At 66.6% G+C, this 57,671-nt stretch carries 47 protein-coding genes (2 of these 47 only partly in view); 11 read left to right on the top strand and 36 right to left on the bottom strand.

Annotated features, from left to right (window positions below):
* The 3 genes in view from map to JOF48_RS18840 are tightly spaced (at most 45 nt apart) and all read left to right on the top strand, a layout consistent with a single transcriptional unit that may run on beyond the window.
* Positions 1-720, top strand: the 3' portion of a protein-coding gene (gene map / locus JOF48_RS18830) for a type I methionyl aminopeptidase (RefSeq protein ID WP_209683645.1). It extends 159 nt beyond the left edge of the window; the window shows 720 of its 879 coding nt (coding positions 160-879); the start codon falls outside the window, past its left edge; it ends in the stop codon at positions 718-720.
* A 45-nt stretch (positions 721-765) separates the two neighbouring features.
* Positions 766-1,560: a polyphosphate--glucose phosphotransferase gene (ppgK, locus tag JOF48_RS18835; RefSeq protein ID WP_209683648.1), complete on the top strand. Its 795-nt coding sequence runs from the start codon at positions 766-768 to the stop codon at positions 1,558-1,560.
* A 6-nt stretch (positions 1,561-1,566) separates the two neighbouring features.
* Positions 1,567-2,322 (top strand): SDR family oxidoreductase, encoded by a 756-nt coding sequence (locus JOF48_RS18840; protein ID WP_209683651.1) that lies wholly within the window; start codon positions 1,567-1,569, stop codon positions 2,320-2,322.
* Positions 2,323-2,416: 94 nt separating this feature from the next.
* Here the strand turns inward: JOF48_RS18840 and nrdR are convergent, their stop codons facing one another.
* The 26 genes from nrdR to dinB all read right to left on the bottom strand — a co-directional run bounded on the left by nrdR (position 2,417) and on the right by dinB (position 33,433).
* Positions 2,417-2,881, bottom strand: coding sequence for a transcriptional regulator NrdR (gene nrdR, locus JOF48_RS18845; RefSeq protein WP_209683654.1), 465 nt, complete (start codon positions 2,879-2,881; stop codon positions 2,417-2,419).
* A 108-nt stretch (positions 2,882-2,989) separates the two neighbouring features.
* Positions 2,990-4,354 carry a histidinol dehydrogenase gene (gene hisD / locus JOF48_RS18850; RefSeq protein WP_425353728.1) on the bottom strand — a complete coding sequence of 455 codons (1,365 nt, stop codon included), beginning with the start codon at positions 4,352-4,354 and terminating at the stop codon, positions 2,990-2,992.
* 11 nt (positions 4,355-4,365) lie between these two features.
* Positions 4,366-5,073 carry a hypothetical protein gene (locus JOF48_RS18855; RefSeq protein WP_209683659.1) on the bottom strand — a complete coding sequence of 236 codons (708 nt, stop codon included), beginning with the start codon at positions 5,071-5,073 and terminating at the stop codon, positions 4,366-4,368.
* The gene (dnaE, locus tag JOF48_RS18860) at positions 5,058-8,624 is read right to left on the bottom strand and encodes a DNA polymerase III subunit alpha (protein ID WP_209683662.1); all 3,567 of its coding nucleotides are present in this window, start codon (positions 8,622-8,624) and stop codon (positions 5,058-5,060) included. The genes JOF48_RS18855 and dnaE overlap by 16 nt, the downstream gene beginning before the upstream one ends.
* A gap of 258 nt (positions 8,625-8,882) precedes the next feature.
* Entirely contained in the window at positions 8,883-9,806 is a 924-nt protein-coding gene (locus JOF48_RS18865; protein WP_209683665.1) for an RluA family pseudouridine synthase, read from the bottom strand.
* Positions 9,799-10,398, bottom strand: a complete 600-nt coding sequence (gene lspA / locus JOF48_RS18870) for a signal peptidase II (protein WP_209683682.1) — start codon at positions 10,396-10,398, stop codon at positions 9,799-9,801. The genes JOF48_RS18865 and lspA overlap by 8 nt, the downstream gene beginning before the upstream one ends.
* Before the next feature lie 190 nt (positions 10,399-10,588).
* Positions 10,589-11,257, bottom strand: a complete 669-nt coding sequence (locus tag JOF48_RS18875) for a DivIVA domain-containing protein (RefSeq protein ID WP_209683685.1) — start codon at positions 11,255-11,257, stop codon at positions 10,589-10,591.
* 145 nt (positions 11,258-11,402) lie between these two features.
* Positions 11,403-11,693 carry a YggT family protein gene (locus JOF48_RS18880; protein ID WP_203311613.1) on the bottom strand — a complete coding sequence of 97 codons (291 nt, stop codon included), beginning with the start codon at positions 11,691-11,693 and terminating at the stop codon, positions 11,403-11,405.
* Between the two features lie 164 nt (positions 11,694-11,857).
* Positions 11,858-12,385 carry a cell division protein SepF gene (locus tag JOF48_RS18885; protein ID WP_209683689.1) on the bottom strand — a complete coding sequence of 176 codons (528 nt, stop codon included), beginning with the start codon at positions 12,383-12,385 and terminating at the stop codon, positions 11,858-11,860.
* 86 nt (positions 12,386-12,471) lie between these two features.
* Positions 12,472-13,221: a YggS family pyridoxal phosphate enzyme gene (locus JOF48_RS18890; RefSeq protein ID WP_209683692.1), complete on the bottom strand. Its 750-nt coding sequence runs from the start codon at positions 13,219-13,221 to the stop codon at positions 12,472-12,474.
* 24 nt (positions 13,222-13,245) lie between these two features.
* Positions 13,246-14,004 carry a purine nucleoside phosphorylase YfiH/LACC1 family protein gene (locus tag JOF48_RS18895; protein ID WP_245346612.1) on the bottom strand — a complete coding sequence of 253 codons (759 nt, stop codon included), beginning with the start codon at positions 14,002-14,004 and terminating at the stop codon, positions 13,246-13,248.
* Positions 14,005-14,040: 36 nt separating this feature from the next.
* Positions 14,041-15,210 carry a cell division protein FtsZ gene (gene ftsZ, locus JOF48_RS18900; protein ID WP_209683695.1) on the bottom strand — a complete coding sequence of 390 codons (1,170 nt, stop codon included), beginning with the start codon at positions 15,208-15,210 and terminating at the stop codon, positions 14,041-14,043.
* Between the two features lie 318 nt (positions 15,211-15,528).
* Positions 15,529-16,791 (bottom strand): cell division protein FtsQ/DivIB, encoded by a 1,263-nt coding sequence (locus JOF48_RS18905; protein WP_209683698.1) that lies wholly within the window; start codon positions 16,789-16,791, stop codon positions 15,529-15,531.
* Complete coding sequence (gene murC / locus JOF48_RS18910) at positions 16,784-18,226, bottom strand: UDP-N-acetylmuramate--L-alanine ligase (RefSeq protein WP_209683701.1); 1,443 nt, start codon at positions 18,224-18,226, stop codon at positions 16,784-16,786. Before murC ends, JOF48_RS18905 begins: the two co-directional genes overlap by 8 nt.
* Complete coding sequence (gene murG / locus JOF48_RS18915; RefSeq protein ID WP_209684784.1) at positions 18,223-19,374, bottom strand: undecaprenyldiphospho-muramoylpentapeptide beta-N-acetylglucosaminyltransferase; 1,152 nt, start codon at positions 19,372-19,374, stop codon at positions 18,223-18,225. The genes murC and murG overlap by 4 nt, the downstream gene beginning before the upstream one ends.
* Positions 19,374-20,636, bottom strand: a complete 1,263-nt coding sequence (gene ftsW / locus JOF48_RS18920; protein WP_342591310.1) for a putative lipid II flippase FtsW — start codon at positions 20,634-20,636, stop codon at positions 19,374-19,376. Before ftsW ends, murG begins: the two co-directional genes overlap by 1 nt.
* Positions 20,637-20,797: 161 nt before the next feature.
* On the bottom strand, positions 20,798-22,327 hold the full coding sequence (gene murD, locus JOF48_RS18925) for a UDP-N-acetylmuramoyl-L-alanine--D-glutamate ligase (protein WP_245346614.1): 1,530 nt from the start codon (positions 22,325-22,327) through the stop codon (positions 20,798-20,800).
* Positions 22,328-22,332: 5 nt separating this feature from the next.
* Positions 22,333-23,445 carry a phospho-N-acetylmuramoyl-pentapeptide-transferase gene (gene mraY, locus JOF48_RS18930; RefSeq protein ID WP_209683707.1) on the bottom strand — a complete coding sequence of 371 codons (1,113 nt, stop codon included), beginning with the start codon at positions 23,443-23,445 and terminating at the stop codon, positions 22,333-22,335.
* Positions 23,442-24,974 (bottom strand): UDP-N-acetylmuramoyl-tripeptide--D-alanyl-D-alanine ligase, encoded by a 1,533-nt coding sequence (locus JOF48_RS18935; RefSeq protein WP_209683710.1) that lies wholly within the window; start codon positions 24,972-24,974, stop codon positions 23,442-23,444. Before JOF48_RS18935 ends, mraY begins: the two co-directional genes overlap by 4 nt.
* A complete protein-coding gene (locus JOF48_RS18940) occupies positions 24,967-26,685 on the bottom strand; it encodes a Mur ligase family protein (RefSeq protein WP_209683713.1) in 1,719 nt (572 codons plus the stop codon). The genes JOF48_RS18935 and JOF48_RS18940 overlap by 8 nt, the downstream gene beginning before the upstream one ends.
* Positions 26,686-26,739: 54 nt before the next feature.
* Positions 26,740-28,560, bottom strand: a complete 1,821-nt coding sequence (locus tag JOF48_RS18945) for a peptidoglycan D,D-transpeptidase FtsI family protein (protein WP_342591311.1) — start codon at positions 28,558-28,560, stop codon at positions 26,740-26,742.
* A gap of 80 nt (positions 28,561-28,640) precedes the next feature.
* Positions 28,641-29,351 carry a cell division protein FtsL gene (gene ftsL / locus JOF48_RS18950; protein ID WP_209683716.1) on the bottom strand — a complete coding sequence of 237 codons (711 nt, stop codon included), beginning with the start codon at positions 29,349-29,351 and terminating at the stop codon, positions 28,641-28,643.
* Positions 29,348-30,346, bottom strand: coding sequence for a 16S rRNA (cytosine(1402)-N(4))-methyltransferase RsmH (gene rsmH / locus JOF48_RS18955; RefSeq protein WP_209683719.1), 999 nt, complete (start codon positions 30,344-30,346; stop codon positions 29,348-29,350). Before rsmH ends, ftsL begins: the two co-directional genes overlap by 4 nt.
* 313 nt (positions 30,347-30,659) lie before the next feature.
* Positions 30,660-31,091 carry a division/cell wall cluster transcriptional repressor MraZ gene (gene mraZ, locus JOF48_RS18960; protein ID WP_209683722.1) on the bottom strand — a complete coding sequence of 144 codons (432 nt, stop codon included), beginning with the start codon at positions 31,089-31,091 and terminating at the stop codon, positions 30,660-30,662.
* Between the two features lie 563 nt (positions 31,092-31,654).
* Complete coding sequence (locus JOF48_RS18965; RefSeq protein ID WP_209683725.1) at positions 31,655-32,032, bottom strand: DUF3040 domain-containing protein; 378 nt, start codon at positions 32,030-32,032, stop codon at positions 31,655-31,657.
* Positions 32,033-32,275: 243 nt separating this feature from the next.
* On the bottom strand, positions 32,276-33,433 hold the full coding sequence (gene dinB / locus JOF48_RS18970; RefSeq protein WP_209684797.1) for a DNA polymerase IV: 1,158 nt from the start codon (positions 33,431-33,433) through the stop codon (positions 32,276-32,278).
* 212 nt (positions 33,434-33,645) lie between these two features.
* On the opposite strand from dinB, the gene JOF48_RS18975 reads away from it, so the two are divergent.
* Positions 33,646-34,749: a polyprenyl synthetase family protein gene (locus JOF48_RS18975; RefSeq protein ID WP_209683728.1), complete on the top strand. Its 1,104-nt coding sequence runs from the start codon at positions 33,646-33,648 to the stop codon at positions 34,747-34,749.
* A 46-nt stretch (positions 34,750-34,795) separates the two neighbouring features.
* Here the strand turns inward: JOF48_RS18975 and JOF48_RS18980 are convergent, their stop codons facing one another.
* Entirely contained in the window at positions 34,796-35,167 is a 372-nt protein-coding gene (locus JOF48_RS18980; protein WP_209683730.1) for an Rv2175c family DNA-binding protein, read from the bottom strand.
* A 165-nt stretch (positions 35,168-35,332) separates the two neighbouring features.
* Between JOF48_RS18980 and JOF48_RS18985 the strand changes: the two genes are divergently transcribed.
* From JOF48_RS18985 to JOF48_RS18995, 3 genes are all read left to right on the top strand, one after another.
* A complete protein-coding gene (locus tag JOF48_RS18985) occupies positions 35,333-36,739 on the top strand; it encodes a LysM peptidoglycan-binding domain-containing protein (RefSeq protein WP_209683732.1) in 1,407 nt (468 codons plus the stop codon).
* A 138-nt stretch (positions 36,740-36,877) separates the two neighbouring features.
* The gene (locus JOF48_RS18990) at positions 36,878-38,992 is read left to right on the top strand and encodes a Stk1 family PASTA domain-containing Ser/Thr kinase (protein ID WP_209683734.1); all 2,115 of its coding nucleotides are present in this window, start codon (positions 36,878-36,880) and stop codon (positions 38,990-38,992) included.
* Positions 38,993-39,292: 300 nt separating this feature from the next.
* On the top strand, positions 39,293-40,345 hold the full coding sequence (locus JOF48_RS18995; protein ID WP_209683736.1) for a transposase: 1,053 nt from the start codon (positions 39,293-39,295) through the stop codon (positions 40,343-40,345).
* A gap of 351 nt (positions 40,346-40,696) precedes the next feature.
* Here JOF48_RS18995 and JOF48_RS19000 read toward each other — a convergent pair whose 3' ends face one another.
* Positions 40,697-42,094 (bottom strand): class II 3-deoxy-7-phosphoheptulonate synthase, encoded by a 1,398-nt coding sequence (locus JOF48_RS19000; RefSeq protein WP_209683738.1) that lies wholly within the window; start codon positions 42,092-42,094, stop codon positions 40,697-40,699.
* A 67-nt stretch (positions 42,095-42,161) separates the two neighbouring features.
* Positions 42,162-42,965 carry a lysophospholipid acyltransferase family protein gene (locus JOF48_RS19005; protein ID WP_209683740.1) on the bottom strand — a complete coding sequence of 268 codons (804 nt, stop codon included), beginning with the start codon at positions 42,963-42,965 and terminating at the stop codon, positions 42,162-42,164.
* A gap of 129 nt (positions 42,966-43,094) precedes the next feature.
* On the opposite strand from JOF48_RS19005, the gene JOF48_RS19010 reads away from it, so the two are divergent.
* Together JOF48_RS19010 and JOF48_RS19015 are read left to right on the top strand one after the other, a co-directional pair.
* The gene (locus tag JOF48_RS19010) at positions 43,095-43,916 is read left to right on the top strand and encodes an alpha/beta hydrolase (protein ID WP_209683743.1); all 822 of its coding nucleotides are present in this window, start codon (positions 43,095-43,097) and stop codon (positions 43,914-43,916) included.
* On the top strand, positions 43,906-44,436 hold the full coding sequence (locus tag JOF48_RS19015; protein ID WP_209683746.1) for a hypothetical protein: 531 nt from the start codon (positions 43,906-43,908) through the stop codon (positions 44,434-44,436). The genes JOF48_RS19010 and JOF48_RS19015 overlap by 11 nt, the downstream gene beginning before the upstream one ends.
* Positions 44,437-44,469: 33 nt before the next feature.
* Here JOF48_RS19015 and JOF48_RS19020 read toward each other — a convergent pair whose 3' ends face one another.
* The gene (locus JOF48_RS19020; protein WP_209683748.1) at positions 44,470-45,531 is read right to left on the bottom strand and encodes an ROK family glucokinase; all 1,062 of its coding nucleotides are present in this window, start codon (positions 45,529-45,531) and stop codon (positions 44,470-44,472) included.
* 234 nt (positions 45,532-45,765) lie between these two features.
* On the opposite strand from JOF48_RS19020, the gene JOF48_RS19025 reads away from it, so the two are divergent.
* Positions 45,766-47,580, top strand: coding sequence for an AMP-dependent synthetase/ligase (locus tag JOF48_RS19025; protein ID WP_209683751.1), 1,815 nt, complete (start codon positions 45,766-45,768; stop codon positions 47,578-47,580).
* Between the two features lie 169 nt (positions 47,581-47,749).
* Here JOF48_RS19025 and JOF48_RS19030 read toward each other — a convergent pair whose 3' ends face one another.
* A complete protein-coding gene (locus JOF48_RS19030) occupies positions 47,750-51,145 on the bottom strand; it encodes a pyruvate carboxylase (RefSeq protein ID WP_209683754.1) in 3,396 nt (1,131 codons plus the stop codon).
* A gap of 326 nt (positions 51,146-51,471) precedes the next feature.
* Positions 51,472-54,333, bottom strand: a complete 2,862-nt coding sequence (gene gcvP, locus JOF48_RS19035) for an aminomethyl-transferring glycine dehydrogenase (protein WP_209683757.1) — start codon at positions 54,331-54,333, stop codon at positions 51,472-51,474.
* 153 nt (positions 54,334-54,486) lie between these two features.
* Between gcvP and JOF48_RS19040 the strand changes: the two genes are divergently transcribed.
* On the top strand, positions 54,487-55,323 hold the full coding sequence (locus JOF48_RS19040) for a ParA family protein (RefSeq protein WP_209683761.1): 837 nt from the start codon (positions 54,487-54,489) through the stop codon (positions 55,321-55,323).
* A gap of 108 nt (positions 55,324-55,431) precedes the next feature.
* On the opposite strand, the gene JOF48_RS19045 is transcribed toward JOF48_RS19040, so the two are convergent.
* The 4 genes from JOF48_RS19045 to JOF48_RS19060 form a co-directional block, all read right to left on the bottom strand.
* Positions 55,432-56,025, bottom strand: coding sequence for a MerR family transcriptional regulator (locus tag JOF48_RS19045; RefSeq protein ID WP_209683764.1), 594 nt, complete (start codon positions 56,023-56,025; stop codon positions 55,432-55,434).
* A gap of 266 nt (positions 56,026-56,291) precedes the next feature.
* Entirely contained in the window at positions 56,292-56,798 is a 507-nt protein-coding gene (locus JOF48_RS19050) for a bifunctional nuclease family protein (RefSeq protein ID WP_209683766.1), read from the bottom strand.
* The gene (gene ftsR, locus JOF48_RS19055) at positions 56,795-57,529 is read right to left on the bottom strand and encodes a transcriptional regulator FtsR (RefSeq protein ID WP_245347129.1); all 735 of its coding nucleotides are present in this window, start codon (positions 57,527-57,529) and stop codon (positions 56,795-56,797) included. The genes JOF48_RS19050 and ftsR overlap by 4 nt, the downstream gene beginning before the upstream one ends.
* Positions 57,530-57,569: 40 nt before the next feature.
* Positions 57,570-57,671 carry the final stretch of an FHA domain-containing protein gene (locus JOF48_RS19060; RefSeq protein ID WP_209683772.1) on the bottom strand. 381 nt of this gene lie beyond the right edge of the window, so 102 of the gene's 483 nt are visible here — the last part of the coding sequence; its start codon lies beyond the right edge, outside the window; its stop codon occupies positions 57,570-57,572.

Genomic DNA, 57,671 nt, shown 5'->3' on the forward strand with positions numbered 1-57,671 from the left:
GAGAAGATCCGCATCTCCGCCAAGATTGCCGCACAGGCCATCGTTGAGGTGGGCAAGAACATTGTCCCCGGCGTGACCACGGACCAGCTCGACCGGATCGGCCATGAGTTCCTGCGGGACCACCAGGCATACCCTTCCACGCTGGGGTACCGCGGCTTCCCCAAGTCCCTGTGCTCTTCCCTCAACGAGGTGATCTGCCACGGCATCCCGGACAGCACCGTGGTCCAGGACGGGGACATCATCAACATTGACATCACCGCCTTCAAGAACGGTGTCCACGGAGACACCAACTGGACCTTTTGCGTGGGCGATGTGGACGAAGAGTCCAGGCTGTTGGTGGAACGCACCCAGGAATCCCTGCGCCGCGCCATCCGCGCCGTGGCCCCGGGCCGTGAAATCAACGTGATCGGCCGCACCATCGAATCCTACGCAAAGCGCTTCGGTTACGGAGTGGTGCGCGACTTCACCGGGCACGGGGTGGGCGAGGCCTTCCACACCGGACTGATCATTCCGCACTACGACGCCGCCCCCGCCTACAACACGGTGCTGAAGGAAGGCATGGTGTTCACCATCGAACCCATGCTCACGCTCGGCACGATTGAATGGGACATGTGGGCTGATGACTGGACGGTCGTCACCCGCGACCGCAAGCGCACAGCTCAATTCGAGCACACCATGGTGGTCACGGCCACGGGCGCCGAAGTCCTGACCCTCCCGTAACCCTTCCGACGTTTTTGCACAACAACTACATTTTTTGGAGCCTGCATGTCTAAGAAGCACCCATCCTCCGCAACCGTGATTGGCATTGACATTGGCGGAACCGGCATCAAGGGCGGCATCGTCGAGCTGAAAACCGGCGAGGTCCTGGGCGAGCGCTACCGGATCGACACACCCTCCCCCTCCACGCCCGAGGCCGTTGCCAAGGTGGTCAAGGCCATCGTCGACGAGCTCATGACGCGCGAGCACGCCCCGGACGAGGACGCCCCCGTGGGCATCACCTTTCCGGCCATCATCTCCCACGGCGTGTCGCTCTCGGCTGCTAACGTGGACCAGTCCTGGATCAACGCCAATGTTGATGACATCTTCACCAAGGAACTGGGCCGTCCCGTGCAGGTCATGAACGACGCCGATGCCGCCGGCCTGGCCGAGGCCCGCTACGGCGCCGGCCGCAAGGTCAAGGGCACCGTCCTGGTCATCACCCTGGGCACCGGGATCGGCTCGGCGTTCATCCACGACGGCATCCTCATCCCGAATGTGGAGCTGGGCCACTTGGAACTGGACGGCTTTGACGCCGAGTCGAAGGCCTCGGCCAGCGCACGCGAACGCGACGACCTCACGTGGGACGAATACGCGGTCCGGCTGCAGCGCTATTTCTCCCACGTGGAGTTCCTCTTCTCCCCCGAGCTGTTCATCATTGGCGGCGGCATCTCCAAGCGCAGCGAGGACTACCTGCCCCAGCTGAAGCTGCGCACGCCGATCATCCCGGCGGAACTGGCCAACAACGCCGGCATCGTGGGCGGCGCGCTGCAGGCCGCCGTGCACTTCAAGATCACGAAGTAATCCCCCATGGCCGGCTCCTTGGGTGTTGCCATTGTCACGGGAGCCAGCCGCGGGATTGGCGCCGCCACGGCACGCCTGGCAGCCCGGGCCGGGTACGCCGTCGTGGTCAACTACAGTGCTGACGACGGCGGCGCCTCCCAGGTGGTCCGCTCCATCACCGCGGCCGGCGGCCTGGCCCAGGCCGTCAAGGCGGATGTCAGCAGCCCCGACGACGTCCGGGCCCTCTTCGATGCGGCGCAAGCCATGGGAAGGGTGCGTGCCGTCGTTAACAATGCAGCCATCACCGGCGATATGATCGGCCCGCTGGTGGACGTCCCTCCGGACGTCGTCAGGCGGGTCCTCGACGTCAACGTGGCAGGCATGTTGTTCATGTGCCAGGAGGCCCAGCGGCGCATGTCCACCGCCACGGGCGGCAGCGGCGGCGGCATCGTCAACATCTCCTCGACAGCGGTCAAGGCGGGCTCCCCGGGAACGTGGGTGCACTATGCCGCGTCGAAGGGCGCCGTGGACGTCCTGACTGTCGGCTTCGCCGCAGAGGCGGCGGCGCACGGGATCCGGGTCAACGCGGTCTCCCCCGGCGCCACCAACACGGGGCTGCACGCGGCGGCGGGGGCACCCGACCGCGTGGCGCGGCAGGCCCACCTGGTTCCGCTGGGCCGCGGCGGGGAGCCGGAAGAAGTTGCAGCCGCGGTGATGTGGCTGCTCAGCGACGAGGCGTCCTATGTGACCGGAGCGATCCTCCCGGTGGCCGGCGGCCGGTAGCCTTTCCCGAAGTTCTATGACGCAGCTGGTGCATCAAAAATGCCAAGAAAACGCTTTCCAACAGCAACAACTGCGTCACAGTCGCGTGCGGGGGCTACTTTGTGCCGGCGGCCTGTGACTCGCTGCGCAGCTGGGCAATGGCGGACTCGAAGTCCTCGAGGGAGTCGAAGGCCTGGTAGACGCTGGCGAAGCGCAGGTACGCCACGAGGTCGAGCCGGCGCAGCGGCGCAAGGATGGCCAGGCCGACGTCGTTCGCGTCAATCTCCGCCGCCCCGCTGGCGCGAATGGATTCCTCAACTTCCTGGGCCAGCATGGCGAGGTCGTCGTCCGTTACGGGGCGACCCTGGCATGCCTTGCGCACGCCGCTGATGACCTTGGAGCGGCTGAACGGCTCGGCCACGCCGGAACGCTTGGTGACGGACAAGCTGGCCGTTTCCACGGTGCTGAAGCGGCGGCCGCATTCGGTGCACTGCCGGCGCCGCCGGATGGATGAGCCGTCGTCCGACAGGCGCGAGTCAACCACCCGCGAGTCGGGATTGCGGCAAAACGGGCAGTACATGCTGGTCCCTTCCGGTCATGGTTCACCCCAAGTGTAGGGCGAGATTCAGGCAAATTACAATCGCGTAATTACCCCCGGACCGAGGCGGTCCGGGGGTTTTCGCACAGGCTACGGAAAGCGGACTGCCACCGCGTCACCGTGCGCCGGCCATCCCTCCGCCTTGGAGAGCGTGATGACGTGCCCGGCCACCTCGGCCAGTGCGTCCTTCGAGTAGTTGATCAGCTGGACGGCACGCAGGAACGTGGTCACATTCAGTCCCGAGGAGAACGCCGCCGTGCCGCTCGTGGGCAGCACGTGGTTGGACCCGGCGCAGTAGTCGCCCAGGCTGACGGGGCTGTACTCCCCCACAAAAATGGCGCCGGCATTGATGATGCGGGCCGCGACAGCCTGGGCATCGGCGGTCACCACTTCCAGGTGCTCGGCTGCATAGGCATTGCAGACCGCCACGCCCTGGTCGATCCCGTCCACCAGCACGATCCCCGACTGCGGGCCGGACAGCGCGGTTTCCACGCGTTCGCGGTGCGCCGTCCGTGCCACCTGGACACCCAGTTCGCGCTCGACGGCGTCGGCCAGCTCGGGCGAGTCCGTCACCAGCACGGAGGCAGCGTTGGGATCGTGCTCGGCCTGGCTGATGAGGTCGGCGGCAACGAACACGGGGTTGGCGGTGGAGTCGGCCAGGACAGCGATTTCCGTGGCGCCTGCCTCGGAATCGATGCCCACCACGCCCTTGACCAGGCGCTTGGCCGTGGCGACGAATATGTTGCCGGGGCCGGAAACAACGTCAACGGGGTCGATGGTGTCGCCGCCACCGTTGGGGCCGGTGCCGGCGTCAACGCCGTAGGCGAAGGCGGCGATGGCCTGTGCCCCGCCCATGGCGTAGACCTCGTCAATGCCAAGCAGGGCAGCCGCGGCAAGAATGGTCTGTCCCGGCATCCCCCCGTTTTCCTTTTGCGGCGGGGAGGCCAGGGCGATCGAGGCCACGCCCGCGGCCTGGGCGGGGACGGCGTTCATGATGACGGAGGACGCCAGCGGGGCAAGGCCGCCTGGGACGTACATGCCCACGCGGGAGACCGGAACCCAGTGCGAGGACACCACGGCGCCGCTGGCCACCTGGAAGTCAACGTTGGCGGGCTTCTGGGCCTCGGCAAACGCGCGGGCCCGGGCGATGGATTCCTCGAGCGCAGCCCGTACGGTGGGGTCCACGGTCTCCAGCGCCTCGGCGAGTGCCGCGGCGGGGACCCGGGGATGTTCCTGGGCAACGCCGTCGAACTTGTGTGCCAGATCCGCAAGGGCGGCATGGCCGCGGCCCCTGACGTCGGCGATGATGGCGGAAACGGCCGCTTCGGCCGTGGCCACGGTTGAGGCGGCAGTGCGGGGCACGGCGTTTTTCAGCTCTGCCAGGCCCAGGGCGCGGCCGCGCAGGTCGGTTCGTTTCAGGGTTACGGATGCCACGGGGGATTCAAGGTTGCTCACAACTGCCAAGTTTACCCGGGAAGCGGCTCCGCACCCTCCCGTGTCTCGGATGCCGGCTTGTCGCCCATGTAGATGGAAATCAACTGGGCCCACACCACCAGGAGGCTGCTGGCCAGGGGCCACAACAGGAGCACGGTGGGGCTGCGCAGGGAGAAGACGATGCTGGGGTTGGCCATGTTGTCCGGCGGGGTCTGGAACAGGTCACCGGCAAACACGCCGATGCGCCAGGCGAGGACCGACGCCGCGAGGCAGCCCAGGACCATGCACAGGTACATCGGCAGGGAAAGCCCGGCACCGCCCCGCGGCATCTTCCAGCCGCGCAGTGCCAGCACGCCGGTTGCCACGCCCGCGGCAAGGAGCAGCAGGCCGAGTGTGAGGTCGCGCGGGAGCCACGTCTGGTAGTCGGTGCCGCTGCCGTAAAAAGCGCCGCCCGGGGCCGCCAGCCACCACGTGATGCCAGCGACGATTCCCGTGGCGGCGAAGAACAGCGCCCACGCGCCCCACGGTTCCTTTGCCTTGTTGCGGCGGCTCCTGCGAGACGCCAGCGCACCCAGGGCGGGGTGTCCGGCGTCGGGCATGGGGCCGGATGCCGGAACGGGCGCACGCCCAAAACCGGGCGCAGAAGCGTCCGCAGGGCCGGGAGCTTCCCAGGGCGCCGGGGCGGGTGCGGGGGTGTCCCCGGGGAACGGCGTGCCGGGGCCCATCAGCCTTCCAGACATGTGGGGCCGAGCAGCACCTTGAGGTCGCCGAAGAGCGCAGGCGTGGGGTTCACCCTGTGGTGCAGTGGCAGCTGCATGACCTTCACCGAACGGCTGCCGGAGAGGTGCATCTTGACCTCCGTGTTGCCCCGGTGGTCATTGAGGACCGACTTCAGAGACTCCAGGATGGGCTCGTTGGCCTTGTGTTCCGGCATGGAGATCACGAGCGGTCCGGCCATGCCCTCGCTGAGGTCCGGGACGGAAAGTTCCATGGCGTTGAGGGTGATCGCGCCGTCGTCGCGCTTTTGCAGGCGCCCCTTGACCACCACGATCAGGTCCTCGGCAAGCACCGTGGCGATGGGGCCGTAGACCTGGCCGAAGAACATGACCTCGAGCGAGCCGCCCAGGTCCTCCACCTCGCAGCGGGCGTACGGGTTGCCGCTGCTCTTGGCGATGCGTCGCTGCAGGTTGGTGATCATGCCGGAGATGGTGATGATGTGCCCGTCCTGGGGCCCGTCGTCGGCGAGGACCTGTGTAATGGACATGTCCGCATTCTGGCTCAGGACACCCTCGAGGCCGCGCAGGGGGTGGTCGGAGACGTACAGGCCCAGCATGTCGCGTTCGAAGGCGAGCTTGTCCTTCTTTTCCCATTCGGGCAGGTCCGGGATTTCGGTGGTGAGCGCCGATTCCGGCTCCTCGTCGCCGCCCAGCCCGGCGAAGAGGTCAAACTGTCCCACCGCCTCGTTGCGCTTGATGGTGATGACCGAGTCGACGGCTTCTTCGTGGATCATGGCGAGTGCGCGGCGGTTGTGGCCAAGGGAGTCGAAGGCTCCCGCCTTGATGAGCGATTCAATGGTGCGCTTGTTACACACCACGGCCGGGACCTTCATGAGGAAGTCGGAGAAGTTCTCGAAGTTGCCGCGTTCCACCCGGGATTCCACCAGGCCGTTGACCACGTTGGCGCCCACGTTGCGGATGGCGCCCATGCCGAAGCGGATGTCGGTGCCGACTGGGGTGAAGTTCAGTGCGGACTCGTTGACGTCGGGCGCCAGGACGGTGATGCCCATGTGCCGGCACTCGTTCAGGTACAGGGCCAGCTTGTCCTTGTCATCGCCGACGCTGGTCAGCAGCGCCGCCATGTATTCGGCCGGGTGGTGTGCCTTCAGGTAGGCGGTCCAGTAGCTGATGACGCCGTACGCGGCGGAGTGGGCCTTGTTGAACGCGTAATCGGAGAACGGCAGCAGGATGGCCCACAGGGTCGCGACGGCCTCGTCCGTGTAGCCGTTGTCGATCATGCCCTGGTGGAAGCCCTCATACTGCTTGTCCAGTTCCGACTTCTTCTTCTTGCCCATGGCGCGGCGCAGGATGTCTGCGCGGCCCAGCGAGTAGCCGGCCAGCTTCTGCGCAATGGACATGACCTGCTCCTGGTACACGATCAGCCCGTACGTTCCACCCAGAATTTCCGCCAGCGGCTCTTCAAGCGTGGGGTGGATGGGGGTGATCGGCTGCAGGCCGTTCTTGCGCAGCGCATAGTTTGTGTGCGAGTCGGCGCCCATGGGGCCCGGGCGGTACAGGGCCAGGACGGCGGAAATGTCTTCGAAGTTGTCCGGCCGCATCAACTTCAGCAGGGACCGCATGGGCCCGCCGTCGAGCTGGAAGACGCCCAGCGTGTCGCCGCGGGCCATGAGCTCATAGGAGGGGGCGTCGTCGAGCGGCAAATGCTCCAGGTCAAGGTCGATGCCCTTGTTCGCCTTGATGTTCTCCAGCGCGTCGGTGATGATCGTGAGGTTTCGCAACCCCAGGAAGTCCATCTTGATCAGGCCCAGGCCCTCGGATGTGGGGTAGTCAAACTGGGTGATGACCTGCCCGTCCTGGATGCGGCGCATGATCGGGATGACGTCGATGATGGGGTCCGAGGACATGATCACGCCGGCGGCGTGCACGCCCCACTGGCGCTTGAGCCCCTCCAGGCCCTTGGACAGTTCGAAGACCTTGCCGGCTTCCGGGTCCGTGTTGATCAGGTTGCGGAAATCCTGGGCCTCGCCGTAGCGCTTGGCCTCCGGGTTTTCAATGTCGCTGAGGGCAATGTCCTTGGCCATGACGGCGGGGGGCAGTGCCTTGGTCAGCATTTCACCCATGCTGAACGGGTGGCCCAGCACGCGGGAGGAGTCCTTCAGCGCCTGCTTGGTCTTGATGGATCCGTAGGTGACGATCATGGCAACGCGCTCGTCGCCGTACTTCTCCGTCACATACTTGATGACCTCGTGGCGGCGTCGATCATCGAAGTCCACGTCGAAGTCGGGCATGGAGACGCGCTCGGGGTTGAGGAAGCGCTCAAAGATCAAACCGTGGCGCAGCGGGTCAAGGTCGGTGATGCGCATGGCGTAGGCCACCATGGAGCCGGCGCCGGAGCCGCGGCCGGGGCCGACGCGGATGCCCTGGTTCTTGGACCAGTTGATGAAGTCGGCGACCACCAGGAAGTAGCCGGGGAAGCCCATGCGGATGATGACGTCCAGCTCGTAGTCGGCCTGCTTGCGGACGTCGTCCGGGATGCCGGCCGGGTAGCGGTACTTCAGGCCGGCGTCGACTTCCTTCACCAGCCACGACGTCTCGTCCTCCCCCGGCGGGCAGGGGAACTTGGGCATGTAGTTGGCGTCGGTGTTGAAGGAGACGTCGCAGCGCTCAGCGATCAGCAGCGTGTTGTCGCACGCCTCGGGCAACTCCGAGAACAGCGACCGCATCTCTGCGGCCGACTTCAGGTAATAGCCGCTGCCGCTGAAGGCAAAGCGCTTGCCGCCCTCGTCATAGGTGGGTTCGCTCAGCGTGGAGCCCGACTGGAGCGCGAGCAGGGCCTCGTGCGCCTTGGCGTCGTGCTCGTGCGTGTAGTGGAGGTCGTTGGTGGCCAGCAGCGGAATGTCCAATTCCTTGGCCAGGCGCAGCAGGTCCTTCGTGACCCGCCGCTCAATGTCCAGGCCGTGGTCCATCAGCTCACAGAAGTAATTCTCCTTGCCGAAGATGTCCTGGAATTCGGCGGCGGCGGCCTTGGCCTCGGTGTACTGGCCCAGGCGCAGGCGGGTCTGGACCTCGCCGGAAGGGCAGCCGGTGGTGGCGATGATGCCGGGGTGATACAGGTTCAACAGTTCCCGGTCCAGCCGCGGGTACTTGCCGAGCGGGGAATCCAGTGAGCCAAGCGATGACGCGCGGAACAAGTTGCGCATGCCCTGGTTGTTGTAGCTGAGCAGGGTCATGTGCGTGTAGAAACCGCCGCCGGAGACGTCGTCCTTGCGCTGGGAATCCTCCGTGCGCCACTTGACCCTGGACTTGTCCGTGCGGGCCGTGCCCGGGGTGATGTACGCCTCGACGCCAATGATCGGCTTGATGCCGGCATCCGTGGCCTTGCGCCAGAAGTCGTAGGCGCCGAACAGGTAGCCATGGTCGGTGGTGGCCAGGGCCGGCATCTTGAGCCGGTTGGCCTCCTCGAACAGTTCGGTCAGGCGCGCCGCACCGTCCAGCATGGAGTATTCGGTGTGCGTATGGAGATGGACAAAACTGTCAGTCGATGAGCTAGCCACCGAACCATTCTACGTGGCGAAACTGGAACCCCGCCCAGCCGCGCCGGACCCTCCCTGCGTCCCGCCGTTCGCCGCGGAAGGACGACGGCGGGAGGTGCCGGTGGGCGAGGCTGCGCGTGAAAAGCCCGACGCCATTGCAGCAATGGCGGCTTTTTCATGGACACGTCCGCACTCAGTAGTGCGGTGCGACAGGGTTGACCAAAAACCAGCCATTGCTGCGACGGCGTCCTGGAGAAACTTGCCAGTGCTGCGATGGGGTCAGTGTTCGCCGCGGAGGTGGTCCAATGCGTAGGAGAGGTCCTGCGGGTAGGGGCTCGTGACGCTGACCAGGTCTCCGGTGCTGGGGTGGGTGAAGGCCAGCTTGTGGGCGTGCAGCCACTGGCGGGTCAGGCCCAGTTCGGCGGCCAGTGTGGGGTCGGCCCCGTAGGTGAGGTCCCCGGCGCAGGGGTGGCGGAGTGCGGAGAAGTGCACACGGATCTGGTGCGTGCGGCCCGTCTCCAGGTGCACCTCCACCAGTGACGCCTTGCCAAACGCCTCAAGCACCTCGTAATGCGTGATGGAATCGCGCCCGTCCTCAATCACGGCAAAGCGCCAGTCATGGCCGGGATGGCGGCCGATCGGCGCGTCGATGGTCCCCTGCAGGGGATCGGGCAGGCCCTGGACCACGGCGTGGTAGATCTTCTCCACCGTGCGGTCGCGGAACGCCTGCTTCAGCACAGTGTAGGCGTGCTCCGTCTTGGCCACCACCATGGCACCGGAGGTTCCCACGTCGAGGCGGTGCACAATGCCCACCCGCTCCGGTGCGCCGGACGTGGAGATCCGGTAACCGGCAGCAGCCAGCCCGCCCACGACCGTGGGGCCCACCCAGCCCGGCGACGGGTGCGCGGCCACTCCCACGGGCTTGTCAACCACGACAAAGTCGTCGTCATCGAGCAGGATGTCCAGCCCGTCCACGGGCTCCACCACCACTTCGAGCGGGTCGCGGCGTTCGGGAATCGTGACCTGGATGCTGGCGCCGGCCTTGAATTTCTCGCTCTTGCCCATGGCGGCGCCGTCCTGGAGCACGTTGCCCTCGGCGCACAACAGTGCTGCAGCGGAACGGGAGATGCCCAGCAGGGCTGCCAGACCGGCGTCGGCCCGGCTGCCGGCAATCTCGCCCGGCACCTGGAATGTCTCAGTCATTGCTGTCCCCTTCCGGCGTGTCCTGCTGCGCTGCTGCCTTCCGGGCGCCCGCCTTGGGCTCCTCCACGGAACGTGTGCCGTCCAGGCCGATGCCCAGCAGTGTCAGCAGGCAGATGACGATGACCCCGCCCACCACGGCCATGTCGGCCATGTTGAAGATAGCGAAGTTGGGGAAGGAGATGAAGTCCACCACGTGGCCCATGCCGAACGACGGCGGTCGGAACAGCCGGTCTGTCAGGTTGCCCAGGGCGCCGCCGAGGACCAGGCCAAGGCCGATGGCCCACCACACGGAGCGGATGCGCCGGGACATGACGATGATCGCCGCGGCAACCACCGCCATGATGATCGTGAACACCCACGTAAAGTTTTCACCGATTGAGAAGGCCGCCCCGGAATTGAGGATGTGGTACCACTGCAGCACGCCCGGAATGACCGGTGTCTGCTCCCCGAGTTCCATGGTGGAACTGACCCACCATTTGGTCAATTGGTCGCAGGCGTAGGCAAATGCGGCAACACCGATCCAGATCAGCCAGAAGGACCATCGGAAGGTTTTGGCGCCGGGCTTCTGTGCCGGCTGTGGATTCTCGCTCATGGTGCTTTCGGGTGGTCGGGACACGAAGTATCTACTCAATCATAGGCGGCGCGGCGAAGGCACCTGCATGCGTGGCGGCACGGCTGCCGGGCAAGGGGGAAACAACCGGTGCGGTCGCCTCGTGGGCCCAAACGGGCAAACAAAAGCCGGCGGTCAGGTTCCCCTGTGCCGCCGGCTTGTGTCTTGTTGCTTAGGAATCCGAGCTGCTCTCGGAGAAATCAGGTGCTGCCACCGACCCGCGTGCATCCAGGTCACGCAGCTGGCCCTCGATGTACGTCTTCAGGCGCGTCCGGTAGTCGCGCTCGAATCCGCGCAGCTGCTCAACCTTGCGCTCCAGTACGGAACGCTGCTGCTCCAGGGCACCGAGCGTCTTGCGGCTCTTCTCCTGGGCGTCGTTGACAAGTGCACTGGCCTCGATCTGTGCCTCGGCAATGATCTTGTCGCGCTGCTCAACACCGGAGTTGACGTATTCGTCGTGCAGGCGCTGCGCCAGGGCGATGACGCCCGTGGCCGATTCGGCACTGTCTGCGGCTGCCGGCGCGGGGGCCGGTGCTGCAACAGGTGCTGCCACGACGGGCTCGGGAACGACGGGCTTGGGGGCCTCGGGTTCGGGAACGACGGTCTTCTCAACGACCGGCGCTTCCTTCACGGGCAGCGCCGCCGCCTGTGCAGGAACGGTGCCCGTGCTGGCTTCAGCCTGGGCAAGCTGCTTGCGCAGGTCGTCATTTTCCTGGTGCAAGCGACGGAGTTCCACGACGATCTCGTCAAGAAAATCGTCGACTTCGTCCTGGTCGTAGCCTTCACGGAACTTCGTTGGCTGGAACCGCTTGTTGACAACGTCTTCTGGCGTAAGCGCCATGTAGTCACCTCATTGCTCTTAGTGAGTCAGCATCCGGCCGAAACCATACCGACTACGGTGCCTATACAAATCTGGAGATCTGCATCGGGGGGTCTATCGTTTTTTACACTATAACTTTTCCGCAGCGAAAACTAACGACGCGGCGCTAACTCGCCAAACTTTTTGTGACACTCATCCCAATTCCCACGGCCACGATCAATAGCAAGAAGCCGATATCCAGCGCCACGGAGCCTATCCGCAGGGGTGGGATCATGGCCCTCAATTTGCGCAGCGGCGGGTCGGTGAGCCGGTAGATCAGCGACGCGCCGACGAGTGCGGCACCCTTGGGACGCCAGTCACGGGCAAACACCTGCACCCAGTCGAACGCCATCCTCACCAGCAGGGCAAGGAAGTACAGGAACAACAAGACATAAAGAACAGCAAAAACAATTGTCACGCGGGTACACACAATCTCTAGGTTGAGAAACTCTCGTGGAACTTTAGTCCAAGAATAGTCCACCCGGCCCGCAGCAGGCTGGGAGGACCCTTCGTGGCTCGTGTGTTAAACGACCAGCCCGGGCACAACGTGCCCGGGCTGGTCAATGGAGGCGCTGCTGGGGCCTAGCTCTGGTTGAAGAAGCTGGCCTGGGTGTCTGAAATCTTCTTGTCGTCGCCCAGCACCTCGATGTATGACGGTGAGAGAAGAAACACCTTGTTGGTCACACGCTCAATGGAACCGCGGAGGCCGAACACCAGGCCGGCGGAGAAGTCCACGAGCCGCTTGGCATCGGCTTCGCCCATGTCCGTGACATTCATGATGACCGGAATGCCGTCACGGAAACTCTCGCCAATGATCTTCGCATCATTATACGAGCGGGGGTGGACGGTGGTGATCTGGCGCAAACTAACTGCCTCTTCCCGATTTGATGCGGCACGCTTGATGGGGGTTACCGGGGCCCGGTATTCTTCGTCGCCGGCCTTGGGTGCGGGCGCTTCCTGGACAGGGGCGGCAACGGGCGCGGCTTCACGCACGGGCACCTCAGAATAGTCGTCGTCCTTGGCGAACTGCGGCGCATGCTCGGCGTCGTACTGCTCGTCACCGTCAGCGAGCCCAAGAAAGATCATTGTCTTGCGCATAGCGCCAGCCATGGTTGCTCCTCATTAGTTATGCAAAGCACAAAACTCTGTGATGATACGTTGTGCAGGAAATTCCGTTGTTGCCAACACCCAAAACGCTACAGCACGGCCGGGCGGGGTCCGAGTATATCGGAACCGACACGCAGGTGTGTCGCCCCGTATGCCAGCGCGGTTTCCAGGTCGTGGCTCATGCCGGCCGAGATCCATTTGGCTTCCGGATGTTCGCCCACCAGCTGTCCGGACAGTGCAGCCAGCAGTTCGAACGCCGGCTCCGGGTCTACGCCCAGCGGCGCCACCGCCATGACGCCCGCCAGTTCCAGCGCCTCACTGGCGCCAATGCGCTCGGCAAGCCCCATCATGGACGACGGCGCCAGCCCTCCCCTGCCGCTGCCGGCAGGGGCGGCCAGCTCCGGGTAGGCGCCGGAAAGGTCAAGCTGGATGTAGCAGCGCAGCTTGGCCCGGGCCGACTCCTGCTGCTCAGCCACCATGGCCCGGTCCAGCGCCTTGGCCAGCGACGGGCGGTCGATGGAATGGACGGAGTGGGCGTAGCGGGCCACGGACTTGGCCTTGTTACTTTGCAACTGGCCTATGAAGTGCCACCGCAGGTCGGGGTCGGCCACTTCGGCTGCCTTGGCGGCAGCCTCCTGGTCCCGGTTCTCGCCCACATCCGCCACGCCCAGGAGGCGCAAACGCTGCACATCGGTTCCTGGGTGGAACTTGGTGACCACAATGAGTGTTGGTTCGGCGGCATCCGCCGCGGGCCGGGCAGCGGCTATGCGACGGCGTACGCCGTCGAGCCGCTCGGCAAGCTGGGTGGTGCGGGCATCGTCAAGGGACAAATAATTCACATTTCCTTTAAGGTGCTGGGCCCGTCAGGGCCGCGGTGTTGCCGTGACCAGCCCGATGAAGCGGCCTTCTGGTTCGCCGTCGCGCTGGGACCGGCGGTGGGAGTAGTAGCGGCTGTCTTCCAGGGTGCAGATTCCGCTTGCGTGGGCCGTGACGCCGTGGGCGCGCAATTGGGCGAGCACTGCTGCCGGCAGGTCCAGCGCCGGTGTGCCCCAGCTGGTGGTGGCATGTGCCTGCGGGACCCGGGCCGCAACGGATGCCCGCATGTCCTCGGGGACCTCGTAGCAGGAACCGCAGATACTGGGGCCAAGCCAGGCTTCGATGCCAGCCGCGCCCGCATGCTGCAGCTGGGACACGACTGAGTCGATGACCCCCGCCTCCACCCCCGGCCGCCCGGCGTGGGCGACGCCCAGCAGCGGCTCCCCGCCGGAACCGGTGCCCACCAGGACCACGGGGACACAGTCGGCCACCATGACGGCCAGGCCGGCGGCCGGGCCGGACACGTTTGCGGGGTCAAGCACCATGGCGTCTGCCGTGGGTGCGGCGGAGCCCTGTTCGCCGCCGGCAACGACGGCTGTGTGCGCCCCGTGCACCTGGTTCATCCAGGCGATGGAACCGCCGGCGGCGGCCGCCACGGCCGCCACGGCGGCCCGGTGTTCGGCGACGCGTGCGGGGTCGTCACCCACGTGAAAGGCCAGGTTGCCTGCCGTGGTGTCGGTGAAGCCGACCCTGATTCCGGGGCGAACTTCCTTCATGGACCACATGCGGGCAACCTGACCATTCATGATTCACCGGCAGCACAGTGCCGGCAGGGGCGGATCTTACTTCAGGAAGTCGGGGACATCCAGGTCGTCGGAACGGTGACCGGTGAGGTCGGGTTCGACGATCGCGGGCAGCTCAACATCAAAACCGCCGTCGGCCGGAACGTGGGCCCCGGACTGGGTGCTCCACTGGTTCAGGTTGGTGACAGTGGCGCTGGCCGGTTCCGCCAGGGGCGCCGGAGGGGCGACGGCGACTGCCGGCTCCGCTGCGGCGGCCTCGGCCTCGGGTGCGTCAAAGCCGGCGGCAATGACGGTGACGCGGACCTCGTCGCCGAGGGCGTCGTCGATGACCGCACCGAAGATGATGTTGGCCTCCGGGTGGGCCACTTCCTGGACCAGCCGCGCGGCCTCGTTGATCTCGAACAGGCCGAGGTCGGAGCCGCCCTGGACGGACAGCAGCACGCCGTGGGCGCCGTCGATGGAGGCTTCCAGCAGCGGTGAGGCGATGGCCAGTTCCGCGGCCTTGACGGCCCGGTCCTCTCCGCGGGCCGAACCGATGCCCATGAGGGCCGAGCCGGCACCCTGCATGACCGACTTCACGTCGGCAAAGTCAAGGTTGATCAGGCCGGGGGTGGTGATCAGGTCGGTGATGCCCTGGACACCGGACAGCAACACCTGGTCGGCGGAACGGAAGGCGTCCATGACCGAGACGTTGCGGTCGCTGATGGACAGCAGGCGGTCGTTGGGGATCACGATGAGCGTGTCGACCTCATCGCGCAGCGCCTCGATGCCGCTGTCGGCGCTGGAAGCGCGGCGTCGTCCCTCGAAGGTGAAGGGGCGCGTTACCACGCCAATGGTCAGGGCGCCGAGGGTCCGGGCAATGCGCGCCACAACGGGGGCGCCGCCGGTTCCGGTGCCGCCTCCTTCACCTGCGGTGACGAACACCATGTCGGCCCCGCGCAGAACCTCTTCGATCTCCTCCGCGTGGTCTTCGGCCGCCTGCCGCCCGACATCCGGGTTGGCGCCGGCCCCGAGGCCGCGCGTCAGTTCGCGGCCGACGTCAAGCTTGACATCTGCGTCGCTCATCAGCAGCGCCTGCGCGTCGGTGTTGATGGCGATGAATTCCACGCCGCGCAGACCCACGTCAATCATGCGGTTCACTGCATTTACTCCGCCGCCGCCGATACCGACGACTTTGATGACTGCCAAGTAATTCTGGGGTGCTGCCACGTTACGTGTCCCTTGTTCGTTTGTTGCTTCGAAGATCAAAAAGTGTTGCTTCGCCGGCTCCGCCAGCGGTCCCGGCAGGCCCCTCAGCGTCGATCCTGAGATGAACCTTTCAGTTCCACTTGAAGCTTTGCCAGCTTAACCTTCAAGTTGAAGGTTATAGTTATGTCAAGTAACTCTTGTCAGTGACGCTATGGTGCATCCGCCCCGCATGCAATTACCACTGCCGCGTGTCGCATGAATCCGGCCAAAAAACCACGCATTCCCCCGCCAGGCACCTGCCTGGCGGATTATTTTCACGCCCGCACCATCATCTCACCTTTACCGCGTCACCGGATGGCGCGGGGCGCTGACGTCAAAGACGTTGACGGGCGCCGGTTCGGGCTCTCCGGGTACGGGCTCCGGGGCGGGTGCCGTCAGCAGCGCTTCCAGCACCACGGCCTTGAGCTCCATGTCGCTGGCATCCCCCCAGATGACGCTTCGTCCGTCGACCAGCTTCAGCTCCACGGCGTCGGGTGAGGCGGCTGTGGCATTGGCCAGCTGGGACAGGATTGTCTGGGGCAGGTTCGCCAGCACGGCCGTCATCGCCTTGAAGGTGTCCTGCCCGATCACGGCCTTGCCGCCGTCGATCAGTGGCAGCGGCACGGATGCCGGGTCCGCGGTGGAGCCAAGCTCCACCCCGTCCGGGTCCACCAGGAGGTAGCTGTCTTCATTCTTGAGCAGGGCCACAGGCACCCGCTCCACAATGTGGACCAGCAGCGTGGACGGCGGCTTGGCCTCAATGCTGGAACTTTTGACCTGCACCACCGGCTCCAGCAGCTTCTGGACGTCCTCGGCCGTCACCTGCGGCAGGGGTCTGCCGTAGACAGGCGCGATGGCATGGTCCAGGATCTTCGGGTCCACGAGCTTCTGTCCGTCAAAGACCACCGTCTTGACGGCCAGGACAGGGGAAAACAGGGCGAAGGACATGACCAGGGCCAGCACGGCCAGAACGCCGGCCGTTCCATAGATGACGGCTCGGCGCCTGCGCTTGTGTGCAGGCATGGGAAAGGCCAGCACCTGCGCGTCAGTGCCGGCGTCCCCCGGTGCATGTTCCTCCCGTGCCGTTCCGGCGGCGGGACCGGGCCGGGAGGCGCCGGATCCGGCAGGCTTGGCCGCGCCGGGCCGGGGCGTGGCGGTTTTCCCAACGCCCGCCGTGGCTGATGCGGGTTCAGCGGGCGTGGCAGCTGCAGGGCCGGCCTTCCGGGAAGGGGCCTGGGCGCCCGAACCCGTCACCGGGCCGGGTACGGCCCTGGCCTTGGCCTTGACCTTCCCGCGAACCGGCTGCACTCCGCGCGCTTTTCCGCCGTCCGGCAGCGGTTCGACGGACACCTTTGAACTGGTGCTGCGCACCGCCCCCGCAGCCGGTGCGGCCTGGACCCGGGCACCGTCAGAGGACGGTCCAGCCGGCAGGTTCCGCGCCTGGCCATCACCGGCCGACGCCTCATGCGCCGGCGCTTCCTGCGCCTGCGGGTCGGCGGAGATGCCCGGGCCGTCGTGCCCCGGGCGGGTGCGAATGACGCGCGGCTTGCGCGGCTCAGCCATGGCCGTGCCCCTGCAGCGCAGCCACAAGATCGGGCCCAAGCTCCGTGACGTCTCCTGCGCCAACCGTCAAGATGATGTCCCCAGCGACGGCCCCGCCAGCCAGCTGTGCGACGGCCGCGGCAGTGTCCGGCGCGTAGCCGGTGGGCTTGTGCAGCCGGGAAGTGATGAGTTCGCTCGTGACGCCGGGGACGGGGTCCTCGCGGGCCGGGTAAATGTCGAGCACGGCCACGGTGTCGGCCAAGTCCAGCGCCTGCGCAAATTCGGCGGCAAATTCTGCCGTGCGGGAGAACAGGTGCGGCTGGAACAAAACGTGTACCTTGTGTGATCCCGCCACGGTGCGGGCTGCATGAAGGGCGGCGGTGACCTCGGTGGGGTGGTGGGCGTAGTCGTCGTACACGGCCACGCCGCGCCCCTCCCCCTTGGCTTCAAAGCGGCGTGCGGCACCGCTGAACTGGGCCAGGCCGGCAACGGCAGCGGAAAGGTCAACACCAAGGACCACAGCCACGGCCAGGGCGGCCGCGGCGTTGCGCAGGTTGTGGTCGCCGGGAACGCCAAGCCGCAGTTCCACCTCCTGGGCCTCCCCGCCCGGCAGCAGCCCGGAACGCACCACCACGGAGGCGCTGGTGCGCAGCCCGTCCCGCTCCCCCGGGACCAGCCGAATGTCCGCACCGTCGGCGAAACCGTAGCCCAGGCAGCGGGTCCCCGCAGCGGCGGCGTGCGCAGCCAAGGCGGCCGATCCGGCGTCGTCCAGGCAGGCCACCAGCGTGCCGTCGGCCGGCAGCAGGGCCACAAAATCCTCGAAGGCGGCAAAGACGGCCTCGGCCGTGCCGTAGTGGTCCAGGTGGTCGGCCTCCAGGTTGGTGACGACGGCCACTTGCGGGCGGTAGTTGAGGAAGGAGGCGTCGGATTCGTCGGCCTCGGCCACAAACACGGGTGCCGTGCCGTGGGCCGCGTTGACGCCGAGCCCCTGCACCGTGCCGCCCACCGCGAAGGATGCGTCCACCCCGGCGGCCCGCAGCATGACGGTGGCCATGGAGGTCGTGGTGGTCTTGCCGTGGGTGCCGGCGATCGCCACGACGGCGTCGTCCGCCATGGCGGAGGCCAGCGCCTGTGAACGGTGCAGCACGCGCAGCCCCGCGGCCCTGGCGGCAGCCAGCTCAGGGTTGGACTCGCGGATGGCGGTGGATACCACCACGGTGTCGGCCCCGGCGACGTTTCCGGCGGCCTGGCCCAGGAACACGGCGGCGCCCATGCCCTTGAGCTGTTCCAGCCCGGCAGAATTCCGGGCGTCGGAGCCGCTGACGGCAACACCCTGCCCCAGCATGATGCGGGCGATCGCGGACATGCCCGCCCCGCCCATGCCGATGAAGTGCACGCGGCCGAGTTCAGCCAGTGTCGGTGGAATGTAAGCCACGGGGGTTGTTTCCTTCCTCATGCGCTGGGCGTCCCGCCAGCGGCAAATACCATGTCGGCCATGCGTTCTGCGGCGTCTCGAATGCCGTGCCGGGCAGCGGCCGCCCCCATCTGTTCCAGCCGGGGGCCGTCCAGGACCAGCGGCACCAGTTCGCGCTCGATCCAAGCTGCGTCAAGGTCTCCGTCGGCAACCAGCACTGCTGCGTCCGCGCGCACCAGTTCGTCGGCGTTGCGGGCCTGCTCACCGTTGCCAATGGGCAGCGGGACAAACACTGCGGGAAGCCCGACGGCGGCCACCTCCGACACCGTGCCCGCGCCTGAGCGGCACAGCAGCAGGTCGGCTGCCGCGTAGACATCCGCCATGGTGTCCACATACTCGCGCTGGCTGTACAGGGGGGCAGCAAGCGTCGTGCCGTCGTCGTTGAGGACCGGCTTGCCCTTGCCTGTGATGTGGAGGGTCTGGATGCCGGCCGCGGACAGCGCGGACAGGGCTCCGGACACGGCAGTGTTCAGCCGCAATGCGCCCAGTGAGCCGCCGGTGACGATCAGTGTGGGCAGCTCCGGGTCCAGGCCCAGGCGTTCGCGGGCACCGGCACGGGCGCCGGCACGGTCCAGCCCGGCAATGTCGGCCCTCATGGGCATGCCCACCAGGTGGGCGTGGCGGATCTTGGTTGCGGCAAAGGCCGTGCCCACATGGCTGGTGAACCGGGCCCCCACCCTGTTGGCCAGGCCGGCCCGGGTGTTGGCCTCATGGATGACGATCGGCACGCCGAGTGACTTTGCGGCCAGGTACATGGGGGTGCAGACATAGCCTCCCACACCCACCAGCACGTCAGCCCCGGCGTTGTTGAGGATGGCCTTGGCCGTGGTGACGGCCTGCCGCATGCGCACGGGCAGCCGGGCCAGGTCCGCGGAGGGCCGCCGCGGCAGCGGGATGCGTTCAATGAAGGCAAGTTCGTGCCCGGCTGCAGGGACCAGCGTCTCCTCGAGCCCGCCCCTGCTGCCCACGGCCACGATCCCGGCCCCGGGCTGCTGTTTCCGGATGGCGGCGGCGATGGCCAGCAGCGGGCTGACATGCCCGGCAGAACCGCCCCCGGCCAATACGACGGACAGCGGCTGCCCCTGGCGTTCCGGGCGGCGCTCCGCCGGTGTCTGGTTGTGGTGCTGCATCATTGGCTTTTCTTGGTGCTTTCTGCTGTGGTGCGGGCCGGCGTGCTGCCAGTTCGCAAAGTGCTGCGGCCCCGTGCGCCGCGGCGCTGCGTGCCGGACGGTTCGGTGCGTGAGAAGGACAGGACCACGCCAATGGCGGCAAGGACCATGATCAGCGCTGTGCCGCCATAGGAAATGAGGGGAAGGGGCACGCCGATCACGGGCAAAAGGCCCACCACCACGGAAATGTTGACCACGGCCTGGCCGATGATCCAGGTCAGGATCATGCCGCAGGTGACCCTGGCGAAAGTGTCGTTGCGCGTGTTGATGACGCGGAAGATGGCGTAGGCCAGGACGGCGTACAAGGCCACGATGACGATGGTGCCCATGAGGCCGAATTCCTCGCCAATGATGGCGAAGATGAAGTCGTTGTGCGCTTCGGGGATCCAATTCCATTTCTGCCGGCTCTGCCCCAGGCCCACACCGAACCACCCGCCAGAAGCCAGGGCATACACACCGTTGAGGTACTGGTCGCAGGAGCCGGCCACGCTGCAGTCTCCCAGCCAGCTGGCAAAGCGGCCAGTCCGGTTGTCGCTGGAAATGTTGGCCACCAAGGCGACAATGGCGGCAGCTGCCACGGCCACTCCAAGGGTCCAGGCGCGCACACCTGCGAACGTCAGGCCCGCCAGGACCATGATTCCGACAATGACGGCGGTGCCAACGTCATGGCCCAGCAGGATCAGCACCAGAATGATTCCGGCGCCCACACCCACGGGCAGGACGACGTGCACGAAGTCGCGCACCAGGCGCCCCTTGGCGGCAAGCACAGCGCCCATCCAAACGGCCAGGGCAAGCTTGGCGGCTTCTGACGGCTGGAACTGGATGCCGGCCAGGTTGACCCAGTTCAGGTTGCCGTTGACGTTCACCCCGAGCGGCGTAAACACGAGCACGAGCAGGGCCATGGCGAGGAGCATCAGGAACGGCGCGAGCTTGCGCCAAAGGGCCTGGGACACGCACGAGAGCACGAACATGAGCATGAGGCCGCCGACGGCAAAGGCCGACTCCTTGATGAAGAGGTCGTAGGGGTCCTCCCCCTTGGAAATGGTTTCGGCCGTGGAGGCCGAAAGCACCGTCATGCGCCCGATCATGGTCAGCGCAATCGTGGTGCCGACGATCCAGTAGTACCAGACGGTGGGACGGCCGACCCTTGCGTTGAACCAGTCCCGGAACCCCTGAAAGGGCCGGGTCCGTGCGGACTTGCCCCGGCCGACTGGATGCGACACCGCGGGCTTGGCGGCAGCCGGCTTGGCAGTACCGGTTGTGGGTTCGGAAGGTTTAGCAGCCGGCTTGGCTGCAGCCCGCCCGCCTTGGGCGGGCCCGGCACCCTTCCCTGCACGGGGTCCTCCTGTGGCGCCCCGTCCCGGCTGTGTGGGTGTCCTGGCCACTAGGAGTCCCTGTCGGCGCTCGCCCGTGATTCCAACAGCTCCCGGACGGCGTCCATGAACGCCTCGCCCCGGTGCGCGTAGGAGGTGAACTGGTCCATGGAGGCCGACGCCGGCGCCATCAGCACGGTGTCCCCGTCCTGTGCCAGGGAGTCGGCCATGGCAACGGCCTCGGCCATCACGGCGTCCCCGCGCAGTGCGGAGGTGTCGGCATGGCGTCCGCCTTCGGCCCGGGTCGCCATGACCTGGACGGCCGGTGCATGTGCGGCGAGGGCGGCTGCGAGGTCCGAGCTGTCGGCGCCGATCAGGATCACGGCCTTGAGCCTGGCCGCGTGGGCCTTGACCAGGTCGTCGTAGTTGACGCCCTTGGACAGTCCGCCTGCAATCCAGATGACGGGCTTGAAGGAGGCCAGGGAGGCGGCGGCGGCATGCGGGTTGGTGGCCTTGGAGTCGTTGACCCACAGCACACCTTCCGCGGTGGCGACAGGCTGGATGCGGTGTTCACCGTTGTGGTAGGCCACCAGGCCTGCCCGGACGTGCTCCGGCTTCAGGCCGTAGGCAAGCACCAGGGCTGCTGCAGCGGCGGCGTTGGCGACGAGGTGGCGGGGCACGAGGTCGCCGATGTCGCTGACCTTGGCCAGCTCGGCGGCCGAGTCCTTGCGCTCGGCAATGAAGGCCCTGTCAACCAGCAGGCCTTCCACGACGCCCACCATGCTGATGGAGGGGATGCCGGTGGTGAATCCCACGGCACGGCAGCCTTCCTGCACGTCGGCCCCCTCAACCATCCGCTCGGTCTCGATCTGCTCGGCGTTGTAAACACAGGCGACCCGCGTGTTGTTGTAGATCTTGGCCTTGTCCGCGGCGTAGTTCTCAAAGCTGCCATGCCAGTCGACATGGTCTTCGGCCAGGTTCAGGCAGACGCTGGACACGGGCGCCAGTGACTGCGTCCAGTGCAGCTGGAAGGTGGAAAGTTCCACGGCCAGGGCATCCCAGCCCTCGGGGTCCCGGACTGCGTCGAGAATGGGCGTGCCAATGTTCCCGGCGGCGATGGCGCGCAGCCCGGCCACCTGCAGCATGGATTCCACCATGGTGGTGGTGGTGGTCTTGCCGTTGGTGCCGGTGATGGTGATCCATTCGGCCGTCCTGCGGCCTTCCTTGGTGCGCACGCGCCAGGCCAGCTCGACGTCGCCCCAGATGGGAATGCCTGCCTGCGCCGCGGCGGCCAGCAGCGGGTGGCTGGGCCTGAAGCCGGGGCTGGTGACGACCAGTTCTGCGTCCCGTCCGTCAACCAGGGGCAGCACGGTGGAGGTTTCCTCGCCGAGGAGCACATCCTTGACGCCCACGATCTTGAGGGTGTCGGCGTTGCCGCGTGCCTCGTCGTCGTCCGCGGCGGCAACCACCACAACATGGGCGCCCAGCTCGGCGAGGGTGTCCGCCACGGAGAAACCGGTCTTGCCGATTCCGGTGACGACCACGCGCAGCCCGGCCCAGTCGGCATCCCAGCTGGTCAGCGACTCGAGTCGGTTTTCCATCACATTCACAGTCGTACAATCCATTCAGCGTAAAAGGCTCCCAGGCCCACGGCCACCATCAGTCCGGCGAGGATCCAGAAGCGGACCACCACTGTCACTTCCCGCCAGCCCTTGAGCTCAAAGTGGTGCTGCAGGGGCGCCATGAGGAAGACACGCTTGCCCTTGGTCAGCTTGAAGTAGCCCACCTGGATGATGACGGAGCAGGAGATCAGCACGAACAGGCCGCCGATGATGGGCAGGAGCAGTTCGGTGCGGGAGAGGATGGCGAAGCCGGCAATGGCGCCGCCGATGGCGAGGGAGCCGGTGTCGCCCATGAAGATCTTGGCCGGGGAGGTGTTCCACCACAGGAAGCCGATCAGTGCAGCGAACATGATGACGGAGATCAGGGACAGGTCCAGCGGGTCGCGCACTTCGTAGCAGACGGAGTCGGCGGGGAACTTCCGGGACCCGCAGGCCTGGCTGCTCTGCCAGAGGCCCATGAGCGTGTAGGCGCCGAACACCAGGATGGCGGCACCGGTGGCCAGGCCGTCGAGGCCGTCCGTGAGGTTCACGCCGTTGGTGGCGGCGGTGATGATGAAGTTGGACCACAGGATGAACAGCACGACGCCGAGCCCGGCCCCGGCGAACGCCAGGTTCAGCCAGGGAATGTCGCGGGCAAAGGAGATGAACGTGCTGGCCGGGGTGACCCCGGCGCTGTTGGGGAAGCCCAGCGCCATGACGGCGAAGGAAATGCCCACCACGGCCTGCCCGATCAGCTTGCCCTTGGGGTCAAGGCCGGTGTTGTGCTGCTTGGTGATTTTCAGGAAGTCGTCAAGGAAGCCCACCAGGCCCATGCCCACCATGAGGTAGATCATCAGCAGGCCCGACGCCGAGGGGCCGGGCAGGTTGGGGTTCATCAGCCACACGAGCAGGTGGGTGATGAAATAGGCCGCCACGACGGAGCCGACCACCACGGTGCCGCCCATGGTGGGGGTGCCGCGCTTGATCTGGTGGGTGGTGGGGCCGTCCTCGCGGATGATCTGTCCGTAGCCTTTTTTAACGAGGAAGCGGATGAACAGGGGGGTGCCGATCATGGCAAAGGCGAGAGCCAAGCCTGCACCGATAAGCAATGCAATCATGGCTGGGCGGTCCTTTCACCGGGGGTGTTGTCAGTGGTTTGTTCGGGGTGCTCCCCCGTGGGTAATGCTATCCGATCGCCCAGGAATCGAAGGCCCGCGCCATTCGAGGACTTGAATAAAACTATGTCTCCGGGCGCCAGTTCCGCCCGCAGCACCGCCTCCGCAGCGTCGGCGTCGGGCACGAACATGGATTCGTCCCCCCAGGAACCTTCCATGACGGCGCCCACGTGCATGGCCCGGGCGCCGGCGCCCACCACCAGCAGGCGGGAGATGTTGAGGCGGACGGCGACACGGCCCACGAGGTCGTGCTCGAGGACGGAGTCTGTGCCAAGTTCAAGCATCTCCCCCAGCACGGCCCAGGTGCGCCGGGTGCCGCTGCCGCCGAGTTCGGCGAGGGTTCGCAGGGCAGCCCGCATGGATTCCGGGTTGGCGTTGTAGGCGTCGTTGATGACGGTGACGCCGTCGCTGCGGTCAGTGCGTTCCATCCTGTGCCGGCTCACGGGCCCCTGGCTATTCAGCGAGTCGGTGATGGCCGACGGCGCGACGCCCAGGGCGTGCGCCGTGGCGGCGGCCGCAAGCAGGTTTGCCACGTGGTGCAGGCCAAGCAACCGGCTGCTGACAGCAAAGCTGCCCGGGGTGCCGGGGAAGGAAAGGTCAAATTCGGGGTGTCCGTCGGCGTTGGTGCGCACCCCGCGGGCCTGCACGGTGCCGGCCGCTGCGCGGTTCGCGGACCCGGCGCCGGCTTCCGGTGCAGCCTCGGCGTCGGCGCTGCTGAAGAACGTGATTGGTGCGGCGGAGCGTGCGGCCATGGCACGGACCCGGCCGTCGTCAAAGTTCAGCACGGCGCGGCCGGACGGTGCCAGGGCGGCCACCAGCTCGCCCTTGGCCGTGGCGATGTTGTCAATGGAGCCGAACTCGCCGGCGTGGGCGCTGCCGACGCCGAGGACGACGCCGAGGTCCGGGTGGACAATGTTGGCCAGGTAGCTGATCTGGCCCATCTTGGTGGCACCCATTTCAATGATCAGGTAGCGGGTGGTTTCCACTGCCCGGAAGACGGTGAGGGGCACGCCCACCTCACCGTTGTAGGAGCCCACGGGGGCCACGGTTTCCCCGGCCTGCGAGAGGATTCCCTGCAGCAGGTCCTTCGTGGTGGTCTTGCCGGCAGAGCCGGTGATGCCGATGACGTCCAGTGCGGAGTGCTCCCGGATGCGGGACACCACGGCGGCGGCAAGCGTCCCCATGGCGAGGACGGCGTCGGCGACGATGACCGCCGGGAAGGGCGTCCCGGCGTCGTCCGCGGGCACCGCCCGCTCGGCCAGTGCCAGCACGGCACCGGCGGCGAAGGCTGCGGCGAGGAAGTCGTGGCCGTCGGCGTTTTCGCCTGCCTTGGCAACATACATGCCGCCGGGGGCCAGCTCCCGCGAGTCCGTGGCGATGGCCGCCACGTCAATGCGCAGGGCGGGGTCCGTGCCGGCGGTGAGCGTGCCGTTGGTCAGTTCGGCTATCTGGGCCGCGGAAAAATCAATCATCAGTTGAGGACTCTATCGTGCTTGCATTGGTGAGCGGGAATCCGCGGGCGGCCAGGGCCGTGCGCAATTCCACCCTGTCGTCGAGGGAAATATTGACCCCCATGACTTCTTGGTAAACTTCATGGCCGCGTCCCGCGACCAGGATGACATCCTCCGGTCCGGCCAGTTCCACGGCGCGGGTGATCGCGGCGGCGCGGTCCCCGGATTCCTCCACGACCCGGCCCAGGCCTTCGCGGTCGTTGGCTTCGCGGGCCCCGGCCAGGACGTCTGCGCGGATGGCGGCGGGGTCCTCGTCATGCGGGTCGTCGTCGGTGATGATCACCACGTCGGCCCCGCGCGCCACCACGGCACCCATGATGGGCCGCTTGGTGGCGTCGCGCTCCCCCGTGGCGCCGAAGACGGCGATCAACTTCGCCCCTTCGGCCTCGGGCCGGACGGCGTCCAGGGCGCGTTCCAGGGCGTCCGGGTTGTGCGCAAAGTCGACGACGGCCACCGGGGCCGTGCCCACCAGCTGCATGCGCCCGGGCACCTCGATGGTGAAGGGGTCGGCCGTGTCCAGGACGTGCTGGAGCCGGTCCAGGACTACCTGCCGGGCCTCATCCCCCTGCCCGACGGCGGAGCTGGCCGCCGCCGCCTGCGCCAGCAATTCGGTGGCCACCATGAGCAACGCCAGCGCGGCGTTGGCCACGTTGAAGTCTCCCGGCAGGCCCGTGCGGACAGTCAGGACTGCCCCGCGGGGGCCGTGCAGCCCGAAGCGGGAACCCACGCCGTCGCGGCGCACCGAGCGCACCTGCCAGTCGGCCAGGGCATCCGCCGGGGTGCCCAGACTGTCAGTGGCAGGGGCTCCTTCCGGCTGGGGCTGGGCGGTGGCGAGGGTCGTGGTGGGGACTGAGGCCTCCGCCGCCATGCGCCGGCCCCAGGCGTCGTCCACCGTGATGACGGCGTGGCGGGTGTGGGCCGGGGTGAACAGGGCGGCCTTGGTGCTGTAGTAGCCTTCCATGCCGCCGTGCAGGTCAAGGTGGTCCTGGGTCAGGTTGGTGAACCCGGCCACGCTGAATTCCACGGCGTCAACCCGCCCGAAGGCCAGGGCGTGCGAGGAGACTTCCATGGAGGCCGCATCGAGCCCCTTCTCCGCCATGAGGGCCAGCAGCCCGTGCACGTCCGTGGATTCGGGAGTGGTCAGCTTGCTCGGGACGGCCTGCCCGCCGGCCAGAATCTCAATGGTGCCGATCAGGCCCGTGGCCCTGCCCAGTGCCTGCAGCAGGGAATTCAGGAAGTAAGTGGTGGTGGTCTTGCCGTTGGTGCCGGTCACGGCAAACAATTCCAGTGCCCGCGCACCGTCCGGGCGGGCATAGACGGCGGCAGCCACCGCGCCCGTCACGGCCCGCGGGTCCGCGACGGTGAGCACAGGCACACCCGGCGCTCCTCCCAAAAGCCGGGCTCCGGCGTCGTCCGTCAGGATTGCGGCGGCGCCGGCGGCAATGGCGGCAGCGGCGAACTGGGCGCCATGGGCCTTGGCGCCGGGCAGGGCGAGATAGAGGTCGCCGGGGAGGATGGTGCGCGAGTCAAGGCTGACCCCGCCCACCCGGACGGCCCCTGCCTGTCCGTTGAGGGCGGCGGCGGGCACGCCCACAAGGTCAGCCAGTTGGGCCAGCGTGGCCCCGTGGGGGTGCGCAGGACGCAGCGGGGCGGGCGGGTTGTTGACAGGCACGTGCTTGGGATCCTCTGGTTGGTGTGGCGGAATGGCCGGGGCGCGGGGCGGCGGCTACTTGTAGAACTTGGGCGGTTCGACCGGCGGCGTGGTGGAGGGCGGGACGTCGTAGCTGCGCAGCACTTGCCCCATCACCTGGTTGAAGGTGTTCCCTTGCGTGACGCCGTAGATCTTTCCCTGCGGGCGCTGGACGGTGATGCCCACCACGTACTTCGGGTCCTCCATGGGCGCCATGCCAATGAAGGACGAGGTGTAGCCGTCGAATCCGACGCCGTTGTCCGCGGGTGCCTCTGAGGTTCCGGTCTTGCCGCCCGTACGGTAGCCGGGGATGCCAACCACCTTGTAGTCGGTCATCGTGACCACGCCCTCCAGCATATCGCGGGCGTCCTGTGCCGTCTTCGGACTGATCACCTTGACCCCGGGAGCCGTGGGCTCCTTGGTCACGGTGCCGTCGGCGGCCGTGTAGGACTCCACAATGGTGGGCTTGAGGCGGACGCCGTCGTTGGCGATGGTCTGGAAGATCATGGTGGTCTGCAGCGGGGTCTGGGCGACACCCTGCCCGAACAGGACGGTGTACTGTTGGCGGCCGTCCCAGTTCTGCCAGTCTGCCAGGATGCCGGGGCTTTCGCCGGGCAGCTGGATGCCGGTCTTTTCACCGACGCCGAACTTGCGCATGTAGTCGTAGCGCTGCTCCGGCGTGAGTGCGGAGCCTGCCATGACGGTGCCCGTGTTCATGGAGTCGGCGATGATACCGGCCAGGGTCCGCTGTTCCGTGCCGTGGTCAAAGGCATCCGTAAACGTCTGCCCGTCGATGGTGAAGGCCGGCGGCACCAGGTAGTGGCTCATGGGCGTGGCCAGGCCCTCTTCCACGAGGGCGGCCGCGGTCATGATCTTGCTGGTGGAGCCGGGCTCCACGACGGCACTGACGGTGCGGGAGCCGATATTGGCCGGGTCCGAGGCGCCGACGTTGTTGGGGTCGTAGGAATCGCTGTCACCCAGGGCGATGACCTTGCCCGTGGCCACTTCAATGACGCTGACGCTGGCATACTGGGCGCTGTACTGTTCCTTTTGCTGCTGGGCCGCCTGCTGGGCGTAGTACTGGATGTCCTGGTCGATGGTCAGCTGGACTGTCTGTCCGTCCACCGCCGGATCGGTCCGCACGGGGGCGGTGGGAATGATGATGCCGTTCTTGCCGGCCTGGTAAGTCCTGCTGCCGTCGGTTCCCGTGAGCTTGGCGTCCATGGTCTGTTCAATGCCGGCCAGGGCCTTGCCGTCGGCGTCGACGAAGCCCACGATGGGCCCGCCCACCGCACCCATCGGATAGACCCGCTTGGTCACGGCTTCCGAGTAGATGCCGGGAATGCCCAGCTCCGCCACCTGCTTTTCCACCAGTGGGCTGACATCCTTGGTGATGTAGTTGAAGCTCTTGTCTCCGGTTGCTGCCTGCACAACCTGGTCCACAGGCAGTTTGAGCAGGTCCGCCAGCTGCTTCAGGCCCTCGTCCTTGGTGTACTCGACGATGCTGGATTTCCCGGTTTTCTCATCCACGACACGGTGCCCGTACTCCTCGTACTTGCCCATGTTGATTTGGGAGACCGTGATGTTGTACCTCACGATGCTCTCCGCCAGGACATTGCCCTTGGCGTCGATGATCTTGCCGCGGACGGCCGGCAGCTTCTGCACCACCGTGCGCTGGTTTTCCGCCGCCTGGGCCATGTTGCCGGTGTCCAGGCCCTGCACCATGACCAGCCGCCCGGCAATAAGCAGCAGGGCAGCCATCATGATGATGAATCCGATACGCATGCGTCCGCGGCCGACCTTGTTCAGTTGCTGGGCAGTTGCACCGTGTGCTGACTGGGCGGGTTTTTGTGCCACTGCTGTTCCTTGCTTGTCGCGTGCGCGTTGTTGCCTGTTGCCGTCTCTCCCGCTTTTGCTGCGGGTGTGTGGGATTTAGCCTAGCCGTCCTGCTCCGCCGGCGCCGGGATTGTGCCGCCGTTCAGGTCGGGTCCGGCTGGTTTTGCCGGCACCGGTGCCGCCTTTTCTGCCTTGGCTGCGGCCTTTTCGTCCTTGGCTTCGGCAGCTGCCGGGCTCACGGGCTTCTCTTCCGGCGCCGCGTCGGCGGGCGGCAGCGAACTGGCCGGAACTTCGCGGAGCGAGTCCACGGCGGCCGGCGGGATGACCACCAGGCCCTTGGTGTCCGCCTTGGCAGGCTGCGGGGTGCCACTGACCTTCTTGTTCCGGACGTCGATCTGGCCGGTGCTGTCTGCGGGAACCATGCCCAGGGCTGCGGCACTGGCCACGAGTTCCTGGGGTGCCGCCTTGGCCGCGATTTCCTGCTCGAGTGTCTGGTTGGCCTTGATCAGGTCTGCCTGGTGGTTTTTAAGGCCCACCAGTTCGTACTGGCCCTTGGTGACGGAGATACTCATGGCCAGCACGACTGACAGGGCGACGACGATGACCATGAAGACAATCACCAAAAGCTGCTGGCGGCCCTTCCGCGGTGTGGAGACGACCAGTGAGAGCGGTGTCCGGGGCTTGCTACGGGCGGCGGTCTTTTCCGCGACCGGCGCAGGAACCGGCAGGGACATGTCCAACGCGCGGGCGCTCGAGCCGTCGCTGATGGGCATCCGGCTTGCGTTGTTGCTGCGTGGTGCTGCCTTGCTCATGTGGCGCTCCTGACCCTGATCTTTTCCACGGCCCGCAGACGTGCCGAGGCCGCCCGGGGGTTTTCTGCTATTTCTTCGTCTGTTGGTATTTCCGTGCCCTTGGTCAGGCGTTTCAAGGTGGGCTTGTGCTCTTCAAGCTCAACGGGGAAGCCTGCCGGGGCCGACGACGTCGATCCGGCGGCAAAGACGGCCTTGACGATCTTGTCTTCAAGGGAGTGGTAGGACATGACGACGGCCCGGCCGTGCAGTGCCAGTGCGTCAACCGCGGCCGGGATGGCCCGCTCCAGGACGCTGAGCTCCTCATTGACCTCAATGCGCAGCGCCTGGAAGGTGCGCTTGGCGGGGTGGCCGCCGGTGCGGGAGGCGCCGGCGGGAACCACGTTGCGGATGATCTCCACGAGCTCGCCTGTCCGCGTCAGCGGGGCCCTGTCCCGCGCCGCCACGATGTGGTTGGCGATGCGGCCCGCGAATTTTTCCTCGCCCCATTTGCGGATGATCCGCACCAGCTCCTCTTCCGAGTAGCTGTTAACTACGTCGGCGGCTGTCTGACCCCGGCTGGTGTCCATGCGCATGTCGAGCGGTGCGTCGAAGGAATAGGCGAATCCGCGGTCGCGCTCGTCCAATTGCAGGGAGGAGACGCCCAGGTCCATGAGGATTCCGTCGATGGCGGGGATGCCTAGGTCCTCCAGAACCTCTGCAATCTCGTCGTAGACGGCGTGGACCAGGTCGGTGCGTCCCTGGAACGGGGCGAGCCGTTCGCCGGCCAGGCCCAGTGCCTCTGTGTCCCGGTCGATGCCGATCAGGTGCAGGTCGGGGAACCTCTGCAGCATGGCTTCACTGTGGCCGCCCATGCCGAGGGTCGCGTCTATGACAACGGGGGTGCGTCCGGCGGCGCGGGCCACGTCAAAGGCCGGGGCCAGAAGGTTGATGCAGCGATCTTTCAGAACTGGAGTGTGGCGTTCGGACGTAGGTGGCGTGGGGGTTTCCGACGTCATCACGACTCCGTTTCTCTTCGGTCAAAACCGGGAGGGGAAATCTTATCCCCCGTGGCAATGCTGATAATCGAACAAACTGCTTTGGTGCGTTCTTGCTGTGGCCAGGACCGCCGCCCGCGTCTTTGTGGGCTGCCTCTTGAACCAGATCCCCCTCCGCGCCACGCCGTGCCAGGCCTGGCTCCGGGGAAGGTGAGCCAGGAATGGCCTTGCGGGGCGGCTGGAGATCTCATCCAAGATCGCCGTCCGTACCTTGGAAAGCCACTTGGCTGCGTCTTTCCGTTTCCTGCTGGTGGTGCAAGTGGTGGACTATTTGCTAGCCAATGCCGGGAATGCCTTGTTCATCTGTTGCTGAGAACGCGCTTTCCTTGGCACTGAGGTAGTCCGCCCAAGCGCCTGCATCCCAGATTTCTGCCCGGCTGCCGGCACCAATGACCACCAGTTCCTTTTCGAGACCTGCATACGCACGAAGCGTTGCCGGAATGGTGACCCGGCCCTGCTTGTCCGGCACCTCATCTGAGGCTCCCGACAGGAAAATTCGAATGTAGTCACGGGCCGCCATGTTGGACAGTGGTGCATCCTGCATTTGGGCCAGAACCTTTTCAAATTCCCTTGCGCTGAAGACGTAAATGCAGTTTTCCTGCCCCTTGGTCAGGACAAGTCCGCTGGAAAGCTCCTCTCGGAACTTTGCGGGAAGAATGATCCGGCCTTTCTCATCAAGGCGTGGTGAGTGTGTTCCGAGAAACATTCCCCCACCACCTTCATTGTCGAGACCTGGTGACCGCTCCTACCCCACTCCCCTCTTACGTGCTCCACATTACTCCACAATCCTCCACCGTCAACTCTCTTTCCGGGCGTGTTTGACGCACTTCACATAAATATTTCCCGCAATGACGCGGATCACGGAGAGTGGTTGGCGGTGGAGGGAAAAACGCGGCGCCTCCCCTTCACCGGGCCCTTTTCAACCAAAAAGGACCCCGCGGGGCGCTATTTTCCGCATCTGGCGGAGTCTGTGGATGAAAGTGGAGCATTGCAGGGATCCCTGGGACAGGTGGGGGTGGATACAAATGGAGCGTTGCGGAGCAGGGCCGGGGCAGCCCGCAGCCAGGTTCGGAGGGGCGGGCTGCACGGTCGCCGGAAAGGTCCGGCACCGGCGCCCGGAAGCTGCCTGCAGCTGGTTACCTCGAATAATGGCCCGGACACGAAAAAAGCCCCCGAAGCGGGAGCTTTTTTGCATTGCCGTGTGCCTGCAGGGTGTGGCGTCAACCCGCCGTCACCTTGGAGACGGCCCCGCGGGGCCGCAATGAACGCCTACTGTTCGCGGCGGCGTTCCTCCCACTTTTCTTCCAGGCCGTTCATGAAGCCGCTCTTCTGCTTGGGCCGTGCGCCATTTCCGGTCTTGTGCTCTGCACCGGGGGTGTCGGAGAACTTGGGGCGGGAAATGGCCACATAAACTCCAGCACCCATGACCAGGAAGCCAAGAATGCCAAGGACGATCAGGTGGGTGGCCACCCCGCCCAACAGGACCAGCAGGCCGGTGATGCCGATCAGGACACCGATGACGATGTTGCGCGTCGACATTGACCGCGATGGCGACGAGGACAAGGCGTGGGCGAATTTGGGATCTTCCGCATGGAGCTGCTGTTCCAATTGGTCAAGCAGTCTCTGCTCGTGTTCAGAGAGGGGCATGACGACCTCCTTCAGGTCAGGGCCGTGGGCGTCTTAACTCTGTTAACGTTTCCAACGCTCCATTTAGTTCCGCCTGGAATACCGCCATGGCCGGCACCTGCGCCGAACGTTGCGACCCCTGCACAAACCAACGGACCGTGAAGCTGTCATTGAGTCAACTCCTAGTACTAACAATAGGCTTGATTTGACCGAACTAAAAGCCGTGTCGCGAACACCCGGGATACTCATGGCTTTCCCCCAATTTCACGGCGCGGGCGGCGGCTTCAGCAGGCGGGCCGGGACGATCTTGGCGCTGCCAAACCGGGCGGCAATGGCATCGCCCACCACCTCGGCGGCCCGGGAGTTGTCATCCCTGGGATCCAGGGTGAATTGCAGGGGCGCACTGTCCACGGCATCCAGGCGTTCCATCCGCACGCCGATCAGCCGCACGCTTTGCGGCCGCCGGCCCAGCGCCTGCAGGAGGGCCACCGCGCCGGCGTAGATCTGCCCGGCACTGTCGGTTCCGGCCCCGAGAGCCTTGGAGCGGGTGATGGTGGAGAAGTCGGCGTACTTGATCTTCAGCGCCAGGGTCCGCCCGCTGAGCCCGGATTCACGCAGCCGCCCGGCCACCCTGTGTGAAAGCCGCAGCAGTTCACGCGTCAGCACCTCGTCCGAGACGGTGTCCTCGGCAAAGGTTTCCTCCGCCCCGACACTCTTTTCCCTGTGCTCCCCCGTCACTGGCCGCGGGTCGATCCCCCAGGACAGCGCATGCAGCGCCGCGCCACTGGTGCCGAGCGCCTTTTGCAGGGAGCTGACAGGCGTGGCCGCAACATCGGCCACCGTGAAAATGCCCAGCCGAGCCAGCACCTCACGGGTCTTGGCGCCCACACCCCACAGCGCCCCGACCGGCAGCGTGTGCAGGTACTCCACGGTTCGCTCCTTTTCAATGAGGAGCATCCCGTCCGGCTTGCACCTGGTGGATGCGACCTTGGCCACGAACTTGCTTGAGGCGATCCCCACGGATGCCGTGATGCCCACTTCAGCGGCAATGCGCCGCCGAATGAGGGCACCAATCTCCAGTGGCGTGCCGAGCCTGCGCAGCGACCCGCTGATGTCAAGAAAGGCCTCGTCCACGCTGAGCTGCTCCACGGTGTCGGTGATGGAGTGGAACACGGCCATGACCTGGGCCGAGACCTGCTGGTACAGCCCGTGGGTTGGGGGAATAACGACGGCGGCCGGCGCCATCCGCATCGCCGTCGCCATGGGCATGGCGGAACGCACGCCGGCGGCCCGGGCCTCGTAGGAGGCGGAGAGCACCACGGACCGGCCTTCGGGGTGGCCCACAATGACCATCTTGCCCCGCAGTTCCGGGCGCTTGCGCAGTTCCACGGAAACAAAGAAGGCATCCATGTCCACGTGCATGATGGTGCAGCCCTCCTGCACGGGCGCGCTGCCCGGCACCGGGGGCTGAAGATTGCTCACAGCCCAATTCTAGTGACTGCGCCGGAGCTATGCGAACATACTTTCGTGAGGTAGGCAACAACGGCCCGGGAGAGGTCCTGCAACATGGCTAAACTAAGTTCTGTTGGCGCAACGGCCGCACCAGTTAACCCACAGCAAGGACCCCAGAGAGCATGAACGCAACGCCTGACACCGCTGCCGCCACCATGGCAGCCGAGCATGAGGCATTCATTGCCGCCGTCGCAACCCAACTGAACAGCTTCCTGGCGGAAAAGCGCGTGCTCATGGAAGGCATCTCCCCCGCCACGCTGGTGCTGGTGGATTCCATCAAGACCCTGGTCACGGGCGGCAAACGGATGCGTGCCCTGCTGTGCTACTGGGGCTGGCGCGGGGCGGGCGGGGCCGCGGACGCCCCGGCCATCATCGCGGCAGGAGCGGCACTGGAACTTTTCCAGGCGGCCGCACTGATCCACGACGACATCATTGACCGTTCAGACACCCGCCGCGGCGGCCCCAGTGTGCACCGGCAGTTCAGCACGCTGCACAGCGACAGCGGCTGGGCCCTGGACGACGAGCGCTTTGGCCATGCAGCCGCCATCCTGACGGGCGATCTCTGCCTCTCGCTGAGCGAGGAAATGTTTGCCGGCATCGGCGCCGGCGCGGCCAGCCGGGCCCGGGCGGTGTTCAACCTGATGCGCACCGAAGTCATGGCCGGGCAGTACCTGGACATCCTGGAAGAGGTGGCCGGGCCGTCCAAGCCGCATGAGACCGCGGTGGCCCGCGCGTCGGCCATCATCCGGTACAAGAGCGCAAAGTACTCCTCGGAGCATCCGCTGGTGCTCGGCGGCGCCCTGGCCGGGGCGTCCGCGGAGTTGCTGGGCGGCTACAGCGCCTTTGCCCTGCCGCTGGGCGAGGCGTTCCAGCTGCGCGACGACGTCCTGGGCGTCTTCGGCGACCCGGCCCAGACGGGCAAGCCCGCCGGCGACGACCTGCGCGAGGGCAAGCGCACTGTGCTGGTGGGGCTCACCATCGACAACGCGGGCGAAACGGACCGCACCTTTGTCGACCGGAACCTGGGCCGCCAGGACCTCAGCGATGCCGACATTGAGCGCATGTGCGCCATCATGGTCGACTCCGGGGCGCTTGCACGCACGGAGGACATGATCGGCGAGCTAAGCGGCACGGCCTTCGCCGCGCTCGCCCGGCTGCCGATCGATGCGTCCGTTGCCGGGGCGCTGTCGGCGCTGGGCCGCGGCGCGGTGTCACGAACCGCCTAGGCAGTTCCTGCACCCACAACTGCCCGGGCGCTTCCTGTCCCGGCTGCTACCAGCCCAGGGCTGATGCGCGGCGGCGGATCTCGGTCTTGCGTCCCTCGCGCAGGGCGTCGATGGGCCGGCCGGGCAACGACTCGTCGTCGGTGAACAGCCACAAAATGGCTTCTTCATCTTCAAATCCTGCGTCATGGAGGACCGTGATGGTCCCGCGCAGGCTTTCCAGCACATGGTCGCCGGAGATGAACTCGGCGGGGACTGCGCGGATGTTGCGCTCCCCCACGCGGGCGGACAGCAGGGACCCGTCCTTGACCAGCGCGTGGACCTTGGTGATCGAGACGTCCAGCATCTCGGCCACATCAGGCAGGGGCAACCACTCTTTAACTATGTTTTCAACATTACTCACACACAAAGGTTCCCACATGTTGGGTCCGGCCGTGCAAATGATGCACCCTTTTGATTAATTCTGTGCTGAAATGCACACAGCAACCCCACATTCCTTGGAGTTTGGTGTAAATTCACAGTTAGTCACATCAGTAACATGGTTCCCAATGGCATCATCTGTAACGGAAAACTGAGGTATGCACCCATGAGTTCCCCACGTCCCACGGCCACAGGCGCCAAGCAGCTGGCAGCCGTCGCCACTGCTGCCATCCCCGTTGTCATGCTCTCGTCCCTCTCCCTTGCCGGCCCCGCAGCCGCCGCACCGGCCAAAGCCGAGATGAAGCCCTCCGGCAGCCACGGCGCCCTGAACGGGAAAGCCATCGTCGCGGCCGTCCAGGCACGCACCCTCGGCAGCAACGTCTCCGTCACCGCGGTGGCCAGCTCCGTGCCCCGCGCGGTGACCGCCATGAGCCCGGGACAGCAAACGTCCGTCACCGGGTTCCTGCGCACGGCCCCGGCCACCGTCCACACAGTGGCTGCCGGTGAGACCGTCTCCGGGATCGCTGCCGGCTACGGCGTTTCAACCGGCTCCGTGCTGGAACGCAACAACATGGCAGCTTCAGACATCATCCACCCCGGGCAGCTCCTGCAGATTTCCGGCACCGCCCCCGCGGCCCAGCCGGACGCCGGGGCGGGCCGTGCGCCGTCGAACGAGTACATTGTCAAGGCAGGGGACACCCTCAGCGGCATTGCCGCCAGCCAGGGCACCAGCCTGGAAAGCCTGTACTCACTCAACGGCCTCAACCACTCGTCGGTGATCCACCCCGGGCAGGCCGTCAAGTTCGGCGCCAGCCCGGCGGCGCCGGCACCTGCCGCGGCATCCGAGAAGACGCCGGCACCCTCGGGAACGGCATACGTCATCAAGGCCGGGGACACGCTGTCCTCGATTGCCGCGGCGCACAACGTGAGCCTGGGCGCGCTGGTGGCGGCCAACAACGCCGATGCGAACGCCACCATCTACCCCGGGAAGACACTGCAGATCCCGGGCGTCAGCGCAGCCGCAAGCAACATCACGCCCATCACTGCCGTGCCCGAAACCGCGCCCGTGGAGCTGACCCCGGAGCAGCAGGTGCCCAGCACCTTCCTGCACTACACCTACCCGCAGGCCGTGGTGAACGACGCCAACCGCAACAAACTGGCGCTGTTGTCGGCACCCTCCCCCAACCAGGAGCAGATGAAGGAAATGGTGGCCCGCACGGCTGCCAGCATGGGCGTGGACCCTGCCCTTGCCATGGCCTTTGCGATGCAGGAATCCGGTTTCAACCACCAGTCGGTCTCCCCCGCCAACGCCATCGGCACCATGCAGGTCATCCCCGACGCCGGCGACTGGGCCTCGGGCCTGGTGGGCCGGACGCTGAACCTGCTGGACCCGCAGGACAACGTCACGGCGGGCGTGGCCATCATCCGGGCGCTGCAGCAGGGCGGCGTCAGCGAGGACGAGGCCATCGCCGGCTACTATCAGGGCCAGTACTCGGTCAGCGTCAACGGCTTGTTCCCGGACACCGTCAACTACGTTGCCGGCATCAAGGCCAACCGCGAGCTCTTCCGCTAGGACGTGCGCCCGCCCGCACGGGCAGCCGCCCTCCGTCATGGGCGCACACTGGGAAATAAACTACGCTCTCAACGAAAAGGGTCCGCCGGCACGGTGTTGCTGGCGGGCCCCTGCCGTTTCAACTCTTAAGATGGAAGGGTGCAAGAAGTCTCCGCTGACCCCCTGATCGGGTCCATTGTCGATGGCCGCTACCAGGTTCTCTCCAAGGTGGCGGACGGCGGCATGTCCACTGTCTACCGGGCCAAGGACCTCCGGCTGGGCCGGCACATTGCGCTGAAAATCCTCCCGGCCGAGCTCGCCAGCAACGCGGCGTTTATCGCTGCACTGGGCAGCGAGGCCGCCAGCGCAGCCAGCCTCTCGCACCCGCACGTGGTCCAGATCCACGACCACGCAGTGAGCCCCGAGCACGCCTACCTTGTCTATGAGTTCATCGACGGCCACACCCTGCGCGACGTCATCAGGCAGCGCGCCCCGCTGAGCCCCCGCACGGCCCTGGACCTGCTGGACCCCGTGGTGGAAGGGCTCGCCGCAGCCCACGCGGCCGGGATCGTCCACCGCGACGTCAAGCCGGAGAACGTGCTGATCTCCCGCCAGGGCTGGGTCAAGATCGGGGATTTCGGCCTCTCCCACGCCGCCAGCGCCGCGAACCTCACCGGCGAGCTCCTCGGCACCGTCCACTACATTGCCCCCGAGCTGGCACTGCGCCGCGGCAGTGACGCGCGCAGCGACATCTACTCCGCCGGGATCGTCCTCTACGAACTCCTCACCGGGAAGAAGCCGTTCACCGGCACGGACCGGGACATTGTCACGGCGCAGGCGCGCCAGGACGTGCCCGCCCCGTCGCTGCTGGTGCCGGGCCTGCCCGCCGTCATGGATGAGCTGGTCCGCTACATGACGGAGAAGGACCCCGACCACCGCCCGGCAGACGGCGCTGCGCTGCTCGAGGACCTGCGCCACATCCGCCGGACCCTGGACACCGGCGAGCCGGAAGTCGGCAGCCCTGCCGCCGACGCAAACTCGCGCACCGAGGTCATCGCCGCGCCCTTTGACCAGGAATTTGCCAACACCGGGGAGTTCACCGAGGCGATTCCATCCGAGGCCACCACCGTCATTGCGGCCACCAGTTTCGCCACCTCCGTCATGCCCCTTCCTTCTTCCCTGTATCCGGACCTGCCCGACGCCGGACACCCCGCCGCCGCTGATCCCGGCACCGACCCTGCGCCTGCTTCCGGAGACGGCGGGGCTGACGATGCACCCCCGGCCAGGCTCTCCAAGCGGCAGGCGAAGGCACTGGACAAGACTGAGAGGAAGCAGGCCCTGAGGGAGGCATCCACTCCGCGAACCACGCTGGGACCGGCGCATCCACGCCGCCGGGCCCTGCTGTGGACCCTGCTTGTGGTGTTCCTTGCCGTGCTCGCCGCGGCTGCCGGCTGGTTCCTGGGCTTTGGTCCCGGCGCCCTCGCCGATGTACCCGATGTGCACAACAAGACTGTCCCGCAGGCCACCGAACTGCTCCGCACGGCGGGTTTCGACAATGTGCCAACCTCAGGCATCTTTGACGAAAAGGTGGCGGAGGGCTTCGTGGTCAACACGGACCCGTCCGCCGGGGAGTCGCTGCGCAAATTCAGCGCCGTGACGCTGCTGGTCTCGCGCGGCCCGGTCCTCTTCGCCGTCCCCCAGGTGGCGGGCGGCACCCTCGACGCCGCCAAGACGGCCCTGGCCGACGGGAACCTGGCCGTGGGAAGCGTCACCGAGCAGTATGACGAAAAGGTCCCGGCCGGCGTCGTGCTGTCCCAGGACCCCGCCGCAGGCGAGGAGTTCCGCGGCAACACAGCCGTGAACCTGGTGGTTTCGCTCGGCCCCAAACCGATTCCCGTGCCAGCCGTCACCGGCCTGCCCCAGGCCGACGCCGAAGCCGCACTGCAGGCTGCGGGACTCGTGGCGGCCGTGGCCCCCGAGCAGCAGAACAGCGTGAGCGTTCCTGCCGGCTCCGTGCTGTCGCAGTCCCCCGACTCCGGTGAACTCAAGGCCGGCGACACCGTCACGCTGACCATTTCCATGGGACCCAAGATGATAGACGTCCCCAGCATGGTCGGCAAGCAGGTGGGTGCCGCAACAGCCGAGCTCAAGGCGCTGGGCTTCGAGGTCGAGGTGAAGAACCTGCTGGGCGGCTTCTTTGGGACCGTCCGCTTCCAGACGCCCGACGGCGGACAGGCCCCCGAAGGCTCCACGATCGTCCTGCAGGTCATCTAGCCCCTCCCAACGCCGCATCTCTAATAGTTGTTGGCAGGCCTGGTGCCCGCTGGCAGGATTGATGCAGGGCCGCTGCAGTGTGACTCACGCCGCATCTGGCCTGGTGTTCTCACCAGTGCCTTTGAAGTGACTTGTCCGCTGTGGCGGTCCGGCATCGGCCCGGCCTCTTGTCATGGCTTGATAAAAGGTTGGCCGAACCCTTGGGAACGTGCCTCGTTAGAGATTTGCCTGACAAGAACCCTATTCCAGGCCGATGCCGTCCGCACGGTCATCTACACACGGGAATGGAGGATCACCGTCATGACTATCGTTGCAGAAAAGTTTGCCTACGTCATCGGTGTTGACACCCATGCTAGGACCCACACCTATGCCATCACCGCCGCAAGAACCGGGGCGTGTCTGGGATGTGAGGTGTTCCCCGTTACCGCCGCCGGCATCAAGCGCGCGATCGGCTGGATCCGACGCAACACCACCGGTGCCGTCCTGGCCGCGGTGGAGGGAACCCGCTCCTACGGGGCCTCCCTGACCCGGGCCCTGACCGCGGAGAACATGCCCGTGGTGGAGGCGAAACCGCCGTGGAAGAAGGCCCGCGGCGGGGCCGGGAAGACCGATGCCATCGACGCCATGGCGGCCGCAACAGGCATCCTGGGCACCGATACCGGCCGGCTGCTGTTTCCCCGCATCGAGGGCACCAGGGCCGCGGTGAGCGTGCTGCTGGCCGGCAGGCGCCGCCTGGAGGGCCAGACCACCGCCAACCGCAACGCCCTGAACGCCCTGGTGCGCGAAATCGATCTCGGCCTTGACACCCGCGAAGCCCTGACCGACAAGACGGTCGCCGAGATCGGCTCGTGGCGGCCGCGCCCCAGCGACACCGTGGAGCAGCAGACCGGGCGGGAGGAAGCCTCCCACCTCGCCCGGGAGATCACCGCCGCGGCCGTGCGGATCAAGGCGAACGAGGCCCGGCTGGGCCGGCTGTGTCAGGAACTCGCCCCGGGCCTGCAGGACCAGCCCGGGCTCGGGCCCGTGACCGTGACCGTCGGGATCATCCTGGCCGCCTACTCCCACCACGGCAGGGTCCGCGACGAGGCCGCGTTCGCCTCCCTCGCCGGGGTCTCACCCCTGCAGGCCTCCTCCGGGAACACCACCCGGCACCGCCTGAACCGCACCGGGGACAGGCAGCTGAACATGGCCCTGGACGTCGTCGCCAGAACCCGCATGCGCTGCAACCAGAAAACCAGGGACTTCGTCGAACGCCGCACCAAGGAAGGCCTCAGCTACCGCGAGATCAAACGAGTCCTCAAGCGCTACATAGCACGCGACATCTTCCGCCAACTCGAGAAGATATTCGCTTGACAACCAACATAAAAGGGTCACATAATCTCCCCTTTAGCCGGACGCGGCATCAATACCCCACCGAGAGCTGCCGGGAAGACGCTTGGGGCTTGTCCGTCACGCACCATTTACTGGAGCTTGCAGCCGGCCAGTTGCGCAGTTGTATTTGCGGCAGGGATCCCCGCTTTGCTGCCACGTCCACGAACCCAGGGCAACAAGTGATGCCGCGTTCAGGAAAAACGGCACTTATCTGATGCCGCGTCGGGAGTGGTTGCGGGAACGGGTGCGGGAATGTTGCCGGCCAAAGCAAGGCGGCCCCCGCCTTCTCGCTGGAAGGTGGGGGCCGCCGTCGTGCTTGGCATTGAAGCGGTGTTAGACCGACTTGCGCAGTTCCTCCGAGATGAGGAACGCCAGCTCGAGGGACTGCTTGTGGTTCAGGCGGGGGTCGCAGACGGACTCGTAGCCGGTGAGGAACGCCTCCTGGTCGATGGGGTCGGCACCGCCGAGGCACTCGGCCACGTCGTCGCCGGTCATCTCCACGTGCACGCCGCCCGGGAAGGTGCCCTGCGCCTGATGGACCTCGAAGAAGCCGCGGACCTCGTCGATGACGTCGTCGAAGCGGCGCGTCTTGTATCCGTTGGGCGAGGTGACCGTGTTGCCGTGCATGGGGTCGGTGACCCACAGGACCTGGGCGCCGGAGGCTGTGACCTTCTCCACCAGGTTCGGGAGCTTCTCGCGGATGTTGTTGGCGCCCATGCGGGTGATGAATGTCAGGCGGCCGGGCTCGCGGTTGGGGTCGAGCTTCTCAATCAGGGCCAGTGCGTCGTCGGCCGACGTGGTGGGGCCGAGCTTGACGCCGATCGGGTTGCGGACGCGGGAGAGGAATTCGACGTGCGCCTGGTCGAGGTCGCGGGTGCGCTCACCGATCCACAGGAAGTGTGCGGAGGTGTCGTAGGGCAGGCCGGTGCGGGAGTCGATGCGGGTCAGGGCGCGCTCGTAGTCCAGCAGCAGGGCTTCGTGGCTGGCGAAGAACTCGACGGTCTTCAACGCCTCGAAGTCGGCGCCGCAGGAGGCCATGAACTTGATGGCGCTGTCGATTTCCTTGGCTAGGCGCTCGTAGCGGCTGTGAGCCGGGTTGGAGGTGAAGCCGCGGTTCCACTCGTGGACGCTGCGCAGGTCCGCGAAACCGCCCTGGGTGAAGGCGCGAATCAGGTTCAGCGTGGAAGCCGAGGTGTGGTACGCCTTGAGCATGCGCTCGGGGTTGTGCTGGCGGGACTCTGCGGTGAAGTCGAAGCCGTTGACGATGTCTCCACGGTATGCGGGGAGGGTCACGCCGTCGCGTGTTTCATCATTGGAGGAGCGCGGCTTGGCGAACTGGCCGGCCATGCGGCCCATCTTGATGACGGGCAGCTGCGCGCCGTACGTCAGCACCACTGCCATCTGCAGGATGGTCTTGACGCGCGAGCTGATCTTGTCGGCGGTGGCAGCCTCGAAGGTTTCGGCGCAGTCGCCGCCCTGCAGCAGGAACGCCTTGCCCTGTGCGGCCTGTGCCAGGCGGGAGCGCAGCACGTCGACCTCCCCGGCAAACACGAGCGGCGGCACGGAGGACAGTTCCTTCACCGTGGGGCCAAAGGAGGGGTGCTCGGACCAGGTGGGCTGCTGCGCAATGGGCAGATCGCGCCAGTCGTCCAGTCCTGGGTAGACAGCGGCACCGGGGACGGAAATACCGGCAGCGGGTGCGGAAACGGCGTTCAAAGTTAGATCAGTCACCCCTTAACCCTATCCCTGAATCAGGCACCCCACCAACGCGTCCGTTTCATGAGACGACGGCGGACGGCTAGCGGGTGCCTGGCTCCGGTGTTTCCGGTTCCTTCTTGGCGCCGATGACGGTGACGGCGCCCGGCGCCGGCCCGGTTTTCGGTTCCAGGCGGACCGCATCCGGGGAGGTCTTGGCCGTCTTGTCGGCCGCCATCTTGTCCTTGACGGTGGAGGCGTAGGAGTCAACATATTCCTGGCCCGACAGGCGCATGAGCTCGTACATGATCTCGTCCGTGACGGAGCGCTGGACGAAGCGGTCGTCGGCCATGCCCTGGTAGCGGCTGAAATCCATGGGCTCACCGAAAATGACGCCCAGGCGGCGGATCGTGGGGATGCGCCGGCCAATGGGCTGGACCTTGTCGGTGCCGATCATCGCGACGGGGATGACGGGGACGTTGGCCGTGAGCACCAGCTTGGCCACGCCCACCTTGCCACGGTAGAGCCGTCCGTCGGGGCTGCGGGTGCCCTCGGGGTAAATGCCCAGCAGGCCGCCATCCTTGAGCACATCCACGCCCGTCTGCAGGGAACCTGCCGACGCGGCGCCGCCGGAGCGGTCCATGGGCAGCTGGTTGGTCAGCTTGAAAAACGCCGCCGTGAGCCTGCCCTTGATGCCGCGGCCGGTGAAGTAGTCGCTTTTGGCCAGGAACACCACGGGGCGCGGGACCATGAGGGGCATGAAGATGGAGTCTGAAAACGAGAGGTGATTGCTGGCCAGCACGGCGGGACCCTCGGTCGGAAGGTTGTCCAGGCCCTTGGTCCAGGGACGGAACAGCACCTTCAGGATGGGGCCAAGAAAAATCTTCTTCAGTACCCAATAGATCACGGTGGTGCTCCTTCTCATGGTGCGCCGGGCAGGCGGCGGACCCGGTTCGCTGCAAAGCCTCCGCTGCGGGCTCAACAACAGTAGTCTAGTGAAAGCTACACACTACAGCGGCAGAAAGGGCACACCGGCATGAAGCAGTCTTTTGGTTCCCAGGATGCACCGGCGCCCGGGGAAGACCGGACGGGCAATCACGGGCAGGACGCATCCGTCCACGGCGCCTTCCGGTCCGCGGGCCACGGCAGCCTGGCCCGCGTGGGCGTGGCCGTATGCCACGGATTCACCGGCTCCCCCATCAGCATGCGGGCGTGGAGCGAGCATCTCGCCGACGAGGGCTTCGCCGTGAACATGCCGCTGCTGGCGGGCCACGGCACCTCGTGGCAGGAGCTGTCCAAGACGCCCTGGGAACATTGGTACAGGGACTTCGAGGCGGCCTACCTGGAGCTCGCGGGCCGCTGCGACACCGTGTTCGTGGCCGGCATGTCCATGGGCGGCGCCCTCGCACTGCGGGTGGCCGCCCTCCACCCGGTGGCAGGCCTGGCGCTGGTCAACCCGGGACTGACTTTCGACGACCCCCGGGCCAGGTACTCGGGCCTGCTCAAACACGTGCTGAAGAGTGTTCCCGCCATCGGCGACGACATCAAGGCCCCCGGGATCAGCGAGGGGGCCTACACCCGGACTCCCGTTGCCGCCGTCCATGAACTCTCCCAGCTGTTCGCCGACACGATCTCACTACTGCCGCGGGTGAGCGCCCCGGCCCTGGTGTTCCGCTCAACTGTTGACCATGTGGTCCCGGACTCCAGCATTGACATCCTGCACGAACGCATTGGGAGCCGCAACGTCCAGCTGGTTCCCCTGGAAAACAGCTACCATGTAGCCACCATGGACAATGACGCACCCTTGATCTTTTCCGAATCCGCGGCATTCTTTCAAAGGAACCTTCATGCAATCTGATCCCGGCTCGGGCGTGCCGCACACCGGCGACGACGACGAGGTGTGGCGCGACCTTGTCGCCCGGTTGGAAGAGCCCGACGACGCCTTCCTTGACGCCGGGCTGCAGCACCCTGACGGCCCCGTCGCCCCGGACGCCGCCGTGGACCGCAAGGGCGTTGACGACTTTGACCCGCTGGGCGTTTGGCGCCAGCAGGCCACCCCCGCTCCGCATGAACCTGCGGCACAGCTGCCCCCGGGCGCTGCCGGCCCCCGCGACTATGCGGTGGAGGACGACGGCGACGGCGAGTTTGTTCCGGAGGAGCTTCCCAGCCTGAGAAACTCCGACCCTGCCATCATGATGTCCTGGATTGGTGCTGCGGGAGGGCCGTTGTTCCTCGTGTTCGCCTCGATCTTCTGGCGCCAGGCACCCCTGCTGCTGGTCATCGGCGTCATCATGGCCTTCATCGCCGGCACCGGCTACCTGCTGTACCGCCTGCCCAATTCCCGCGACCACGATGGCGGGGACGGCGCCGTCGTCTAGGCCCGGCACGACGGCGCACGTCCGGCAGGTGCCTCAGGCGCCTTGGCCGGGCCCCGCCTCGGCGGCAAGGCGCGCCCTGGCCAGGTCGGCAGCCCCCACCAGTCCCGCCGTCGGCCCCAGCTGCGCGGCCGCAATGACCGCCTCCTGCCGGTACCCGCGCCCGGTGAGGTTGCGTGAGTAGGCGCGTCGGGCAGGCTCCAGCATGAGCCCGCCTGCTGCGCTGAGTCCGCCGCCGATGATGAAGAGCGCCGGGTCAAGGGCCGCCGACAGGTTGGCAATGCCCAGCCCCAGCCAGTCCCCCACTTCGGCCACCAGCTCCATCGCTGTGGCCTCGCCCGCCAGTGCCAGCTCGGTGACGACGTTGCCGGTGATGTCCTTGTGCCGGCCCTGGACCGCGTCAAGCAGCCCCGCAGCCATCGGCGAATGCTTCTTGGCCAGTTCCCTGCCCTCGCGGCCCAGGGCATTGCCCGACGCGTACTGCTCCCAGCAGCCCCGGTTGCCGCATTCGCAGCGGTGCCCGCCCGGCATGATGATCTGGTGGCCGAACTCCCCCGCCATGCCAAAACTGCCGCGCTCGACGCGCCCGTCAATCATGAGGGCCCCGCCAATGCCCGTGCCGAGGGTGAGCATGATGAGCCGCTCGTGTCCCCGTCCGGCCCCGAACCGCCATTCCGCCCAGGCAGCCGCGTCGGCGTCGTTCGTGATCAGCACCGGCCGGCCCAGGAGGGATTCCATGGTGGCCTGCAGCGGCTCATCGCGCCAGGCCAGGTGCGGGCTAAACACCACCCGGGCCCCGGCCAGGTCCATCCAGCCGGCGGCGCCGATGCCGACCGCTTCGATGTCATGCCGCGCGGCGAGTTCGCCCACCAGTTCCACGATGACCTGTTCGACGGCGCGCGGGTCGCGTCCCGGCGTGGAGCGGCGCAGCTCGGCGAGAATCCGGCCCCGGCCGTCCACCACCCCTGCGGCAACCTTGGTGCCGCCAATGTCGATGCCCACGGCCAGCGGCACGCGACCCCCGGGGCCGGCCCCGGTCGGTGAATCGGGACGGAGGGTTGCAGTGGTGTCCGGGATGCGGGACGGCGGGAAGACCATGGCTCGATTCTAGTAGCCCCTGCAACGCCCAGGCGACGCATCTTCGGCGGCAAAGCCGGCTGCCCCGGCGCAGGTTCCGGCCGGGGCGGAACCTCCCCTGCACGCGCCAAATTGAAAGTGTGAGCTGGACAACATAAAGTTACTGTCTAGTAACTTAGACTTTCCCCCTGATCGGCCCGTTGACGGATAGAGTGAAGCAACACGGTCGCAAGCCCGCTTACCAAAGGAGCTATTGTGCAAGAGATGTCCGTTCCGGCCAAGGTTGTCAGTCCCAGCACCATGAACACCACTGACCTCGTGCTTCGGCATGCACAGTCTGGCGCAAATCCACCGCTGTTTGCCCGTCGGAACGCCGACAACGTCTGGGTTGACGTCTCTGCCAAGGAGTTCCATGCCGACGTGTGCGCCATTGCCAAGGGCCTGATCGCCTCCGGCATCAAGGTGGGCGACCGTGTGGGCATCATGGCCCGTACGCGCTACGAATGGGCACTGGTGGACTTTGCCCTCTGGTTTGCCGGGGCCGTCTCGGTGCCGATCTATGAAACCTCCTCGCCCTCGCAGGTGGCGTGGAACCTGGGCGACTCGGCCGCCGTTGCCGTCATTGTGGAAAACGGCACCCACGAGAACATCGTCAGGGCGGCGGCCCACAATGAAAACCTGGAACACCTGGCCAACGTGTGGCAGATGGAAGGCGACGGCCTGGACGCCCTCCGCGAGGCCGGCACCGGAGTCAGCGATGAAACCCTCGAGGCGGCCCGCACGGCCAACGGCCTGGACGATGTTGCCACGATCATCTATACCTCCGGCACCACCGGGCGCCCCAAGGGCTGCATGCTCACGCACTACAACTTCGTGGAACTGAGCGAAAACGCGCTGTCAGTGCTGGGCGCCACCGTCGTTCCGCCCGGATCACAGACCGTCATGTTTCTGCCCCTGGCGCATGTGTTCGCCCGCTACATCTCCGTGCTGGCCGTGGCGGCCGGCGCCAAGGTGGGCCACACCCCGGACATCAAGCACCTGCTGGAGGACCTGCAGAGCTTCAAGCCCACATTCATCCTGGCCGTGCCGCGCGTCTTTGAAAAGGTCTACAACTCGGCCGCCCTCAAGGCGGAGGGCGACGGCAAGGGCAAGATCTTCGCCGCGGCTGCCAGGACCGCCGTGGAATACTCACGCGCCACCCAGAACGGAAACGCCGGCTTCGCCCTAAAAGCCAAGCACTTCGTGTTTGACAAGCTGGTCTACACCAAGCTCCGCGCAGCCATGGGCGGCCAGGTCCGCCACGCCGTCTCCGGCGGCGGACCCCTGGGCGAGAGGCTGGGCCACTTCTTCCAGGGCATCGGCCTGCAGATCCTGGAAGGCTACGGCCTCACCGAAACCACGGCCCCCATCACGGTCAACCGGCCCGAACGCATCAAGATCGGCACCGTGGGCACCCCGCTTCCGGGCAACTCAGTCAAGATCGCGGACGACGGCGAGATTCTCGCCAAGGGCGTTTGCGTCATGAAGGGGTACTTCGGCCGTGACGACCTCACAGCCGACAACTTTGTCGACGGCTGGTTCCGCACGGGAGACATCGGCGAACTCGATGACCAGGGCTTCCTGAAGATCACCGGGCGGAAGAAGGAGATCATTGTCACCGCCGGAGGCAAGAACGTGGTCCCGGCGCTGCTCGAAGACCAGATCCGCGCCGACGCCATCGTCTCCCAGTGCCTGGTCATCGGCGATTCGCGCCCGTTCATCGCAGCCATCGTCACCCTTGACGAGGAAGCGCTGCCCCAGTGGGGCAAGACGCGCGGCCTCGCGGACGGCATCACCGTGGCGGAAGCCGCCGCGCACCCCACCGTCATTGCCGCCGTCCAGGCTGCCGTGACCAAGGCAAACGCCTCGGTGTCCTCTGCCGAGGCCATCAAGCAGTTCCGGATCGTCGACACCGACTTCACCGAGACCTCCGGCCACCTGACCCCCTCCATGAAGGTCAAGCGCGCCCAGGTCCTGAAGGACTTCGACGCCGTGGTGGAGGAAATCTACCTGAGCAGGAAGCCCGCCTGACACGGGGCAGCAAAAGGGCGGCTGCCGCGGAATGAATTCCGCGGCAGCCGCCCTTCTTGTTGTGCAGTATCCGGCAGCTCCGGTTCCCGGCGCCGCCGAATGGGCCCGCACGCCCGAGGGACCCCGAACACAGGCGCGCCAGCGGCTGTGTTCGGGGAGGGCCAGGGGACTAGGAGATGACCACCAACAGGTCCCCGCCCTGCACCTGGGCAACCCCTGAGACGGCGAGGCGCCCCACGGTGCCGCCCACCGGCGTCGTGATGGAAGCTTCCATCTTCATGGCCTCGATGGTGGCGATCGTGTCGCCTGCCTCGACGACGTCACCCACTGCGACCTTGACCGAGACGGCCCCGGCGAACGGGGCGGGGACCTGTCCGGGCACGGTCTCGTCGGCCTTCTCGGCGGCCTTGACGGTGCTTTCAATGCTGCGGTCGCGGACAGTGACGGGGCGGCTCTGGCCGTTGAGCTTGGCCACGACGGTGCGCATGCCCTTCTCGTCGGGCTCGGAGATGGTCTCCAGCTCGGCGATCAGGCGCACGCCCTTGCCCAGCGGCATGACATGCTCCACGCCGCGGCGCAGGCCGAACAGGTAGTCGCGCGTGTCCAGGACGGAGACGTCACCGTAGGTCTTGCGGACCTCCTCGAAGTCCTTCGTGGGACCGGCGAACAGCAGTCGGTTCAGCGCGGCGCGGCGGGTGGCGCTGTCGCCTGCCAGCTGTGCGCTGTCCTCGTCCGTGAGCGTGCCCATGCGTTCGACGACGGTTCGCCCTTGCAGTGCCTTGGTGCGGAATGGCTCGGGCCAGCCGCCGGGCGGGGTGCCCAGCTCGCCGCCGAGGAAGCCCACCACGGAATCGGGGATGTCGTAGTTCTGCGGGTTCTCCTCGAAGTCGGCCGGGTTGGCCTTGATGCCCACGAGGTGCAGGGCGAGGTCGCCCACCACCTTGGACGACGGCGTGACCTTGACCAGGTGCCCCAGGATCCGGTCTGCGGCGGTGTACATGTCCTCGATTTCCTCGAAGCGCTCCCCCAGTCCCAGGGCGATGGCCTGCTGGCGCAGGTTGGAGAGCTGGCCACCCGGGATCTCGTGCTGGTACACGCGGCCAGTGGGCGAGGCCAGGCCCGACTCGAACGGAGCGTACAGGCGGCGCACGGCCTCCCAGTACGGCTCAAGCGAGCTGATGGCGGCCAGGTCGATGCCGGTGTCGCGCTCGGTGTGCGCCAGGGCAGCGACCAGGGCGGAGGCGGAGGGCTGGCTGGTGGTGCCGGCCAAGGCCGCGGAGGCGACGTCAACGGCGTCGACCCCTGCATTGATGGCCGCCATGAGGGTGGCGAGCTGGCCGCCAGCCGTGTCATGGGTGTGCAGGTGCACGGGCAGCTCGAAGCGCTCGCGCAGCGCCGTGACCAGCTTGGCCGCGGCGGCCGGGCGGAGCACGCCGGCCATGTCCTTGATGGCCAGGATGTGCGCCCCGGCGTCGACGATTCGCTGGGCCAGTGCCAGGTAGTAGTCGAGCGTGTAGATGTCCTCAGCCGGGTCCAGCAGGTCCCCGGTGTAGCAGAGGGCGACCTCGGCGACGGCGGTGCCGGTGGCACGGACGGCGCGAATGGCCGGCTCCATCTGGTCCACGTCGTTGAGCGCGTCAAAGATGCGGAAGATGTCGATTCCGCTCGCGGCGGCCTCCGCAACAAACGCGTCGGTGACCTCGGCCGGGTACGGCGTGTAGCCCACCGTGTTGCGTCCGCGCAGCAGCATCTGCAGGCAGGTGTTGGGCAGGGCCTCGCGCAGTTGCGCCAGCCGCTGCCACGGGTCCTCGCCCAGGAAGCGCAGGGCCACGTCGTAGGTGGCCCCGCCCCAGGCCTCGACCGAGAGCAGCTGCGGGGTCAGCACGGACACGGCCGGACCGGCGGCAAGCAGGTCGCGGGTGCGCACGCGGGTGGCCAGCAGCGACTGGTGGGCGTCGCGGAAGGTGGTGTCGGTGACGGCGACGGCGGTCTGGGCGCGAAGGGCTGCAGCGAAGCCTTCCGGGCCCAGCTCGGCCAGCAGCTGGCGCGAACCGGCCGGGGCAGCCGCCAGGTCAACCTCGGGCAGCTTGCGTGCCGGATCCTCCAGCACCGTCGGTTCGCCGTGGGGCTTGTTGACGGTGGCTTCGGCGAGCCACGTCAGCAGCTTGGTGCCGCGGTCGGAGGACACGTGGGAGTTCAGCAGTTCCGGGCGCTCGTCGATGAAGGACGTGGCGACGTCGCCGGCGTTGAAGGCCGGGTCGGCCAGCACGGCCTGCAGGAAGGAGATGTTGGTGGAGACGCCGCGGATGCGGAACTCCGCCAGGGCGCGGCGGGCGCGGGAGACGGCCGTTGGGTAGTCGCGGCCGCGGCAGGTGAGCTTGACCAGCATGGAGTCAAAGTGCGGGCTGATCTCGGCACCTGCGTAGATGGTGCCGCCGTCGAGCCGTACACCGGCACCGCCGGCGGAGCGGTAGGTGGTGATCTTGCCGACGTCGGGGCGGAAGCCGTTGGCGGGGTCCTCCGTGGTGATGCGGCACTGCAGGGCGGCACCCTTGACGTGGACGCTGTCCTGGGTGAGCCCGAGGTCCGCCAGGGTCTCCCCGGCGGCGATGCGCAACTGGGCCTGGACGAGGTCGACGTCGGTGATTTCTTCCGTGACGGTGTGTTCGACCTGGATGCGCGGGTTCATCTCAATGAAGACGTGCTGCCCGGCGCGCTCCCCCACGGTGTCGACGAGGAACTCAACCGTGCCGGCGTTGACGTAGCCCATGGCCTTCGCGAACTTCACGGCATCGGCATGCAGTGCCTTGCGGATGTTCTCATCCAGGTTGGGCGCAGGGGCGATCTCCACGACTTTCTGGTGGCGGCGCTGCAGGGAGCAGTCGCGCTCAAACAGGTGGATGACGTTGCCCTCGTTGTCGGCCAGGATCTGGACCTCGATGTGGCGCGGGCGCAGCACGGCCTGTTCCAGGAACATGGTGGCGTCGCCGAAGGCGGCGTCGGCTTCACGCATGGCGGCCCTGAGTGCCTCTTCAAGTTCCTCTGCCTTTTCCACGCGCCGCATGCCTCGCCCGCCGCCGCCGGCCACGGCCTTGGCGAAGATGGGGTAGCCGATCTCGGCCGCGGCACCCAGGAGGTAGTCGAGGTCGTCGCTGGGCTCACTGGACTTGAGCACCGGAATGCCGGCCTTGCGGGCTGCCTCGAGGGCGTGCACCTTGTTGCCGGTCAGTTCCAGCACTTCGGCGGGCGGGCCCACAAAGGTGATGCCGGCGTCGCGGGCCGCCCCGGCAAGTTCCGGGTTCTCCGACAGGAAGCCGTAGCCCGGGTAGATGGCGTCGGCACCGGCCTCTTTGGCAACGCGGATGACCTCGGCCACGTCAAGGTAGGCGCGGACCGGATGCCCCTCGTCACCGATCAGGTATGCCTCGTCAGCCTTCTGGCGGTGGATGGAGGTGCGGTCCTCGTAGGGGTACACGGCCACCGTCTTGGCACCGAGCTCGTAGCTGGCACGGAAGGCACGGATGGCGATTTCGCCGCGGTTGGCAACCAGAATTTTCGAAAACATCTCACTCCTGTGTGAACGATTGGTTGTGTTCCGCGCGCCGGCTGGCGGCGCTGCTTCACACGGTCAAGGCATGGACCGGGCTTTCAGGGCACCCGGGCCGGCCTTCTTGGCAAATGCCTGCCCCGGATGGTGCGGCGCAAGCCGTTCCACTGCCGGAACGGCTTCCGTCCGCCCCTCCCGGAGCCCGGATTTGTGCCAGTGTCGCCCTTGGAGGCGGCGGCGGCCAAATCCTGTGTTTCGCATCACGCGGGCCGGCGTAACAAAACGCCTGCCCGCGCTGGACGCCCCGGCCGGCCGCATGGCTGCCGGCCGGGGCGTTTGGCACGCTAGAAAACTTCTGCCAGTTCCTCAATGGAGGGGCAGGAGCAGACCAGGTTGCGGTCGCCGTACGCCTGGTCGATGCGGCGCACCACGGGCCAGTACTTGGCACGCGGGTCCACGCCGGCCGGGAAGACGGCTTCCTCGCGGCTGTAGGGGTGGTTCCATTCCTGCGTGATGGACTGCGCCGTGTGCGGGGCGTTGGCCAGCGGGTTGTCTTCCGCCGGCCACAGGCCGTCCTGCACCGCCGCGATTTCCTTGCGGATGGAGATCATGGCGTTGATGAACCGGTCAATCTCACCCAGGTCCTCGGATTCCGTGGGCTCCACCATCAGGGTGCCTGCCACGGGGAAGGACATGGTGGGTGCATGGAAGCCGTAGTCGATGAGGCGCTTGGCCACATCATCCACGGAAACCCCGGAGTCCGCCGTGATGCCGCGCAGGTCCAGGATGCACTCGTGCGCCACGAGGTCGTTGGCGCCCGTGTACAGGACCGGGTAGTGCTCGCTGAGGCGGCGGGCGATGTAGTTGGCGGACAGGATCGCGGTCTGGGTGGCCAGGCGCAGGCCGTCCGGGCCCATCATGCGGATGTAGGCCCAGGAGATGGGCAGGATCGACGCAGAGCCGTACGGTGCGCTGGAGACCAGGCCCACCGAGGTGTCGGCACCGAGCTCGCGGGCCGGCAGGTGCTTCGCCAGGTGCGCGCCCACGGCAACGGGGCCCACGCCGGGGCCGCCGCCGCCGTGCGGAATGCAGAACGTCTTGTGCAGGTTCAGGTGGGAGACGTCGGCACCGAACTTGCCCGGCTGGGCGAGCCCGACCAGGGCGTTCAGGTTGGCGCCGTCCACGTAAACCTGTCCGCCGGCGTCGTGGATCATGGCGCAGATGTTGGAGATTTCGGTCTCAAACACGCCGTGCGTGGACGGGTAGGTGACCATGATGGCGGCGAGGTTTTCCTCGTGCACGGTGACCTGGCGCTTGAGGTCGTCGATGTCCACGTTGCCGAAGCCGTCGGTGGCCACCGGGACCACCTTGAGCCCGGCCATGACGGCGGAGGCTGCGTTGGTGCCGTGGGCCGAGGTGGGGATCAGGACGATGTCTCGGTGCGGGTTGCCGTTCTCCACGTGGAAGGCGCGGATGGCCATGAGCCCGGCAAATTCACCCTGCGAGCCGGCGTTGGGCTGCACGGAGACGGCGTCGTAGCCGGTGATCTCGGCGAGCCAGGCCTCCAGCTGCGTGGCCATCTCCACGATGCCCACGGTGTCCGAGGCAGGGGCGAACGGGTGAAGGTTGGAGAACTCGGGCCAGGTCACGGCGGCCATCTCGGCCGTGGCGTTGAGCTTCATGGTGCACGAACCGAGCGGGATCATGCCCCGGTCCAGGGCATAGTCGGCGTCGGAGAGCTTGCGCAGGTAGCGCAGCATCTGCGTCTCGGAGTTGTGCGCGTGGAACACGGCGTTGGACATGTAGTCCGTGGCGCGTGCCGGTGCGGGAAGCACGACGGCGGCCGCGTCCTTCGCGGTCTCCGGGTCCCGGGTGCCAACCGGCTGGTTGTCGAGGAGTGCGGCCAGAGCGAGGATGTCGGCTTCGGTGGTGGTTTCGTCCGTGGCGATCTGCACGTGGTCGTGGTCCACGTGGCGCAGCAGGTAGCCGGCTCCGTGGGCTGCAGCCACCAGTTCGGCGGCGGAGTGGCCGCTGCCGGCGGCGATGCGGATCTTCACGGTGTCAAAGTAGTTGGCGTGGACCACGGTGTGCCCGGCGGCCGTTGCGGCGGCGGCCACGGCCTGGGCCCTGGCGTGGACGCGGGTGGCGATCCGCTTCAGGCCTTCGGGGCCGTGGTAGACGGCGTACATGCCGGCCATGACGGCCAGCAGCACCTGCGCGGTACAGATGTTGGAGGTGGCCTTCTCGCGGCGGATGTGCTGCTCGCGGGTCTGCAGTGCCAGGCGGTAGGCCTGGTTTCCCGCGGCATCCTTTGACACGCCGACCAGGCGGCCCGGGAGGGCGCGTTCCAGGCCCTTGCGCACGGCCATGTAGCCGGCGTGCGGGCCGCCAAAGCCCATGGGCACGCCGAAGCGCTGGGAGGAGCCCACGGCGAGGTCGGCGCCGAGCTGTCCGGGCGATTCCAGCAGGGTCAGTGCCAGCAGGTCGGCGGCCACGGCCACCACTGCCTTCTTCGCCTGGGCGGCAGCAATGACGGGGGCGATGTCGCGGACCAGCCCGGAGTCGCCGGGGTACTGGAGCAGGACACCGAAGAACTCGACATCCGGCAGTGCGCCGTCGAAATCATGAACCAGCACGGGGATGCCCATGGCCTTGGCCCGCGTGTTCACCACGGCGAGGGTCTGCGGGAAGACGTCGGCGTCAACCAGCAGCACGGCGTCGTTGGAGGCGGAGCGGTTGCTGCGGCGCATCAGGGCCACGGCTTCGGCGGCGGCGGTGCCCTCGTCCAGCATCGACGCGTTGGCCGTCACCATGCCCGTGAGATCGGCCACAACGGTCTGGAAATTTAGCAGCGCCTCGAGCCGGCCCTGGGAAATTTCGGGCTGGTACGGCGTGTAGGCCGTGTACCAGGCGGGGCTCTCCAGGACGTTGCGCTGGATCACACCCGGCGTGTGCGTGCCGTAGTAGCCCTGGCCGATGAAGGATTTGTTGACCGTGTTCTTGGCCGCAAGTGCCCGCAACTCTGCGAGCATGGCCTCTTCCGACACGGCCGCCTGCAGGTCCAGCGGCGCGGTGGTGTAGATGGATTTTGGAAGTGCAGCCTCGGAAAGCTCCTCCAAAGAGCCAAATCCCAGTGTGCTCAACATATGATGAATGTGGGGCGGTGCAGTAACCCCAATGTGTCGGTCACTAAACACGGCCGACACAAGGTTGTTTGTGTTCTGGGGTCCGGGCAAATTTTCAATGGTGTTTGTCAATGGGTTCTCCAAGTCGCGAACGTTCCACAGCTATTGTATGTGTCAGCGCTAACGGCAGCGGCACATGATTGAATCGGCAACGCAAAGGGTAATGGTTTCTCCGTGCAAGTAGTGAGCATCAGCAGCCTCAAGGGGGGCGTGGGCAAGACGTCTGTCACGCTCGGATTGGCCTCGGCAGCTTTGGCTGCGGGAATCCCCACCCTGGTGATTGACCTTGATCCGCACGCCGACGCCACCACCGGGCTGGCCGTCTCGCCCCGCGACGAGTTCGACATCGGCCAGATGATCAAGGCCTCCCGCAAGGCAGACCTCGGCGCCAACATCGTTCCCAGCGGCTGGCTTGCGGCGCATGAGGCCGACGGCGGGACCCCGCCGACGCTCGACGTCGCCATGGGTTCGGCCTACAGCGGGATTTATGACCGGCCCGACCTTGGCAGGCGCGACCTGAAACGGCTGGCCACGATCCTCTCCAACGCCGACCGCGACGGCTCCGCGCCGTACCAGTTGGTGCTGATCGACTGCCCGCCGTCGCTGAACGGCCTGACCCGGATGGCGTGGACGGCCAGCAGCCGCGTGCTGCTCGTGGCCGAGCCGGGCCTGTTCTCCGTGGCCGGAACACAGCGCACCCTGCGCGCCATTGAGCTGTTCCGCACGGAGTTCGCCCCGAGCCTTGTCCCGGCCGGCATCGTCGCCAACCGGGTCCGCCCCGGCTCCAGCGAACACGCCTACCGGCTGAATGAGATGAAGACCATGTTTGGCGAGCTGTTGCTCTCCCCCACCATCCCCGAGCAGGCCAACTGGCAGCAGATCCAGGGTGCCGCGCACCCGGTTCACCAGTGGCCCGGAGACTCCGCCAAGAACGCCTCGGCTTTGTTTGACCGGCTGCTGGATTCAGTGTTGAACCAGAACGCCACCCGCAGCCGCCTCTACCGCGGCTGAGCCGACACAGGCCGTGCTGCGCGGCTTTCACGCAAAAATGAAAACGATCCCGTGCTCGGCGCCCGTTCAGGGTGCCAAACACGGGATCGTTCCCGCATCTTGCATGCGTCAGGAGATCTTGCGGGCCTCGCGGCGCTTGCTCAGTTCGTCGTCGGGAAACGCCTGCACGGCGGCGTGCTCGCTGGGAAGGGCCGCAAGGCTGCCTTCCACCTCGCGCCAGACGCGGCCGACGGCAATGCCGAACACGCCCTGGCCGCCCTGGACCAGGTCGATGACCTCATCGGCGGACGTGCACTCGTAGACGGACGCACCGTCGCTCATCAGCGTGATCTGGGCCAGGTCTTCCACACCGCGTTCGCGCAGGTGTTCGACGGCGGAGCGGATCTGCTGAAGGGACACCCCGGTGTCCAGAAGCCGCTTGACAACCTTCAGGACCAGGATGTCGCGGAAACCGTAGAGGCGTTGTGAGCCGGAGCCGGCTGCACCGCGTACGGCGGGCTCCACGAGTCCGGTGCGGGCCCAGTAGTCCAGCTGGCGGTAGGTGATGCCCGCAGCCTTGCAGGCGGTGGGGCCGCGGTAGCCGGCATCCTCGTCCAGGACGGGAAGGTCCTCGGTGAACAGCAGGCCCTGCGAGCCGGCACTGATGGCAGCGCTGGGGGCTGCGGCTGAGCCCAGCCCTCCGGTGTCACTCTTGGCACTCACGTAGATCCTCCTGTTCACAGTCCCCCCGAACGGTTGCCTGCCGGGGAGCAGCCGGGGCAGTTCACACAATGGGGAGGGCTGTTGGGGCCCTAACCTCAAGTGTGCCCTCGCCGGCCAAGGCATGCAATGGGAAACTCAATACTTTGACGTTAGATCGGTGCAGGGACAAGGTCAAAGACGCACGCCCAACAATTTTGGCGTGTCGAAACTTTCATCCTCAGGTTCAACGTTAGAGATCGATGGAAAATGCGGTCAACGGCGGGCTTTTACTTCTCAAAGTCCTCGGGTTCAACGTCATTGAGGAATTCCCTGAATTGACGAACCTCACGTTCCTTGGCTTCGTCGTCGACTTCCCCTGATGCCGTTTCCCCGCCGTCGTGGCCTACGATGACCACTCCGGCTTCATCCACCATTTCCTCTGCGGCCCAGATGGGGCACTGGGCGCGCTGCGCAATGGCAATTGCATCCGAAGCGCGCGAGCCCACGGTGGTTCCATTGTCGAAAACGATTTCGGCGAAGAACACCGCGTCCTCGACCTTGGTCAGGTTGACGCGCACGATCGAGTGCCCCAGCGCCTTGACCACCCCGCACAGGAGGTCGTGGGTCAGCGGGCGCGGCGGAACCACGCCCTGCTCTGCAAGGGCGATGGCCGTGGCCTCCGCGGCACCGATCCAAATGGGAATGTGCCGCTCCCCATGGACTTCACGCAGCAGCACCAGCGGCTGGTTCGTTGGCATTTCAATGCGCACGCCAACAATCTTGACCTCAATCATGGCGCTTCCATCTGCTCAATCCGGGCGTGGACCAGGGCGCTGTGCAGGCCCAGGCACAGCTCGGCAATTTCACGTGCGGCCTCGGCCGCCCGCATGGCGGACGTGCCGTCACGCTTGGAGGCCAGCGGGCCCACGGCACGCTCCACGAGCCCAAACTCCCGGTCCGCAGCGGCCTGGAAGGGACGCAGGTGCCGGGGTTCCAGGCCGTGGACCGCCAGGGCCGTGCACGCCTGGGCCACTTTCAGTGCGTGGTCGTCAAAGCTGCCTTCGTGCAGTTCGAGCAATCCGTAGCTGAGCATGGTTTCATACAGTTCCGCACTTGCCCCGGACTCGCTCCGCAACTCGGCGGGCGTGAGGCGGCGGGTGCGGCTCTTGAGTTCCCTGGCCAGTTCCCCCGACACCATGCGCGGGGCGATGGAAACACCGGCGGGAAGGTTGGCCGGAGTGTGGCCCCTGTCGATCGATTCGAGGTACTCGCCAATGACCTTCAACGGCAGGTAGTGGTCGCGTTGGAGGGCCAGCACGAACCTGAGGCGCTCGACGTCGGAATCCCGGAACTGGCGGTATCCGGCCGGAGTGCGCTGGGGCGCGATCAGGCCCTTTTCTTCGTAAAAGCGGATCTTGGATGCCGTCACGGAAGGAAAGTCCGTGCACAGCAGCGCAAGGACCTCCCCAATGTTCAGGACGGCGGCAGCGCCGGGCCGCCGGCTGGCGGGGTTAACATCCACCAGCCGGCGTCCGGCGCCGGAATTGATTGCTGCCACAGTGCCCTTAGGCGTCCGCTGCCGGGCCGTTGGCGCCGTAGTAATAGGTCAGCCGGAACTTTCCGATCTGAACCTCGTTTCCTGTCTGCAAACGCACCGAATCCACCCG

This window comes from Arthrobacter stackebrandtii, from assembly GCF_017876675.1.
GTDB lineage: Bacteria > Actinomycetota > Actinomycetes > Actinomycetales > Micrococcaceae > Specibacter > Specibacter stackebrandtii.

Bases quoted from the DNA above. Each gene is read 5' to 3' on its own strand.
- JOF48_RS19050 (WP_209683766.1), bottom strand. From the start codon at position 56,798: ATGATTGAGGTCAAGATTGTTGGCGTGCGCATTGAAATGCCAACGAAC.
- JOF48_RS18875 (WP_209683685.1), bottom strand. From the start codon at position 11,257: ATGGCGCTTACGCCAGAAGACGTTGTCAACAAGCGGTTCCAGCCAACG.
- JOF48_RS18995 (WP_209683736.1), top strand. From the start codon at position 39,293: ATGACTATCGTTGCAGAAAAGTTTGCCTACGTCATCGGTGTTGACACC.
- JOF48_RS18905 (WP_209683698.1), bottom strand. From the start codon at position 16,791: ATGGCTGAGCCGCGCAAGCCGCGCGTCATTCGCACCCGCCCGGGGCAC.
- JOF48_RS18840 (WP_209683651.1), top strand. From the start codon at position 1,567: ATGGCCGGCTCCTTGGGTGTTGCCATTGTCACGGGAGCCAGCCGCGGG.
- JOF48_RS18980 (WP_209683730.1), bottom strand. From the start codon at position 35,167: ATGTGGGAACCTTTGTGTGTGAGTAATGTTGAAAACATAGTTAAAGAG.
- mraZ (WP_209683722.1), bottom strand. From the start codon at position 31,091: ATGTTTCTCGGAACACACTCACCACGCCTTGATGAGAAAGGCCGGATC.
- JOF48_RS18965 (WP_209683725.1), bottom strand. From the start codon at position 32,032: ATGCCCCTCTCTGAACACGAGCAGAGACTGCTTGACCAATTGGAACAG.
- nrdR (WP_209683654.1), bottom strand. From the start codon at position 2,881: ATGTACTGCCCGTTTTGCCGCAATCCCGACTCGCGGGTGGTTGACTCG.
- JOF48_RS19030 (WP_209683754.1), bottom strand. From the start codon at position 51,145: ATGTTTTCGAAAATTCTGGTTGCCAACCGCGGCGAAATCGCCATCCGT.
- murC (WP_209683701.1), bottom strand. From the start codon at position 18,226: ATGAGGAAGGAAACAACCCCCGTGGCTTACATTCCACCGACACTGGCT.
- murD (WP_245346614.1), bottom strand. From the start codon at position 22,327: ATGGAAAACCGACTCGAGTCGCTGACCAGCTGGGATGCCGACTGGGCC.
- JOF48_RS18935 (WP_209683710.1), bottom strand. From the start codon at position 24,974: ATGATTGATTTTTCCGCGGCCCAGATAGCCGAACTGACCAACGGCACG.
- JOF48_RS18895 (WP_245346612.1), bottom strand. From the start codon at position 14,004: ATGAATGGTCAGGTTGCCCGCATGTGGTCCATGAAGGAAGTTCGCCCC.
- JOF48_RS19020 (WP_209683748.1), bottom strand. From the start codon at position 45,531: ATGGTCTTCCCGCCGTCCCGCATCCCGGACACCACTGCAACCCTCCGT.
- JOF48_RS18885 (WP_209683689.1), bottom strand. From the start codon at position 12,385: ATGGCTGGCGCTATGCGCAAGACAATGATCTTTCTTGGGCTCGCTGAC.
- mraY (WP_209683707.1), bottom strand. From the start codon at position 23,445: ATGATTGCATTGCTTATCGGTGCAGGCTTGGCTCTCGCCTTTGCCATG.
- dinB (WP_209684797.1), bottom strand. From the start codon at position 33,433: ATGCACGTGGACATGGATGCCTTCTTTGTTTCCGTGGAACTGCGCAAG.
- JOF48_RS18985 (WP_209683732.1), top strand. From the start codon at position 35,333: ATGAGTTCCCCACGTCCCACGGCCACAGGCGCCAAGCAGCTGGCAGCC.
- JOF48_RS19010 (WP_209683743.1), top strand. From the start codon at position 43,095: ATGAAGCAGTCTTTTGGTTCCCAGGATGCACCGGCGCCCGGGGAAGAC.
- rsmH (WP_209683719.1), bottom strand. From the start codon at position 30,346: ATGACGTCGGAAACCCCCACGCCACCTACGTCCGAACGCCACACTCCA.
- JOF48_RS18865 (WP_209683665.1), bottom strand. From the start codon at position 9,806: ATGACTGAGACATTCCAGGTGCCGGGCGAGATTGCCGGCAGCCGGGCC.
- murG (WP_209684784.1), bottom strand. From the start codon at position 19,374: ATGCAGCACCACAACCAGACACCGGCGGAGCGCCGCCCGGAACGCCAG.
- JOF48_RS18855 (WP_209683659.1), bottom strand. From the start codon at position 5,073: ATGTCTGGAAGGCTGATGGGCCCCGGCACGCCGTTCCCCGGGGACACC.
- lspA (WP_209683682.1), bottom strand. From the start codon at position 10,398: ATGAGCGAGAATCCACAGCCGGCACAGAAGCCCGGCGCCAAAACCTTC.
- ftsL (WP_209683716.1), bottom strand. From the start codon at position 29,351: ATGAGCAAGGCAGCACCACGCAGCAACAACGCAAGCCGGATGCCCATC.
- JOF48_RS19015 (WP_209683746.1), top strand. From the start codon at position 43,906: ATGCAATCTGATCCCGGCTCGGGCGTGCCGCACACCGGCGACGACGAC.
- JOF48_RS18975 (WP_209683728.1), top strand. From the start codon at position 33,646: ATGAACGCAACGCCTGACACCGCTGCCGCCACCATGGCAGCCGAGCAT.
- ppgK (WP_209683648.1), top strand. From the start codon at position 766: ATGTCTAAGAAGCACCCATCCTCCGCAACCGTGATTGGCATTGACATT.